Source organism: Streptomyces longispororuber (assembly GCF_014656095.1).
Taxonomy (GTDB): Bacteria; Actinomycetota; Actinomycetes; order Streptomycetales; family Streptomycetaceae; genus Streptomyces; species Streptomyces longispororuber.
This window is the reverse complement of the sequence record NZ_BNBT01000068.1, coordinates 1-40,479: the sequence shown is the minus strand read 5'-3', so window position 1 is coordinate 40,479 and position 40,479 is coordinate 1. Positions and strand designations below refer to the sequence as shown.

At 75.6% G+C, this 40,479-nt stretch carries 32 protein-coding genes and 1 pseudogene; 9 read left to right on the top strand and 24 right to left on the bottom strand.

Translation table 11 applies throughout. From position 1 onward, the window contains the following. Positions 1-11: 11 nt before the first annotated feature. From IE330_RS21225 to IE330_RS21190, 8 genes and pseudogenes are all read right to left on the bottom strand, one after another. Positions 12-1,073: pseudogene (locus IE330_RS21225) on the bottom strand (NsdA family TPR-like regulatory protein); the annotation flags it as partial. Continuing rightward, positions 1,024-2,073: a pyridoxal-phosphate dependent enzyme gene (locus IE330_RS21220; protein WP_190137664.1), complete on the bottom strand. Its 1,050-nt coding sequence runs from the start codon at positions 2,071-2,073 to the stop codon at positions 1,024-1,026. The gene IE330_RS21220 and the pseudogene IE330_RS21225, both read right to left, overlap by 50 nt. After that, positions 1,994-3,148, bottom strand: coding sequence for a GHMP family kinase ATP-binding protein (locus IE330_RS21215; protein WP_190137663.1), 1,155 nt, complete (start codon positions 3,146-3,148; stop codon positions 1,994-1,996). The genes IE330_RS21220 and IE330_RS21215 overlap by 80 nt, the downstream gene beginning before the upstream one ends. Then, the gene (locus tag IE330_RS21210) at positions 3,145-3,999 is read right to left on the bottom strand and encodes a Rossmann-like domain-containing protein (protein ID WP_190137662.1); all 855 of its coding nucleotides are present in this window, start codon (positions 3,997-3,999) and stop codon (positions 3,145-3,147) included. Before IE330_RS21210 ends, IE330_RS21215 begins: the two co-directional genes overlap by 4 nt. Beyond that, complete coding sequence (locus IE330_RS21205) at positions 3,996-4,733, bottom strand: class I SAM-dependent methyltransferase (RefSeq protein ID WP_190137661.1); 738 nt, start codon at positions 4,731-4,733, stop codon at positions 3,996-3,998. Before IE330_RS21205 ends, IE330_RS21210 begins: the two co-directional genes overlap by 4 nt. Beyond that, positions 4,733-5,566: an ABC transporter ATP-binding protein gene (locus tag IE330_RS21200; RefSeq protein WP_190137660.1), complete on the bottom strand. Its 834-nt coding sequence runs from the start codon at positions 5,564-5,566 to the stop codon at positions 4,733-4,735. Before IE330_RS21200 ends, IE330_RS21205 begins: the two co-directional genes overlap by 1 nt. Beyond that, complete coding sequence (locus IE330_RS21195; protein ID WP_229925804.1) at positions 5,563-6,783, bottom strand: FecCD family ABC transporter permease; 1,221 nt, start codon at positions 6,781-6,783, stop codon at positions 5,563-5,565. Before IE330_RS21195 ends, IE330_RS21200 begins: the two co-directional genes overlap by 4 nt. Beyond that, positions 6,773-7,795, bottom strand: coding sequence for an ABC transporter substrate-binding protein (locus IE330_RS21190; protein ID WP_190137659.1), 1,023 nt, complete (start codon positions 7,793-7,795; stop codon positions 6,773-6,775). Before IE330_RS21190 ends, IE330_RS21195 begins: the two co-directional genes overlap by 11 nt. Positions 7,796-8,044: 249 nt before the next feature. On the opposite strand from IE330_RS21190, the gene IE330_RS21185 reads away from it, so the two are divergent. After that, the gene (locus IE330_RS21185) at positions 8,045-9,322 is read left to right on the top strand and encodes an MFS transporter (RefSeq protein ID WP_373314698.1); all 1,278 of its coding nucleotides are present in this window, start codon (positions 8,045-8,047) and stop codon (positions 9,320-9,322) included. Between the two features lie 330 nt (positions 9,323-9,652). Here IE330_RS21185 and IE330_RS21180 read toward each other — a convergent pair whose 3' ends face one another. Beyond that, entirely contained in the window at positions 9,653-11,158 is a 1,506-nt protein-coding gene (locus tag IE330_RS21180; RefSeq protein WP_190137658.1) for a GAF domain-containing protein, read from the bottom strand. An 84-nt stretch (positions 11,159-11,242) separates the two neighbouring features. Continuing rightward, positions 11,243-12,283, bottom strand: coding sequence for a rod shape-determining protein (locus IE330_RS21175; protein ID WP_190137657.1), 1,041 nt, complete (start codon positions 12,281-12,283; stop codon positions 11,243-11,245). 861 nt (positions 12,284-13,144) lie between these two features. On the opposite strand from IE330_RS21175, the gene IE330_RS21170 reads away from it, so the two are divergent. Then, complete coding sequence (locus tag IE330_RS21170; RefSeq protein ID WP_190137656.1) at positions 13,145-14,464, top strand: MFS transporter; 1,320 nt, start codon at positions 13,145-13,147, stop codon at positions 14,462-14,464. 31 nt (positions 14,465-14,495) lie between these two features. On the opposite strand, the gene IE330_RS21165 is transcribed toward IE330_RS21170, so the two are convergent. Both IE330_RS21165 and IE330_RS21160 read right to left on the bottom strand, forming a co-directional pair. Then, entirely contained in the window at positions 14,496-14,870 is a 375-nt protein-coding gene (locus tag IE330_RS21165; RefSeq protein ID WP_190137655.1) for a CU044_2847 family protein, read from the bottom strand. Between the two features lie 739 nt (positions 14,871-15,609). Then, entirely contained in the window at positions 15,610-17,085 is a 1,476-nt protein-coding gene (locus IE330_RS21160; protein ID WP_190137654.1) for an acyl-CoA synthetase, read from the bottom strand. Positions 17,086-17,513: 428 nt separating this feature from the next. Here IE330_RS21160 and IE330_RS21155 point away from each other — a divergent pair, with 428 nt between their 5' ends. Continuing rightward, complete coding sequence (locus tag IE330_RS21155) at positions 17,514-18,389, top strand: ATP-grasp domain-containing protein (RefSeq protein WP_190137653.1); 876 nt, start codon at positions 17,514-17,516, stop codon at positions 18,387-18,389. On the opposite strand, the gene IE330_RS21150 is transcribed toward IE330_RS21155, so the two are convergent. The 9 genes from IE330_RS21150 to pgfA all read right to left on the bottom strand — a co-directional run bounded on the left by IE330_RS21150 (position 18,386) and on the right by pgfA (position 30,064). Next, entirely contained in the window at positions 18,386-18,979 is a 594-nt protein-coding gene (locus IE330_RS21150; RefSeq protein ID WP_190137652.1) for a hypothetical protein, read from the bottom strand. The two genes, IE330_RS21155 and IE330_RS21150, sit on opposite strands and share 4 nt — an antisense overlap. Positions 18,980-19,036: 57 nt before the next feature. Further along, on the bottom strand, positions 19,037-19,303 hold the full coding sequence (locus IE330_RS21145) for a Trm112 family protein (RefSeq protein ID WP_190137651.1): 267 nt from the start codon (positions 19,301-19,303) through the stop codon (positions 19,037-19,039). Continuing rightward, positions 19,300-20,226: a hypothetical protein gene (locus IE330_RS21140; protein ID WP_190137650.1), complete on the bottom strand. Its 927-nt coding sequence runs from the start codon at positions 20,224-20,226 to the stop codon at positions 19,300-19,302. The genes IE330_RS21145 and IE330_RS21140 overlap by 4 nt, the downstream gene beginning before the upstream one ends. 5 nt (positions 20,227-20,231) lie before the next feature. Next, positions 20,232-20,987 (bottom strand): class I SAM-dependent methyltransferase, encoded by a 756-nt coding sequence (locus IE330_RS21135; protein ID WP_190137649.1) that lies wholly within the window; start codon positions 20,985-20,987, stop codon positions 20,232-20,234. Then, positions 20,984-22,369 (bottom strand): condensation protein, encoded by a 1,386-nt coding sequence (locus IE330_RS21130; protein WP_190137648.1) that lies wholly within the window; start codon positions 22,367-22,369, stop codon positions 20,984-20,986. The genes IE330_RS21135 and IE330_RS21130 overlap by 4 nt, the downstream gene beginning before the upstream one ends. Then, complete coding sequence (locus IE330_RS21125) at positions 22,366-26,814, bottom strand: alpha-(1->3)-arabinofuranosyltransferase (RefSeq protein WP_190137647.1); 4,449 nt, start codon at positions 26,812-26,814, stop codon at positions 22,366-22,368. Before IE330_RS21125 ends, IE330_RS21130 begins: the two co-directional genes overlap by 4 nt. Next, the gene (locus IE330_RS21120; protein ID WP_190137646.1) at positions 26,811-27,539 is read right to left on the bottom strand and encodes a class I SAM-dependent methyltransferase; all 729 of its coding nucleotides are present in this window, start codon (positions 27,537-27,539) and stop codon (positions 26,811-26,813) included. The genes IE330_RS21125 and IE330_RS21120 overlap by 4 nt, the downstream gene beginning before the upstream one ends. Then, positions 27,536-28,726, bottom strand: coding sequence for a glycosyltransferase family 4 protein (locus tag IE330_RS21115; RefSeq protein WP_190137645.1), 1,191 nt, complete (start codon positions 28,724-28,726; stop codon positions 27,536-27,538). The genes IE330_RS21120 and IE330_RS21115 overlap by 4 nt, the downstream gene beginning before the upstream one ends. Before the next feature lie 282 nt (positions 28,727-29,008). Beyond that, a complete protein-coding gene (gene pgfA, locus IE330_RS21110; RefSeq protein WP_190137644.1) occupies positions 29,009-30,064 on the bottom strand; it encodes a cell envelope lipid trafficking protein PgfA in 1,056 nt (351 codons plus the stop codon). A gap of 362 nt (positions 30,065-30,426) precedes the next feature. Here pgfA and IE330_RS21105 point away from each other — a divergent pair, with 362 nt between their 5' ends. The 3 genes from IE330_RS21105 (at position 30,427) to IE330_RS21095 (ending at position 32,950) form a co-directional block, all read left to right on the top strand. Next, positions 30,427-30,588 (top strand): hypothetical protein, encoded by a 162-nt coding sequence (locus IE330_RS21105; RefSeq protein WP_190137643.1) that lies wholly within the window; start codon positions 30,427-30,429, stop codon positions 30,586-30,588. A 7-nt stretch (positions 30,589-30,595) separates the two neighbouring features. After that, complete coding sequence (locus IE330_RS21100) at positions 30,596-31,861, top strand: PucR family transcriptional regulator (protein ID WP_190137642.1); 1,266 nt, start codon at positions 30,596-30,598, stop codon at positions 31,859-31,861. Positions 31,862-31,999: 138 nt separating this feature from the next. Then, positions 32,000-32,950, top strand: a complete 951-nt coding sequence (locus IE330_RS21095; protein ID WP_229925803.1) for an SCO2400 family protein — start codon at positions 32,000-32,002, stop codon at positions 32,948-32,950. A gap of 16 nt (positions 32,951-32,966) precedes the next feature. Here the strand turns inward: IE330_RS21095 and IE330_RS21090 are convergent, their stop codons facing one another. Beyond that, positions 32,967-33,413, bottom strand: coding sequence for a MarR family winged helix-turn-helix transcriptional regulator (locus IE330_RS21090; protein WP_190137641.1), 447 nt, complete (start codon positions 33,411-33,413; stop codon positions 32,967-32,969). A 173-nt stretch (positions 33,414-33,586) separates the two neighbouring features. Between IE330_RS21090 and IE330_RS21085 the strand changes: the two genes are divergently transcribed. Both IE330_RS21085 and IE330_RS21080 read left to right on the top strand, forming a co-directional pair. Then, complete coding sequence (locus IE330_RS21085) at positions 33,587-34,621, top strand: NADP-dependent oxidoreductase (protein WP_190137640.1); 1,035 nt, start codon at positions 33,587-33,589, stop codon at positions 34,619-34,621. Between the two features lie 85 nt (positions 34,622-34,706). Then, positions 34,707-35,135, top strand: a complete 429-nt coding sequence (locus IE330_RS21080; RefSeq protein ID WP_190137639.1) for an organic hydroperoxide resistance protein — start codon at positions 34,707-34,709, stop codon at positions 35,133-35,135. 493 nt (positions 35,136-35,628) lie between these two features. On the opposite strand, the gene IE330_RS21075 is transcribed toward IE330_RS21080, so the two are convergent. Beyond that, entirely contained in the window at positions 35,629-38,208 is a 2,580-nt protein-coding gene (locus IE330_RS21075; protein ID WP_190137638.1) for a M14 family zinc carboxypeptidase, read from the bottom strand. A 145-nt stretch (positions 38,209-38,353) separates the two neighbouring features. Here IE330_RS21075 and IE330_RS21070 point away from each other — a divergent pair, with 145 nt between their 5' ends. Beyond that, positions 38,354-39,193, top strand: coding sequence for an EI24 domain-containing protein (locus IE330_RS21070; protein ID WP_190137637.1), 840 nt, complete (start codon positions 38,354-38,356; stop codon positions 39,191-39,193). On the opposite strand, the gene IE330_RS21065 is transcribed toward IE330_RS21070, so the two are convergent. After that, a complete protein-coding gene (locus IE330_RS21065) occupies positions 39,190-40,473 on the bottom strand; it encodes a pyroglutamyl-peptidase I (protein ID WP_190137666.1) in 1,284 nt (427 codons plus the stop codon). The genes IE330_RS21070 and IE330_RS21065 overlap by 4 nt on opposite strands. Positions 40,474-40,479: the final 6 nt, after the last annotated feature.

Genomic DNA, 40,479 nt, shown 5'->3' with positions numbered 1-40,479 from the left:
GCCCGGCTGGGCTAGCGGCGGCCGTCCGGCGGGGGCGCCGCCCCGGCCCGCGGCGCGGGCAGTGACTCCAGCAGGTGCACGGCGGCGTCCCGCAGGTACCCGGGCGCGGTGCCCGGCTCGCGCAGGCGGTGCGCGAGGTGTCCGAGGACCTCGGTGGTCCGGGCCGAGCCGATGGTCCGGGCGCGCGGCGCGAGGTCCGCGACGAGGCGCTCGGCGTCCCGCCAGGCCCCGGCCCGGACGAGGGCAGCGAGCAACTGCGCGCCGAACAGGTGCCGGTAGGACGGCCCCGGGGCGGTGGCCGCGCGGTGCAGCGCGGGCACCGCGCGACGGGTGTCGCCCACCCGGGCCAGGACCCAGCCGCGGTGGCCGAGCAGCTCCGCCTCGTCGAGCCACCACGCCCACGGCGGGTCGTGGCGCGAGACCCCGTCGAGGAAGTGGCTCCCGGCCCGCCCGATCAGCTCGCGCGGCGCGCGCCGGGCACCGAGCAGCGCGGTCGCGTGCGCCTCGCGGATCAGGACGAGGGCCGCCACACGGGGCGGCAGCGGGCGCGGTCCCAGGGCCTGGACGGCGGCGGCGAGCGCGGCGCGGGGGCGGCCGGCGTGGGCCAGGAGCATGCTGTCGTTCAGGAGCGTGAGGCGGGCCGTCCAGCGATCCCCGCACCGCTCGGCGAGGGCCAGGGCGCGGGCGTTGAGCCGGTGGGCGGTGCGGTGGTGGCCCGCGTCGAAGAGGATCCACCCGGCGACCTCGCACAACTCGGCGAGCGCGGCGAGACGATCGCTGCCCCCACCGGCGCCGCCGGACCCGCCCCCCTCGCCTCGCGGCGCCTCCCGGCCACCGCCCTCCGCGCCCGCACCCCGTACGCCGTGCCCGACCCGCCGGAGTGCCTCCCGTACGAGGGGCACCGCGGCGCGGGCGCCTTGGGTCGCGTCCACGGTGACGAGCCGCTGGATCGCGGCCTGCGCGGCCGCGGTGACGTCGTCCTCGTCGTGCTCCACCACACCCCCGGCCGCCCCGAACGGATCTCTACGTCCGCTGCAACGGCCCCCGTCCCCCCTCTGTTCCCGCCACAGCCGCCGCCGGGGCCGCCGCGCCCGCCCACTCCATCCGGGCCCAGGGCAGGGCCAGTTCGTCCAGGGACGTGACCATGCGCGGGGCGAGGGTATCCAGCGGGGCCGCCTCGGCGTGCCGGGCGAAGACCGTGTCCACGTAGCGGTGGCCGGTGTCGGCGGCGATGAACACGGTGGTGCGGCCGGGGGCCTGCGCGCGCTCCCAGCGGGCCGTCGCGTAGCCGGCGCCGGTGGACAGGCCCGCGAAAACGGCGTGCCGCCGCAGCAGGTCGACGCCGCCGGCCAGCGCGGTGTCGAAGGACAGCCAGTGCACGGCGTCGTACGCCGCGTGGGAGACGTTGGCGAACGGGATGGAGCTGCCGATCCCGGCGATGATGATCTCCGGGTCGGCGACGTGCTCGCTGCCGAAGGTGACGCTGCCGAAGGGCTGGACGCCCACGAGCCGCACGTCCGGGGTGCGGCGGCGCAGATAGCGGGCGAGCGCCCCGGTCGAGGCGCCCGAGCCGACGCCGCCGACGAGGGTGAGGCCGCCGTCGGCGCCCGCCTCCGCGTACAGGCGGTCGGCGACCGCGCGATAGCCGAGGTAGTGGATGTCGTCGTGGTACTGCCGCATCCAGAAGTGGTCGGGGTGCTCGCGCAGGATCTCGTGGACGCGGGCGACGCGCCGCTTCTGGTCCAGCTTCAGGTCGTCGCTCGGCGGCATCTGCTCCAACGTCGCCCCGAGTATGGCCAGTTGGGTGCGCAGGGTGTGGTCGACGGTGGTGGAGCCGACGATGTGGCAGCCCATGCCGTAGCGGTGGCAGGCGAGCGCGAGCGCGTAGGCGTAGATGCCGCTGGAGCTGTCCAGCAGGGTGGCGCCGGGGCGGACGGCGCCGGTGTCCAGGAGGTGGCGCACGGCCGCGAGGGCCGAGACGACCTTCATGGTCTCAAAGCGCAGGCAGATGAGTCCGTCGTCGACACGTATCAGGTCGGGGCGGCCGATCGCTTCCGCGATGTGCTCGTCCATGCGGGGGCTCCTCGCTGGTGGGTGAAGGGGTGCCGGGGGCGGTGGCCGCGCCGGGGGACCGCGGCGCGGCCAGGGCGCCGGGGGAGGGGCGGGTGGGGAAGGTGTACGTGGTGGGGATGCCGGCCGCCCGCAGGGCCCGGGCGCAGTCGCGCACCCGGCCGCGCGGGTCCGGTGCCGCCGGGTCGAAGAGCAGCCCGGCCACGTTGCCGCTGTGCGCGACCTGGACGCCGACCGCGCCGACGCGGCCCGCGATCTCGGTGAGCACCGCGAACTCGGCGTGCGGCAGGACGCGTTGGCGCAGCCGGGCGCTCTCCGTGGCGACGTGGCCGAGCAGCACCGGGTCGGCCGCCGCGACGGCGCGGCGCAGCAGGGCGCGCAGCCGCTCGTACGCGGGGACGTCCGCCTCGTCGAAGGCGTCGTCCGCGGGCGCGGGCAGCGCCAGGGTGTCGACCGGGCGGCCGCCGCCGCGCGCGTCGCCGACGACGAGCGCGGGCGGCAGCGCGGCCCCCAGCTCCTCCAGGACGCGGCCCTCGCGCTGGGCGAAGAGCAGCGGGCGGCCGTCGAGCATCAGCGGGTCCGAGGCGCGTTCGGCGCGCACCGCGAGCCGCGCGATCACCTCCGGCGCCAGGTGCACGCCGTACGCGTCGGCGACGGCCCGCACCGCCGCGATGACGTCGCTGCTGGACGAGCCCATGCCGAGGCCGACGGGGATGTCGCCGTCCAGGGTGAGCTCGCCGCCGTCCAGCGGCTCCTGGCGGCGGGTCGCGCACTCGGCGAGCGCGTACGTGGCCGCGCGCAGGGCCTTGGTGCGGTCGGCGGGCACGACCGTGACCTCGTCGGTGCCCGGGCGGCGGGCGAACCGGGCGCGGGTGCCGAGCCCGGCCAGCGGCAGCGTCACCAGGCCCGCGCGCCGCCGCCACCGCTCGTCCAGGAACACGCCCTGGAGGATCTCGCCGTGGTGGCAGGTGGCGTGGCCGGTGCCGACGGGCGCGGCGGCCTCCGGCGCGGCGGCCGCCGCGGAGGCGGCGCCCGGGGGCGGGCCGGGCGGCCCGTGGCGGGTGCGGGCGGCGGTCATGCCCCGCCCTTCCCGCCGGCCGCGGCCCGGTACCGGTACAGGGTCGTCGGCTCCGCGCTGAACTGCGAGAACGGGAACGGCTCCGCGGACAGGGCGGTCACGCCCGCGCCCAGGAAGGCCCGCGCGACGGCGCTGCCGGACTGCGCGTACACGACCAGGGGGACGCGCTCGCGGCAGCGGGCGAGGATCGTGTCGAAGGAGCCGTTGGAGAGCGTCATGCCGGTGGCGACGACGGCGTCGGCGGCGTCGAGCACCTCGTGCATGTCGCGGCTCACCGGGTCGCCCCACTGCGTCGTCCGCAGGTTGAAATCGCAGGGCAGCGGGTCGCCGCCGCGCTCACGGATCGCCGCGACCAGCGGGTTGACGACGCCGATCAGCGCGACCTTGGCGCCCGGCTCGATGTCGAGCAGGCCCGCGACGGCCGCGTCCCGGGCGACCGCGCGCACCTCGGGCGGCCCCGCGGGCAGCGTCACCGGCTCCGCGCCGGGTGTCTCGCGGTGCGGGCGGACGGCGGCCAGGTAGGCGTCGAGGGCGGCCGTGCGCAGCGGGGTCGGCGCCTCCTTGAGGAGCGCGGCGAGCGGGCTGCCCGACGCCTCCCGGCAGACGGCCGGGTCCAGTTCGCCCGCCTCGAAGGCGCAGCCGCCGAAGGCGCCGCCGACGCGGACGAGGACGTACTGGTTGAGGTAGGTGACGTCACCGCCCGCCAGCCGGGTGCCGTGGTGCGCCCAGAACACGCTGGTGGCGGTCAACTCCGCGGGGTCGGGGCCGAGGTCACCGGCCAGTACCGCGCCGAGGAGCGCGTCGACACCGGTGAGGCGCGCCGTGTCCGTCGTGTACGAAGTGCTCGTCATGCCCGGCTCCCGTGGGTGAAGGCGAAAAGGAAGGTGAGGACGCCGTCGCGCCAGTCGCGGACGTGGTCGACGCGCGGGGTGAAGCCCCGGTCCTGGGCGTCCTGGACGATCGTGCGCAGGTCGGCCGTGTTGGACGCGATGACGTACACCTCGCCGTCGGGGGCCAGCAGCTCCCGCTCGGCGAGCTGCGCGAAGAAGCGGGCGAGCAGCGACGCGCCGACGCAGGTGTTGCGGACGACGTCGGGGTCGTCGCTCACGGCCTGGCTGACGGCGGGCGGGTTGAAGGTGACGACGTCGAGGCGGGTGCCGGGCGGCACCCCGTCGAAGAGGTCGCCCGCGGCGGGCAGGAAGGCGGTGCCGTCCCGGGGGCCGACCAGGCGGGCGTAGTGCCGGGCGGCGGTGGCGACGCTCGTGGCGTGCACGTCCATCGCGTAGATCTCGCGGGCCCCGCGCACCCCGGCGGCGACGGCCTCGACGCCGAGCCCGGCCCCCATCGCGCCGTAGCGGCGGCCGCGGGTCTCGATGCGGCCGTCGAGGATCCGCTCGTGGACCATCCGGCTGGTCCAGCCGGGCAGGAAGACGCCCGGCGGCACGTCGAAGGTCCAGCCGTTCCACTCGTAGGCGCGGGTGGTGTGCAGGTCCTGCCTGGGCTGGTTGAGCGCGACGATCCGCTCGGCGGGCAGCGGCGGCGGCAACTGCCGCACCAGATCGGGGCCGGTGGCCGTGGTGTCCATCAACAGTCCTTGTTCGTAGAGGGGGTTGTGGAGGGAGGCGGGGAGGGGTCGGTGGCGGGGGAGCGGGGGGTGAGCGGCCCGCGGTAGCTGACCGCGAGGTGGCCGAGGGCGTCCGGGCCGGTCTCCGCGTCCACCTCGAAGACCTGCGCGAGCAGCTCCGGCGTCAGGACGTCCTTCGGCGGCCCGGCGGCGACGAGGCGCCCGCCGTGCAGCAGGAGCAGCCGGTCGCAGTGGCGGGCGGCCAGCGACAGGTCGTGCAGCGCGACCAGGACCGTCTGGTCGGTGCCCGCGAGCAGGGCGAGCAGCTCCAACTGGTGCTTCACGTCGAGGTGGTTGGTGGGTTCGTCGAGCAGGATCGCGTACGGCTGCTGGGCGAGCGCGCGGGCGATGTGGGCGCGCTGGCGCTCCCCGCCCGACAGGGCCTTCCAGGCGCGGTCGCGCAGCGCGGTCAGCCCGAGCCGGGCCAGGGCGGCGTCGACGACGGCCCGGTCGTGGGCGCCGGGCCCGCGCCACCGGTCGCCGAACGGGGTGCGGCCGAGGCCCACCACGTCCACGACCCGCAGGTCCCCGTCGGTGTCGGCGACCTGCTCCACGAAGGCCACGCGCCGGGCGACCCGCCGCGCGCTCCAGCCGCGGATCGGCTCCCCGTCGTACCGTACGGTGCCCGCGGCGGGGGTGCGCAGTCCGGCGAGGCACCGCAGCAGGGAGGACTTCCCGGAGCCGTTGGGCCCGATCAGGCCGACGGTCTCGCCGGGCGCCACGTCCAGGGACACGTCGTCGACGACCGCCCTGCCCGCGACCTCCCAGCTCAGGTGCTCGGCGATGATCCTCACAGCTCCCCCCGCCTGCGCAGCACCAGCAGGAACAGCGGCACGCCGAGCAGCGCCGTGAACACGCCGACGGGCACCTCCTGCGGGCTGAACGCGACCCGCGCGAGCGCGTCCGTCCACACCAGGAACACCGCGCCCACCAGCGCCGACAGCGGCAGCAGCACCCGGTGCCCGGGCCCGACGAGGAACCGTACGCCGTGCGGCACGATCAGCCCGACGAACCCGATCGCGCCCACGGACGCCACGGCCACCGACGTCATCAGGGACGTCACCACGAGCAGTACCCAGCGCGTCACGCGCACGTCGACGCCGAGCGACGAGGCGGTGTCGGAGCCGAACGAGAAGGCGTCCAGGGCCGCCGAGTTGAGCCACAGGACGAGCAGGCCCGCCGCGGTCACGGCCGCCGTCACCGCCACCGCGTCCCAGCGCGCCGGGGCCATCGAGCCGAGCAGCCACTGCGTGATCGCCCGGACCATCTCCGCGTCGCCGGACGCCATCAGGACGAGCGAGGTGAGCGCCGTGAAGAGCTGCGCCACCACGACGCCGGTCAGCACGATCCGCACCGAGTCGAGCCCGCCGCGCCGCAGCAGCAGCATCAGCAGCGCGAACGACACCAGCGCGCCCACGAACGCGCCCCCGGTCACCCCGAGCGACGCCGCCCCGACGCCGAGCACCACCACGGTGACGGCGCCGGTCGAGGCGCCCGAGGAGATGCCGAGGAGGTAGGGGTCGGCGAGGGCGTTGCGCGTGACGGCCTGGAGCGCCGCGCCGCACACCGCGAGCCCGGCGCCGACCAGCGCCGCCATCAGCACGCGCGGCACCCGCAGCTCCCAGATCAGCGAGTCCACGAGCGGCGGCAGCGCCTCGGTGCCCAGGCCCAGGTGGAAGCCCACGCTGCGCCCGACGTCGCCGTACGGGACGTCGGTGGTGCCGATGCGCACGGAGGCGGCGGCGGACGCGACGAGGACGAGGGCGGCGAGCAGGAAGATCCCGGCCCGGGCCCCGGCCCCGCGCACGGCGGCCCGTACGGGACCGGGTCCGGGGGCGGTCGCGGCGGTCGCGGCGGCTGCGGTGTTCGCGATCCGCGGGTCGCGCGCCGACGGGTGGAGCAGGTCCGGTACGAGGTGTCCGCCCGGCCGCCCGGAGGCGGGCGCGGAGCCGGGCGCCGGGGCTCCGGCGGGGACGCCGACGGCGCCCGGCACGTCCGGGCTAGCGGACATACCCGAGGTCCTTCATCCCCGCCACCAGCCGCGGCAGCGCCTTGGAGGCCCGGACCGACGGGTCCATCTCCGTACCGGGGATCTCGACGAACCGCTTCTCCTCCACCGCGGGGAGCCTCGCCATGACCGGGTTGGCGCGGATCGCCTTCAGCTTGTCCTCGGCGCTGTCGCCCGGCTTGCCGCGCTCCGACAGGTCGCCGACCACGATGAAGTCCGGCTTGCGCTTGGCCACCTCCTCCCAGGTGACCTGCGGCCAGTCCTCGTCGACGTCGTCGAAGGCGTTGCGCGCGCCGACGAGGCGGCTCATCTCGCTGGGGATCGCCGACCTGCCCGCGACATAAGGGGTGTCGCCGTACACGGAGTACACCCACACGACGCTCGGCTCGCCCTTGACGTCGGGCTTCGTCCGCGCCGCCTCGGCGAGCACGGCGCGCTGCCGCTTCACGAGCTGCCGCGCGCGCTCCTCGACGCCGAAGATCCGCCCGAGGTCGGTGTAGTCCTGGAAGAGCAGCTCGAAGGGAGACTTCGCCCCGCCCCCGGCCGCATTCTGCTTGGGGCAGTCCACGGCGCTCACGAACGACGGCAGTCCCAGCTCCGCCAGCTCCTCGCGGGTGCCGACGCGGTCCTTGGTGAAGTAGTCGGTGAAGCCGCCGAGGGTGAAGTCGGGGGTGGCGGCGCGCAGTTGCTCCCCGGTGAGGATCTTCGGGCTGAGCACGTCGACCTTGTCGTACGCGGCCCGGTACTCCGGCGCGATCTTCGTCTTCAGGTTGGACGTACCGGCCATGCGCTTCTCCAGGCCGAGCGCCAGCAGCACCTCCGTGGACGACTGGTCGAGAGCCACGGCCCGCTGCGGCGGCTTCTCGAAGCTCAGCTTCTTGCCGCAGCTCGTGACGGTCGTCGTGCGGGCGGCGGCCGCCGCGCCGTCCGACGTGCCGCCGTCGCCGGACGAACAGCCGACGGCCGTGAGGGAGAGGGCCAGGGCGGCTATGCCGAGGCGGGCGGGGTGGCGCATGGGACCTCCGGTCGTGGGTGGGACGCGACAAGGGTACTGTAATGGCAATCATTTTCATTAACGCTCGCGGGGGTGGCCGCGGCCGGACGGCGACCGTCGCCCGGCACCGGTCAAGTCCCCGATGTGCGGCGGCACTTGGAGGCCACCGCACCCCCGCATAACGATTTCGAGATCCGCGCGACCCCGCGCGGACGGCACCGTCCGGGACCCGCGCGACCCCGCGCGGGCGACAGCAGAGGAGTACGTCACGTGGCGACCACGCCCACACACACGGCCGAGCACGCCGAGGGAGCCGGAGGGGAACCGCGGGCGGGCACCGCCCGGCGCGGCGTCCTGCGGGACCCCGCCTTCCTGCGGCTCTGGACGGGCACCACCGCGTCCGGGCTCGCGACCTGGGCACTGCCCTTCGTGCTCGGGCTCGCCGTCCTCGACCGCACCATAGGCGCGGGCACCCTCGGCCTGCTGCTCGCCGCCCGCACCGCGGGCTTCCTCGTCGCGGTCGCCGTCGGCGGCGTCCTCGCCGACCGGTACTCGCGCCGCGGCGTCGTGCTCTGGGCGGGCCTCGCCGCCGCGGCCGCCACACCCCTCCTCGCGGCCGGGCTCGGCCGCTCCCTGCCGCTCGCGCTCGCCGCGGCCGCGGTCGCGGGCGCCGGGCAGGGCGCGTGCCGCCCCGCCTTCCAGGCCCTGACCGCCGAAGTCGTCGACGAGGAGCGGCGCCAGGCCGCCAACGCCGCGATGACCCTCTCCGTCCGGGCCACCACCCTCGCCGGACCCTCCCTCACCGCGCTGCTCGCCGTCGTCCTCGACACCTGGGCGCTGCTGCTCGGCATCGGCCTGCTGTGGCTGGCGGCGGCGCTGGTGCCCGGGCCCGGCGCGGGCACCCGCCCCGGGGCGGCGGAGCCCGGGGCGCGCCCCTCCTTCGCCGCGGAGTTCGCCGAGGGCCTGCGCGAGGCGCGGCGGCACCCGTGGTTCCTCGCCGGGCTCGGCGCCCTCACCACCGTCATCGCCACCGGCTACTCGGCCACCGGCGTCGCCCTGCCGCTCGTCAGCCGCGACAAGTACGACACCGAGGTGGTGCTGGCCGCCGCGATGACCGCGTACACGCTCGGTGCCCTCGGCGGCGCCCTGGTCGTCGCCCGCTGGCGGCCGCGCGCCCAGGGCCGGGCCGCCCTCGCGGGCCTCGCCCTCTACGGCTTCGCGCCGCTCAGCCTGGTGCTGCCGGTGCACTGGGTGGTCGTCGTGGCCGCGTACGCCGTGGCCGGGGTGGGCATCGAACTGTTCAACGTGCCCTGGTTCACCGCCACGCAGCGCGAGGTCGCGCCGGACAAGCTGGCACGGGTGTCCTCCCTCGACTTCATGCTGTCGTACGGCCTCGCGCCCGCCGGGCTGGCGCTGATCGCCCCGGCCATCGACCACTTCGGCCCGGGCCCCGTCCTGGCCGTCTGCGCGGCCCTGTGCTTCACGGCCCCCGCGGCGGCGGCCCTGGTCCCCAGCGCCCGCTCCTTCTCCGTGCCCGGGGCCCGCTGACCCGCCCGCCCACCCGTATCGCCCCGGTGGCGGGGCTGGGCCCCGACCTGGCGGCTGCGGGTTGTCGTCGTGGTGTCCCGCCGCTGGCGCGGCGGGTGGTTTCCCGCCCGCCCGCCCGCCCGTATCGCCCCGGTGGCGCAGGGTATTTCAGCCCGTCCGGCGTTTGAGGACGAGGCGCGGAGCGCCGACAAGGGGGGAAAGGGGCGAAGCCCCAGACGAAAGGGCGGGGTCCAGGGGCGGCAGCCCCTGGTTTCGGGAAAGGGGTGGGACTGGGGCGCCCCGCGAGGGCCCGGCCGGGGGTGGGGCGCCCCGCGAGGGCCCGGCCGGGGGCTACAGCGGGGCCTGCCACGTCACCGTGGTGCCCCCGTCCGCCCCACCCCCCGCCTCCCCGTCGTCGAAGACGACAAGCCGCACCCCGTCCCGCCCGTCCGGCAAAGCCACCCCCGCCTCCACCACCACCTCCACCCGCGTCACCCCGCCCCGCCGGGCCACCGCCGCGAGCGCCCGCCGCAACGCGGCGACGAGCTGCTTCGCCACGGCCTCCGTCACCCGCGTGTCGACGGCCCCCGCAAAGTGCACGGACGGCTGCACCCCGAGCACCGCCCCCGCCCCCGCCGTCTCCTTGAGCACCTTGCCCCGGAACGTCGTGGGCGCCTCGGCGGGCGGCTGCTGCAGGGCGAAGATCGCCGTCCGCACTTCCTGGATCGTCGACTCCAGCTCGTCCACGGCCTGGTCGAGCGCAGCCCGCACCGGCGCGTCCGTGGCCCGCCGCCGCGTCGACTCCAGCATCATGCCCGTCGCGAACAGCCGCTGGACCACGAGGTCGTGCAGGTCCCGGGCGATCCGGTCGCGGTCCTCGAACACGGCCAGGCGCTGCCGCGACTGCTGGGCGTCGGCCAGGACGAGGGCGAGCGCCGCCTGGGAGGCGAACTGCGTGGCGAGCAGCCGCTCCACCGCCGTGTACGGGCGCGCGCCCCGGCGGCGCGGCAGCGCCAGCGTGCCGATGAGCCGGCCCCCGGCCTGCAGCGGCAGCATCATGCTCGGCCCGAACCTCGACCGCACGCGGGTCGTCATCCGGGGGTCGGTCGCGGAGTCCTCGACGAACACGGGCTGACCGCCCAGAAGTTGCTCCAGTACGGCGCTGCCGGGCTCGATGGTGGTGCCGATGAGGTCGTTCTGCGCCGCGGCGGCGGGGTGCCGCCGCGGCCCCTGCCGGGGGTCCTGCTCCTGCTCAGCCCCGGGTTCCGGCCCGGGCCCCCCGTCCGTCGCCGCCGCGACGATCCGCATGCCGCCCTCCTCGGTGGGCTGGAGCACGACGCCCGCCGCCGCGTCCGCGAGGAGCCGGGCCTGCTGGGCCACCGTCATCAGGGCGTCCGCCGCGGCCTCGCCGGTGAGCAGGGCGGTGGTGACCGCCGCCGCGCCCTCGATCCAGCGCTCGCGCTGGCGGGCGGTCTCGTACAGGCGGGCGTTGCCGACCGCGATGCCGGCCTGGCTCGCGAGGACCCGCAGCAGGTCGCGGTCCTCGTCCGTGAAGACGCCGCCGGGCGCGTGCGTGAGGTGCAGCCGGCCGAACTCCTCGTCCGCGACGCGGATGGGGACGCTCACCACGTCCCCCCGCGCGTCCCCCCGCGCCTCCCCGCCCCCGCCCGCCCGGAACAGCTCCGCCCGCCCGCTCTCCGCCGCCGAGACGCGCAGCACGCCGCGGCGGGCCCCGGTCAGGGCGGTGGCGCTGTCCACGACGTGCTGGAGGGTGGGGCGGAGGGCGAGCTCCGTGCCGACGCTCAGGACCGCGTCCAGGAGCAGCGGCAGCGAGGGCCCGCCGGCGTCGTCGGTCATGGCGGCGGCGTACTCCCGTAGGCCAGGAGGGAGGAAGGAGCGGGCGGCCGCCCCCGTCGGGGGAGGCCGCGGGCGTGTGGTCCGTCAGCTCCCGGTCAGGGGGGACAGGACCAGCGGCTGGATCTTGCCCTCGAGCATCGCGCCCAGGCCGAGGACCGCGCACACCTCGGGCCGTTCCGCGATGCGTACGGGCATCCCCGTGGCGTCGCGCAGCATCTGGTCGAGGCCCGGGAGCAGCGCGCTGCCGCCGACCATCGTGATGCCCCGGTCGGCGAGGTCGGCCACCAGGTCCGGCGGGCAGTCGCGCAGCACCTTGCCGATGCCGTCGAGCACGGCGGTGAGCGGGGTGTGGATGGCGTCGCGGACGGCCGCCGTGTCGACGCGCACGGAGCGGGCGAGGCCCGTGGCCACGTCCCGGCCGTGGATCTCGGTGGACTCCGGGCCCTGCGGGGTCAGGCCGTTGCCGTGCAGGGCGAGTTGCAGCGGCCGTACCGACTGGGAGGGCAGCATCAGCTCGTGCTGGTGGCGCAGGTGCTGGACGATCGCGTGGTCGATGGCCTCGCCGCCCACCGGGATGCGCTCGGCGGTGACGATGGAGCCGAGGGAGAGCACCGCGATCTGCGTGGTGGCGGCCCCGCACACCATGATCATGGTCGCTTCCGGCTGCTCCACGGGCAGGCCGCAGCCGACCGCCGCCGCGATGAGCGTGTCCACCAGCTCCACCCGCCGCGCGCCGAGGCCCACCAGCGTCTCGACGGTGGCGCGCTGCGCGAGCGGGTCCGCGTCGTGCGGGGTGCACGCGGCGGCCCGGAGGAGCGGTTTGCGGCGCAGGGCGCGGCGCAGCTTCTCGCCGAGCAGGCTGCGCACCATGCGCTGCGCCATCTGGATGTCGACGACCGTGCCGCCGGACACGGGGCGCACCACCCGGATGTAGCCGGGGGTACGGCCCGTCATCTGCTCCGCGAGCTGTCCGACCGCGATGAGCGCGCCCGTGCGCGTGTTCACGGCGGCGACGCTCGGCTCGTCGACGACGAGCCCGGCCCCCTTGACGAACACGCGCGTGCGGGCCGCACCGAGGTCGACGCCGATGTGGCAGCGGCGAAGCTGTTCCAGACTGACGGTCACGGCGGATCCTCCCGAGAGCACGCGGGGGCCCACCGGGCGGTGGGCCTTGCTTCCGCATCCTGCGAGGCTCCGGGCCGCCGCGCATGCCGGGGTGGGCCGTGCGGGGAGCGGCCGTGCGGGTGGTCCGTACCCGGCCGGGGCGCCCGTTCCGCCGCGTGAAATCCGCGGCCGGGCCCCGCCGCCCGCCGGTTACCATCCCGTGTGACACGAGCGAAGACGGATGACGCGACTGACGGTGAGGGTCCCGGCATACCCGGACAGGCGCCCGGCGCGGCCGCCGTGGAACGACTTGGCGCGGCCGCCGTGGAACAACCCGGCGCACCGGTGGGCGGAGGGCGTGGCGCACCGGACGGGGAGGGGCGGGGCGCTCCCGGGGAGGGGGCGGGTGCACCTGCCGCAGCGGGGCCCGGCGCTCCTGCCGGGGAGGGGCCGGGCGTATCTGCCGCGGCCGGGCGTGGTGCTTCTGCTGGGGAGGCGGGCGTACTCACCGCAGTGGGGCCTGGCGCACTTGCCGGGGACGGGTCCGGCGCATCCACGGCAGCGGGGCGCGGTGCTTCTGCCGGGGAAGGGTCGGGTGCGCCTGCCGCGGTGGGGCGTGGTGCTTCTGCCGGGGAGGGGCCCGGCGAACCCGCCGCAGCGGGGCGCGGTGCTTCTGCCGGGGAGGGGCCGGGCGTATCTGCCGCGGCCGGGCGTGGTGCTTCTGCTGGGGACGCGGGCGTGCTCACCGGAGTGGGGCCTGGCGCACTTGCCGGGGACGGGTCCGGCGCACCCAGGGCAGCGGGGCGCGGCGCATCTGCCGGGGACGGGTCCGGCGCACCCGCCGCAGCGGGGCGCGGCGCTCCTCCCGGGGACGGGCCGGGTGTGCCCGCCGGAGGGGGGTCCGGTGCCGCCCCGCCGCCCAAGCGCCGCATCCTCGCCGACCTGACCCCGCTGCGGACCTCCGCCGACTACCGGCGCCTGTGGGTCGGCAACACCGTCTCCTGGGTCGGTCAGGCGATGACCGCGCTCGCGGTGTCCCTCCAGGTGTACGACATCACCGGCTCCAGCTTCTCCGTCGGTCTGGTCGGCCTGTTCTCCCTCGTCCCGCTCGTCGTCTTCGGCCTGTACGGGGGCGCGATCGCGGACACCGTGGACCGCCGCAAGCTCGGCCTGTACTCGGCTGCCGGGCTGTGCGCACTGTCCTTCGTCCTCGCGGCGGCGGCGTTCGTGGACTTCCACCACGTGTGGTTCCTGTACGGGGTGGTCGCGCTCCAGGCGACGTGCGGCGCCCTCAACTCGCCCGCGCGCACCGCGATGGTCCCGCGCCTGCTCCCGCCCGAGCAGCTCCCCGCAGCCAACGCCCTGAACTCCCTGACCACGACGTCCGGCACCACCGTCGGCCCCATGCTGGGCGGCGTCATCGTCGGCCTGTGGGGCTACCAGGCGGCGTACGCCATCGACGCCGTCACCTTCACCGCCGCGCTGTACGCGATGTGGCGGCTGCCGTCGATGCTCCCCGGCGACGACGGCACCGGCACCGGCACCGGCTCCGGTGGTGGTGGCGTGGCGGCGGGTGGTGGCAAGCGGCGCCGGGCCTCCGTCGTCGACGGGCTGCGCTTCCTCGCCACCCGCCCCAACCTGCGCATGACGTTCTTCACCGACATGTGCGCGATGGTGCTCGCGCACCCGCGCGCGCTGTTCCCCGCCGTCGCCGTCGTCTGGTACGGCGGCGACGCGAAGACGGCGGGCCTGCTCGCGGCGGCGCCCGCCGTGGGGGCGCTGCTCGGCGGCGTGTTCTCCGGCTGGCTGGGCCGCGTCCACCACCACGGGCTCGCCATCGCCCTGTCGGTGGCGGGCTGGGGCACGGCCGTCGCCGTCTTCGGCCTCACCCGCGACCTGTGGCTCGGCGTCGTCTTCCTCGCCCTCGCGGGCGCCGCCGACACGGTCTCCATGGTGTTCCGCAGCACGATGCTCCAGGCGGCCACGCCGGACGCGATGCGCGGGCGGCTGCAGGGCGTGTTCATCGTCGTCGTCGCGGGCGGCCCCCGCCTCGGCGACTTCCTCGCCGGCACGGTCGGCGACCTGGCCTCGCCCCGGGTGGCGATCGTCGGCGGCGGCGCCGCGTGCGTGGTAGCCGTGGGCCTGCTGGTCCTGCGCTGGCGCGCCTTCCTGCGGTACGACGCCCGCGACCCGCGGGCCTGACCCCTCGGCGGGCGCGCCCGGGGCGGCGGGGTCAGGTCGCGCCGGCCTCCGGGGTGGTGCCGGGGCCGGCGGGGGCCGGGGTGTCCTTCTCCGGGGACCAGGCGAGCCGCACCAGGAGGTGCCCCTCGGCGGACCCCTTCACCAGGACCGCCCCGGCCTCCGCGGTCATCCGTACGCCGAACTCGATCTCCACGGAGTCCGGCCTGAGCGTGCCGTCCCGGAACACCCGCAGCGCCGCCTCGGCGGCCGCCCGCGCGCTGTCCAGGGTGGCCTCGAAGGTGCGGGCGGCCTGGGCGGGGCCGTCGCCGCGCGAGACCAGGCGGACGCCGTCCATGTCCTCGGGGGCGAGGGCGACGGCCACCCGTGCGCCGCTGTCCGTGGTGAACTCGACCAGACCGCCGTCCATACCGCCCCCGTCGTCATGGTGCCCGCGGGTCGGTCACCGGGAGCACATTCTGGCCGGGGGCCCGGCTGCGGAAAACCCCCGCGGGGCGCCCCAGTCCCGCCCCTCCCCGAACCAGTGGCTGCCGCCCCCGGGCCCCCGCCCTTTCGTCTGGGGCTCCGCCCCTTTCCCCCGTCATCGGCGCTCCGCGCCTCGTCCTCAAACGCCGGACGGGCTGAAATGTCCCCGTCTCGCCGTCGTCGGCTGGACGGGCCGGAAGTTCCCGTCTCGCCGTCGTCGGCCGGGCAGGTGGAAGTGCCTCGTTTCGCCGTCGTTGGCTGGACGGGCAGGGGTGTCCGTCAGCCGACGACGGCGCCCGGCGGACAATTTCAGCCCGTCCGGCGTTTGAGGACGAGGCCGCCAGGCCGATTGCCCGCAGGCGACGGCGGCGGGACGCGGGTCGTTTCAGCCTGTCCGGCGTGTGAGGACGAGGCCGCCAGGCCGATTGCCCGCAGGCGACGGCGGCGGGACGCGGGTCGTTTCAGCCCGTCCGGCGTTTGAGGACGAGGCCGCCAGGCCGATGAAAGGGCGGGTGGGTGGGGGTACATCCGCCGCGGAGCGGTGGATCACCCGCAGGCGACGGCGGCGGGACGCGGGTCGTTTCAGCCCGTCCGGCGTGTGAGGACGAGGCCGGAGGCCGAGGGTGGGCGGGTGGGTGGGACCGGGGCCGGGGGTGGGACCCGGGTCAGGGCCGGGCCCCGGGTCAGGGCCGGGCGGTGGGGGTCGTCAGGCCTCGCTTGAGGACCTTGCCCATGTCGTTGCGCGGCAGCGCGTCCAGGAGGTGGAGCACGCGGGGGCGCTTGTGCGGGGCCAGGCGGGAGGCCACGTGGTCGGCCAGGACGGCGAGGGAGGGCGGGGCGCCGGGGTCGGCGGGCACGATCCAGGCGACCACGCGCTCGCCCAGGTCGGGGTCGGGCTCCCCGGTGACGGCGGCTTCGCGCACACCCTCGTGTTCGAGGAGCGCGTTCTCGATCTCCCCGGCCCCGATCTTGTAGCCCCCGCTCTTGATGAGGTCGGTGGCCTTGCGCCCGACGATGCGCACGTAGCCGTCGGGGTCGCGCACCGCCATGTCCCCGGTGCGGAACCAGCCGCCCTCCGCGAAGGCCTCCGCCGTCGCGTCGGGGCGGTTGAGGTACTCGGTGAACAGGTTCGGGCCGCGCACCTGGATCTCGCCGACCGCCTCCGGACCGGTGCCGGAGATCTCCTGGCCCGCCTCGTCGACGAGGCGCAGCTCGACCCCCGGCAGCGGCACGCCCACGGTGCCCGCACGCGCCTCGCCGTCCGCGCGGACACTCGTGTTCATGAGCGTCTCGCTCATCCCGTACCGCTCGATGACGCGCCGCCCCGTGGCGGAGGCGATGCGCTCGTGGTCGTGCACCGGCAGCGCCGCCGAGCCGGACACCAGGAGCCGCGCGCCCGCGAGGGCCTTGACGAGGCCGGGCTCGTCGGGCAGCGCCTCCGCGATGCGGTGGTACATCGTCGGCACGCCGAACAGCATCGTCGCCCCGCCGGCCAGCTCCCGGGCCACTCCCTCCGTACTGAACCGGCCCAGGTGCCGCACCGAGCCGCCGCGTCGCAGCGGGCCGAGGACGCCGAGGATCAGGCCGTGGACGTGGAACAGCGGCAGCCCGTGCACCAGGACGTCGTCGCCCGTCCACCGCCAGGCGTCGGCGAGCGCGTCGAGCGTCGCGGACAGCGCGCGCCGGGGCAGGACCACGCCCTTCGGCGGGCCCGTGGTGCCGGAGGTGTAGACGATCAGGGCGGGGGCGGCGGGCGACATCTCGCGCGGCGCCGGGACGGCGGTGCCGGGCGGGACGGTCGTGGCCACGTCCAGGCGGGCCACGGCGCCCAGGGCCGGGGGGAGGTCGTCCCCGGGCGCGGTGAGCACCAGTGACGGCTCGCTGTCGCCGAGGATGTGCGCCAGCTCCCGCTCGCCCGACCTGGGGTTGAGGGGCACCGCGGGCACCCCCGCGAGCAGCGCGGCCACCACGCCGACCGCGGTCTCCAGGGCCGGGGTCGCCCACACGGCCACGCGGGTCGCGCCCGCCCCGGCGAGGTGCCCGGCCAACGCGCCCGCGCTCGCCGCGAGTTGCGCGTACGACAGCTCCCGGTCGCCGAACCGCAGGGCCGGGGCGTCCCCCGGCGCCGTCAGGGCGGGGAAGAGGGGTTCGGGTTCCACGAGTCGTCCTCCGTAGGTCCTCGGGGCCGCGCGACCACCGGCGCCCGCACGGCCGCCGGCGATCAGTTCCACCGCCAACCTATCCGGCGCCCCGCCCCCGCAAGCCCCCAGCCGTCCCCCGCAAGACCCCTGTCATCGCCCCGGATCCGGCAAGGAACCACAGGCGTTCCTGCCGGATCGGCGGGTACCCGGAGTCACGGCGCCGCCTCCCCTGGGACGAGGGGAGCCGGCGCCGCCTTCCGATCGGGGCCGCCTCCCGGTCCGGACCCCGTGGTGCGGGCGGTCCCCGTGGTGCGGGCGACCCCGTGGTGCGCGCGGGGCCTCCGGTGTGGCCCCGGTCTCAATTCGCTTTCCGGGCCCGGCCGGTGCGCGTTAGCCTGCGCGCGGCGATCACCCGGATCGTCCGCGCGTATCCGAGGAGAGCGCCCGTGGCCGTCGCCGTCGCCCTTGCCACCTACCGGCCCCGCCCCGACATCGTCACCGACCGCGACCTGCCGCGTCTGGTACGGGCGCTCGGCGAGGCCGGTGCCACGGCCCGCGCCGAGTACTGGGACGACCCGGACGCCGACTGGGGCGCCTACGACCTCGTCCTCATACGCTCGACGTGGGACTACATCGAGCGCGTCGCCGAGTTCACGGCGTGGGCCGACCGCGTCGCGGGCCTGACGGTGCTCGCCAACCCGGCGGACGTGGTCCGCTGGAACACCGACAAGCGGTACCTGGGCGACCTCGCGGCGGCCGGGGTGCCCACCGTGCCGACGGCGTACGTGGCCCCCGGCGAGGACCCCGAAGGCGCGCTGCCCGACCGGGAGTTCGTCATCAAGCCCACCGTCGGCGCCGGGTCCCGGCTCGCCGCCCGCCACCGGCCCGGCGAGCACGGCACCGCCCGCGCCCACCTGGCCCGGCTCGGCACCGCCGGGCTCACCGCCGTGGTGCAGCCCTACATGCCCCGCATCGACACCACCGGGGAGCGCGCCCTGATCTTCTTCGGCGGCAGCCATCTGCACGCCATCCGCAAGGGACCGGTCCTCACGCCCGGCATCGCGTACGACGCGGCCAGGACCGCGCACCCGGACGTCCGCGTCTGGCAGGCCACCGACGCCGAACTCGCCGTGGCCGAGCGCGCCCTGGCCGCCGTGCCCGGCGCGGCCGAGCCGCTGTACGCCCGCGTCGACCTGGTCGACGGCGACGACGGCGCGCCGTGCGTGATGGAGCTGGAGCTCATCGAGCCGAACCTCTTCCTGGCCGAGCACCCCGGCTCGCTCACCACGGTCGCCGAGCTGATCGTCAAGGCGGCCGGCTAGCGCCCCTCGGGGAACGACACCCGCTGCAGCAGCCCCCAGGTGAACTCCGCCACGCACGGCCGCAGCGGCCCGCCCTCGGTGTCCGGGCCGCTGAACGCGAGCCGCCACCGCGTCGGCGCCGTGCCCTCCATCGGCCGGGCGGGCGCGAAGGCGCGGGCCGCCTCGTCGACCGTGCAGGACCACGGCGTGAGGTCGGCGAGGGTGCGCAGGGCCGGGGGCGGGGCGCCGGGGGCGCGCACCAGCCAGGCGTTCCACACCGCGCCGTCCGGGGCGAGCAGCACCTCGAAGCGCAGGTCGGGCCAGAGCGGCACCGGCCACAGCAGGGCCCGGCAGCGCAGGTCGCCGATCGTACGGTCCGCGGTGGCCTCCGGCTCGCCGAGCACCGAGCGGTAGCGGGCGGCGGCCGCGCGGGAGCGGGGGGAGCGGACCATGGCCTGCCAGCGCCGGTTGGCCTCGCGCATCTCCCCGATGGAGACGCCGAGGGCGTGCCGGGCGTCCTCGACGAGGTCGGCGTTGTGGTCGGCCATGCGGCGCAGCAGCACGAGCTGGAAGTCGAGCGGGGTGAAGGGCGCGGAGGGGCGTGTGGGCATGGGCCCATCGTGGCCCACGGCCCGGCCGGGGGGCGGGTCGCCCCTCCGCGCCCCGGCTCAGGAGGCGGCGCGTTCGAGGAGCCGCTCGTGCTCGTCCTCGGTGACCTGCTCGCCCGAGGACGGCAGGAGCTGCGGGATGCCGTCGAGGATCGGGTAGCGGCGGCGCAGCCGCGGGTTGTACAGGGCCTGGTCGGCGGCGCCGCCCGTACCGGCGGGGGCGTCCGTGCCGGCGTCCGGGCCCGGCTCCTCGGGCAGCAGCAGCACCAGCGGGCCCTTGTCGAGCGGGCAGGCCAGTATCTTCAGCAGCGGGTCGTCGGGGTTCATCCGTTGGTCAGCTCCTTGGGGGGTGAGGAGGGGTGCGCGGCGGGCGGCGGCGCGTCGTGCTTGGGCATGACGAGCAGGACCGTCACCGCGAGGGCCGTGCCCGCCACGCGCAGCGCGAGCCGCACCGGGTCGTCGGGCAGCGCCTCGCCGAACGCGAGCGTCCCGAGCACGGCCGTGAACAGCGCCGTCACCGTCGTGCACACCGGCACGATCAGCGAGGCCCGGCAGCGCTGCAGCGCCGCCTGCGACATCACCAGGCCGAAGGCGCCGGTGAAGAGGAGCAGGTACGGGTACGGCGACGCCAGCAGGCCGAGCAGCTCGCCGCCGAGCCCGTCCGTGGTCAGGCAACCGGACACGCCCTTGATGGCCAGCGAGCTGACGCCGTACAGCAGGCCCACGCCGACGCCGTACTCCACGCCCGTCGACCGCTGCCGGTGCCGCTGCCGGGCACGCCGCTCCCCGGTCGCGTACAGCCATACGCCGAGCGCGAGCGAGGGCAGGCACACCGCGAGCACCAGCGGCACCGGGGCGTCCTCGCCGACGGTGTCGGTGCCCTCGTCCAGCGAGAGCACCACCATCAGCAGGGCCGCGAGGATCGCGCCGACGGCGAACCGCTCGCGCCCCGAGGTCCGCTCGCCGAGCAGCACCGACGACAGCAGGAGCAGCAGCACCAGGCCGGCGACGAAGATGCCCTGCGCGGCGGCGATCGGCAGCGTGCGGTAGACGGCGAGCTGCGCGCCGAAGCCCGCCGCGAGCGCGAGGGAGCCGCCGATCCACAGGGGGCTCGAGACGACCTGGCGCAGCAGCCGCAGCGGCTCGCGCACGCTCACCGACGGCATCGCGGACAGGGCCCGCTTCTCCAGCACGAAGCCGGTGCTGTACAGGACGTTGGCGAGCAGCGCCGCGACCACACCCACCCACACGGGACTCAGGCCTTCCGGGCGTGCAGCAGCAGGATCGAGGCCGCGCCCGGCACGGCGCAGGCAAGGCGGTCGAGACCGCGCAGCGGCCGCGGCACCCCGTGGAAGGGCGCGCCCGCGAGCCGCACCACGTCGAAGCCGGAGGCCGCCACGAACTCCTTGAGCGCGCGGGCCGTGTACAGCCGCAGGTGGCCGACGACCTCGCGCCCCGGGCGGCCGTGGATGGCGCGCAGGCTCACCTCGGAGAACACCGGCTGCACCCCGGCGAGCAGCAGCCCGCGGTTGTACCAGGCGGCCAGGTTCGGCGTGGACAGCATGAGGTGGCCGCCGGGGCGCAGCACCCGGCGCAGCTCGTCGAGCGCGGAGTCCGGGTCGACGAGGTGCTCGACGACCTCGCTGAACAGCACGGCGTCGGCGGCGCCGTCCGCGAACGGCAGCCCGCCCTCCGAGAGTTCGCCGCGGACGACGTACGGCAGGTGGGCGTGCGCGCGGCGCAGCGCGTCCTGCGACCAGTCGACGCCGATGACGCGGTGCCCGGCGAGCAGCGGCGCGGCGGCCCGGGCGGCGGAGCCGTCGCCGCAGCCGACGTCGAGCACCACGCGGGCGCCGCGGGTGGCGGGGCCGAGCGCGGCGGCGAGCATCCGCGCCTGGCGCAGGCTGCGGGCGTCCCCCGAGGCGACGGGGACCGCCGGGTTCTCGTAGAAGTCCCGCAGGCCGCGCGGGCGGTGGCGGGCGGGCCGCTCGGTGGTGCCGGTCGTGGTCATCGGCCGGAGTCCTCCTCGGTGGTGTGGAGGTAGCGCTCGAAGAGGTCCCGCAGGCGCGCGCCGTCGCCGGGGCCGAGCAGCGTCCGCGACCAGCGCAGGGCCAGGTGCAGCCGGCCCGCCGTGGACGCGGTGGTCACGGTCAGGCCGCGCGGCATGCGCGCGGGCGCCGAGAACCACACCGCGGTCGCGGCCCCGGCGTCGCCGAAGTCCAGCGCGTACGGGATGCGGCCGATGTTGCTCAGCAGCGTCGTCGAGGTCCACGGCGCCGCGGCCCGGCGCAGCCCCCGGGTGACGGCCGCGCGCAGCGTGACCGGCAGGACGGGCGCGGTGAGCAGCGTCGCGCCGTGGCCGAGCTGCGGCCGGGACAGGGCCTTGAGCGCGCGGGTGCGGTCGGAGGTGCGGCGCAGCAGCGCGTGGATGCGCTCTGGGGTGGCCCCCGCGTCCAGCAGCGGCGTCAGCTCGGCGGCGCCGAAGGGCACCTCCACCAGGCGCGTGCCGTTGCCGATCGGCATCGACATGTCGCGGGGCCGGTCGTCGACGGGCATGGTGATCCGCAACGGCTTGGGCGCGGCGCCGTGTTCGCGGTTCCAGTGGGCGATCATCAGCGCGGTCGCGACCATGAGCTGGTCGTTGACGGTGAAGGGCGCCCCCTTGGGGCGGCGCGGCACGGGCAGCTCCGCCACCAGCAGGCCGTTGCCCGGGACGGGGCCCGCCGCGCCCGGCCGGGGCCGGGCGTCCGTGGCGGGCTCCGGGGAGCCCTGGGCGACGCGGGCCGGGGTGGCCCACGGCGAGGGCAGGTCCGTGGCCGCCGCGGGCGCGGGCGCGGCGGGCGCCCGCGTCGGGGGCGCGGCGGGCGCGTTGTCCCGCCCGCCGTACAGCTCGGCGGCGGTGGCGAGGACCCGCAGACAGGCGGGGCCGTCCAGGGCGGTGTGGTTGATGGTGAGCACGAGCACGCTGCCCGCGCCGCCCGCCTCGGGGCCGGTGACGACCTCCAGGCGCACCGGCGGGGACGCGGTCAGCGGCGGCGCGTCGCGCAGCGCCCGCTCCCGGGCCCGCTCCAGGGCGCCGGGCGCAGGGCGCGGGAAGGTGACGACCTCCACGTCCGGGCCCTCGGTGAGCTCCCACTCGTAGCGGCGCCGGTACCAGGGGCCGCGCGCCTCCCGCACCAGGATGCGCGGGTGGCGGCGCAGCGCCTCGCCGAACGCCGCCCGCAGCCGGTCCTCGTCCAAGGCGCCCGGCAGGTGCACCTCGATGTGGACGGTCTCCGGCTCCGCCTCCTGGAGGCAGTGCCGGGAGACCTCGTCGACGACGGGGAACGGCACCCGGCGCGGCGGGCGGCCGGGGCCGTCCGCACGCCGGGCCGGGTTCTCCAGGGCGGTCATGGCCTCCGGTCCTCTTCCTCTCGCTGTTCCGTGCCGTCACCGGGTTCCCGCCGGTGCGGCGGTGTCCCGGGCGGTGTCCCCAGGTCGCGGTCGGGGCCCAGCGGCAGCGTCCTCGCGGACGGGTCGCCGCCCGGCGCGGGCTTGGCCAGCGGGTCGGCACCGGGTGTCCCCGCGGGGGGCGCGCCCTCCGGCCGCCCGGACGGCGGCCGCGGAGCCCCGGCGGGCGCCGCCTGCGCGGGCACCCCACCGGAAGCAGGCACCCCACCGGAAGCGGGCGCCGCCTGCACGGGCACCCCGCCGGGAGCGGAGGCCTCCCGTACCGACACGAGCGCGGCGAACAGCCCGATGAACGCGAGGAGTTGGGCCGCGTGCCCGAAGGCTCCCTCGTCCGCGGCGACCGTCTCCCCGGCCCCCGTGGCGGCGGCGATGCCCGCCCCCGCGAGGGCCAGGAACGCGATCGGCACGAGCAGCGTGTGCCGCCGCCAGGCGAGCAGCGCCAGGGCGGGCACGAGGAGCGCGAACCAGCCCGCGACCACCACGGCCACCAGCGTCAGGGCCACCGTGCCGAGCACGGCGCCGGGCGCGGGCGGCGCCAGGTCAGGACCGTCCGGGTTGGGCGCCTTGCGGCGCACGAACACCAGCGCCACCAGGGCGAGGACGCCCGCGCCGCCGCCGATGAGCCCGGCCTCGTACACCGTCGACGGCTCGTAGCTGAGCTTGACGGTGCCGCCCTCGCCGGCCGGGATCAGCCAGCCCTGCTGCCAGCCGTCGAGCCGCACCTCGCGCAGCTCCTTGCCGTTCAGGGTGGCCTTCCAGCCGTCGTTGACGTTCTCGTACGTGGTGAAGTACGCGGCGGCGCCGTCGCCGACGGTGACCTCGCGGCGGTCGCCGAGCCAGTCCTTGACGCGCAGCTCGCGCTCCGTGGTGTCCAGGGCGCCGGGCGTGCCGCGGGTCAGGGTGACGTCGGTGACGGCGAGCGGGCCCGCGTCACCGGCCTCCACGCGGTGCTCGCCCGCGCCGAGGTCCACCTCGGGCCGCGGCTCGGGCCGCCGTTCGCCGCGCTCGCACAGCGTCACCTCGACGGGCCGCCGCTCGACGAGGTCGCGCACGGTGCCCTTGGCGGACGTCGGGTACAGCTTGCCGTCGATCGCCACCTCCGGGCCCTTGCCGCAGGCCAGTTCGAAGGAGCGGGTGGGCCGGGGCTGCTCGGTGCGGAACTGGTCGAGCGCGGGGACGTAGGCCTCGGTCAGGCCCACCGGGAGCTGGAGCTCGTCGTCCGCGACCGGGTTGTGCAGGGTCAGCGGCGCCGTCCTGGTGATGGTGATGTCGAGGCGGTCGGTGGTGATCGGCGTGAAGCGGGCCACGCCGTTCTCGTCGACGCCCGCGGTCGCCGCGCCGTCCGGCGAGCTGATCTCGATCTTCTCGGGGCGGCTCGACAGGCCGCCCGCGCCGGGCAGCACGATCTCGCCCACGGGCACCTTGCCGGGCCAGCGCAGATGGATCACGGGCCGGTCCCCGGCGATCCACGCCGTGGTCAGGTCGCCGTCGGTGAGGTTGCGCGCCGACAGGCCGGTGCCCAGGTCCGCGGTGGAGTCCGCGCTGACGCGGAGCTGCTGCCGCTTGCGCGGCGCGACGTCGTAGAGCAGCTCGTCGAGCGCGCCGCCCGGGACGGCGACGGCGCTCATCTTCACGTCGTACGTGCCCTGGCCGCCGGTGGTGAAGCGGCGGTGCAGGCCCGCCTCGGCGGTCACCGGCGACAGACCGCTGGGGTCGGCCGAGCGGTGCATGGAGTACGTCGTGGCGTCGGACTCGGCGCCGGTGGTGCCCTGGACGTCGTCGGGCATCTTCAGGAGCTTGGTGACCTGGACGCCGGGGATGTCGATCTCGGCGAACCCGGCACCGGTCAGGCCGCGGTGGGCGACCTGCGCGTCCAGGATGGTGATCTTGATCCAGGAGGAGTCGCCGGGCACGGCCGACACGCGCTGGGTCGTGCCGTCGGCCTGGAGGAAGGAGTCCTTGCGGCCCCGCTCGGTCTCCACCCGCACCTTGGTCGGCGCGGCCCGCACCCCGCTCTGGGGCAGCGGCGTGACCTTGAAGGACGCCGGGATCGCGGTCTTCTTCCGGAACTCCGCCCTGATCCACTCGTCCTCGGGGCTGTCCGGGTTGCCCTCGGTCCAGGCCGTGGCCGGGTTGCCGTCGAAGGCGTTGACCGGGTCGTACTGCGGCAGGTGGAACAGCCAGTTGCCGTAGGACGAGGCCGTCACGGACTTGGCGCCGCGCAGCTCGGCCGTCGTCTGGTGCTCGACGCCCTTGGTCGGCAGGATCTGGTGCGGCTTCTCGCCCGGGTCCTGGAGGGCCTTCGGCGCGTTCTTCTCGTTCCGCGTGTACGTGTACGAGGTGTTGGTGTTGACCAGGCCGAACCGCGTGTCCGCGCGGCGCAGGCCGTCACCGACCGCCTGGAGGCCGGGCGCGGAGCCCAGGCCCGGGTGGTTGTCGCCGGTCAGGACCACCGGCCGGTCGCGCATCTCGGGGTCGGCGGACAGCGGAAGCAGCGCCTCGGGCCCGCCGCTGACCACGGCCGTGTTGGACACCGGCTTCAGGCCCGCCTGGCCCGGCCGCTCGGTGCCCTTGCCGGGCGTGTAGATCTCCACCGCGCGGTGGCGCGGGAACAGCCCCTCGACCTGGACCGGGGTGTCGTCCTCGATCTTCCCGCCGGTCTGGGTCGGGCCGAAGCCGGTCACGCGGGTGTAGCCGGACTGCTCCAGGGTGCGCTTGACGGTGGCCGTCGGCACGTACCCGATCTGGTCCTTGTCGAGGTCGTTGCGCACGACCACGTAGTACAGGCCCGCCCGCGTCAGGTAGTCCTTCAGGCCGGGGACCGCGCCGCCCGTCATCAGGGCCTGCTCCACGGCGTCCATGGCGCGCCGGTTGCCCGGGGTGCCGAACGGCACGTAGTCGCGCTGCGCCCAGCGGGACTCGGCCTGCACGTCCAGGGGCTGGTCGATCGGCGAGCCCCAGGTGTAGACGCCGTGCGCGGTCGCGGGCACCACCAGGGCGCGCGAGTCCGGCGAGTACTTGTCCAGCCAGTCGGCCGTGGCCTGCCAGTAGTTCGGCAGCTTCTTGAACGAGCCGGGCTGGAGGATCGAGCCGTTCAGATACGGCCACATCAGGCCCGGCAGCACCAGCACGGCCGCGACCAGCGGCACGTACCGGCGTCCGCGCGCCGCCCGGGTGCCGCGCGCGACCCCGGCCACGCCCGCGAAGTGCGCGAGGCCGAAGGCCAGGGCGAGGGCGAGGCCCGTCTGGAACTTGTAGATGTTGCGGAACGGCACCAGCCAGCCGTCGAGCCAGTCCTGCACCGTGCCGTGGAAGGGCGCCCCGAAGGCACCGCCGTACCCGGCGAGCGTGACCAGGACGACCGAGAGGACCGTGAGCACCAGCCAGCGCCGCTCGGGCAGGTCGCGCCGGGCGAGCCCGGCGAGCCCGAGCCCGGCCGCGAGCGCGGAGCCCACGATGGTGACCACGGCCGTCGCGACCGTCCAGCCCGCGGGCAGCCAGGCCTCCCCGAAGTGGAGGTACGCCACCCAGTTGCCGGCGCCGCGCAGCGCCTCGGTGGCCGACATGGTGCCGGTCGTGGTGGCGGCGTTCTCCACGTACGGCAGGAAGTTCTCGCCGTAGATGCCGAGCAGCAGCAGCGGCACCACCCACCACGCGGTGGCCAGGACGACGCCCGGCACCCACCAGGTGATGAGCTTGCGCTTGCGCGGCCCGTTCGGCCGCGACAGCAGGTACAGGGCGACCGGGAGCAGCGAGGCCAGGGTGGAGGCCGCGTTCACGCCGCCCATGAGGGGGATGACGAGCGCCGAGCGGAACGCGGCGATGCGCGCGGTGACGCGGTCGTCGGTCAGGGGCAGCAGCACCCAGGGCAGGAACGCGCCGGGCAGCGCCGCCGCCGAGGTCGAGCCGATCACCACGGTGAACGTGGGCCACAGCGCGTACACCACCGCGCCGAGCAGGCGGGAGCCCGGGGTGCCGATGCGCAGCCGCTCGGCGAGGCGCAGCGCGCCCCAGAAGGCGGCGGTGACGATGAGCGAGAACCACAGCCGCTCCGCGAGCCACACCGGGATCTGGAGCAGATCGGTGAGGCCGTAGTACGGCAGCATCGGGAAGGCGTACCCGATGTACTGGTCCTGGAGCCCCCCGAAGCCGCCCCGGTCGTGCCAGAGCTGGCCGAGGTCGGACAGGAACTGCCACGGGTCGACGGCGACACCCAGTTTGGTGTCGAACGTCATCCGCCCCGGCCGCACCGCGAGGAAGCACACGAACGCGGCCGCCCAGAAGCCGGCCAGCCAGCGCCGGGAGCGCGGACCGCGCGCGGGTTCGTCGGGCCGGCGCGCCGTCGGCCGCGTGGCGGCCGGCGGAGGGGCCTGGACCGTTGTGGTCATGGACACCGCCTGAGGATGAGGAGAAGGTTCCAGGTCGTGAACTCGCGCACGCCCGGTACCTTCGCCACGGTCTCGGCGAGGAACGGCCAGTAGCGCGAGCGCGCGGAGACGACGGTGACGTCGTCGCGCGCCCGCACCTGTCTGAGCGTGGGTCCTATGTGGTGCGCGAAGAGATTGACGCCGAGCTGGTGCTTGGCGGGCGTGCCGGTGCGCCGCTCGTGGCGGGCGCGGGCGCGCTCGGCGCCCAGGTAGTGCCAGGGCGCCCACTCGTGGCCGCCCCAGGGGGACAGCCAGTTGGTGAACGCCACGTAGATCAGTCCGCCGGGGCGGGTGATCCGCACCAGCTCGCTGAGGAAGGTCTGCGGGTCGGCCACGTGCTCCAGGACGTTGGAGGAGAACGTGACGTCGGCGGCGCCGGTCGCCACGGGCAGCAGGTAGCCGTCCGCGACGACCGCGCCCTCGGGCGGCTTCTCGCCGCGCGCGCCCAGCTCGCGCAAATCCGGTTCGAAGAGGAACGCCTGCGCGCCGCGCCGGCGGAACTCCTCGGTGAAGTACCCGGCGCCGCCGCCCACGTCGACGACGACCTTGCCGTCGACGGATCCGTACCGCTCGACCTGGTCGGCGGCGTCGCGGGCGAGCAGCGCGTAGCACCGCTCCGGTTCCTGGCGCTCCCGCAGGAAGGCCCGGAACAGGGTGACGGAACGGCGCAGGGACGGGTCCTTCACACGGCACCTCTGTGCGGTGGCGCCGAGGGCGCCTCGGGCTGGTGCGCGGCGACCGCCTCGGCGGCCACGGCGCGGAACTGGCGGACGGTGTTGGCCCACCGGAAGCGCGCGGCCCGCTCGGCGGCGGCCTTGCCGAAGGCCTCGCGCCGCTCGGTGCTCAGCGCGAGCGTGCACCAGGCGGCGGCGAAGGAGCTCTCGCCGTGCGCGAGCAGCCCGGTCACGCCGTCCTCGACGGAGTCGCGGATGCCGGGGACGTCGAAGCCGATCGCGGGCGTGCCGCGGGTGGCGGCCTCGGTGACGACCAGGCCCCAGCCCTCCACGGCCGAGGGGTGCAGGAGCAGCCAGGCGGCGCAGAGCAGGCGGTGCTTCTCGGCCTCGGAGACGTGACCGGTGAAGGTCACGTCCGGCCCCGCCATCCGCTCCAGGCGGGCCCGCTCGGGGCCCTCGCCGACGATGACGAGCCGCCCGCCGGTGACCGGGCGGACCCGCTCCCACAGGCGCAGCAGCAGGTCGACGCGCTTGTACTCGACGAGCCTGCCCATGGCCAGGAAGAGCGGCTCGGGGGAGCGCTCGGCGAGCGGGCCCGGCTCCTCCACGCCGTTGTGCACGACGCGGATGCGGTCGCGCTCGACGCCCAGGTCCTGCAGGGCGGCGGCCGTCGACTCCGACACCGCCACCAGGAGGTTGCCGCGCTGGGCGCCCGAGAGGGCCCAGTGCTCCAGCTTGCGCCCGAGCCGGGCGGCCGGGGCGAGCGGGCCCTGGAAGCGCATGGACCACAGCTCGGTGTGGACGTGGTTGACGAGGCAGACGGTGGGGCCGCGGTGCCACAGGGGCGCCAGGTACGGCATGCCGTTGCAGACCTCGACCAGCAGGTCGCTGCCGCCGACCTGGCGGCGGTGGGTGGAGCGGGCGCGCAGGTAGTGCCCGAGGTCGCCGCCCGCCGAGACCACGCGGTAGTCCCGGTAGGCCGCCGGTCCGCCGCACAGCAGCGTGACCTGGTGGCCCTCCCGGGTCAGGCCGTCGGCGAGGCGGTCGACGAGGAGCTCGGAGCCGCCGGCCGCGGGGTTGTCGAGGTCGCGGCGGGCGAGGAAGGTGATGCGGCGCGGCTGTGGGGGGAGCGCCGGGAGGGGCCGCGCGGCGGGCCGCTGTACGGCCGTGCGCGGAGGCGACGGCACGTGCTGGGGCATGGGGTGCTCCAACTCGTCTCAGGGTGCGGTGTGGGGGGCTCGGACGGCGGTACGTGGTGCGGGTGGCGCACGGTTCGGTGGTGGCGGGCGGGGTGGGCGCGACGGGTTCCGCGTGGTGCGTGGGGGGCGGAATCCCGCCGTTCGGTTGTGAAAGGGGTGGAACCGGTGTGCGGGGGTGGTACGGGGCCGGTGCCGGGGTGGGGTGGTTAGTTTTCGCCGCACCGAACGGTGCGGCTACTCACCGGGGTGACAATTTCCGGCCTTCTTGGAGCTGACGTCTCATCACATCGTGGTGGGTTGCAGCGCGCTTCGTGACGTAGGGGAATGTGGACCCTCCGGATCCGGATGCGCGCCGGGACCGCCCGGCCCGTCGGAACCGGAGTTCTGTCCGTTCGTGTCCGTTTTGCGGCCACGGGCCACCAGGGCGCCGCCGAACAGGGTGAGCGCCCCGCCGAGCACCAGGGCGAGCAGCGGCAGCGTCTCGCCGACCAGCTTCAGCCGCGAGCTGTCGTCCTTGGCGAGGTCGACCTGGGCCCGCTGCGTCTTCTCGGTGAACGCGATGCGCTCACTGTCCAGCAGCACCGTGCGGTCCTTCTTGCCGCCGGGCGCCCGCAACGTCTTGCGCGGGCCGATGGCGGCGTAGATGATCCGGCCGGTGCGCTTGTCGGCCACCAGCTCGATGCCGTGGTTGGCGTACCACTCCTCGGCGAGCACCTGGCTGCGCTGCGGCAGCCCGACCATCCGCCCCGGCACCTGCCGGGTGCCGGTCCTGGTGGCCTGGACCTCACCGGTGAAGCGGTAGCCCTCGTAGCCCTGGATCTTCTTCGTGCCGCGGAACGTCAGCGGGACCGTGCCGCCCAGGGTGTTGTCCCACCACAGGTAGTCGCGCTTCTCCACGTCGAACGGGAACTTCAGGTACGCCTCGCCCTCGAAGCGCGGCTTCTCGCCGCAGCAGTGCACGGGCTTGTTGGTCCTGCGGTCGGTCACCCAGCGCTCCAGGGTCCACTGGAGCGAGTCGTGCGGGTCGGCGGCCGGCAGCGACTTGTCCGGGTCGACGGACGTGGACACGTCCCACACCGCCCGCCCGGAGTCCTCGCTGTCGTCCACGTCGCCGCGGACCTGCCGGGTGACGGTCAGGTTCTCGTTGTGCAGGGTCTTGATCTTCTCGGTGTCGAAATAGCTGCCCGTGCCCTTGAAGACGGTGATCTGGTCCACGTCGATGGGCGTGCGTTTCGCGCGTGGCTCGACGTACCAGGCCAGCATCGGGGCAAGGACCAGCAGAAAGACGCCGAGACCGAGCAGGACCAGGGACAAGGGCGAGGCTGTGCGGCGCGTCATCCGGCGCTCCTGCCGTGAGGTGAACAGGGGACGGTCGAACACACAACGGTCGAACGCGTAGCTGTCGGGCGCGAGCGGTCGTACATGAGGCGGCCGCTCAACTGTGGGGCATTACCGATGAGTTATGGGAGTGCTTCAGTGGTGTTGCCGAGGAGTTGCCCGAATCGCTGCGGCGCTGTCACCGCGGTGTTACTGACCCGTATGGGCCGGGAACGCTAGGCGGACCCTTGACTCAGTGTCAATGCATTGTTGACACTGGGCACCGCCGGACGGGGCCGGTAATCGACTGCGTACGATCGCGCGACCGCGCGGCGCGCCGCCAGGGGGTGGGTACGACCTCCAGCAGAGAGGCTGACCCTGTCATGCACCGACTACTCGCCGCGACACTGACCGCCGTCGCCGCCGCGGCCCTCGCCGTGGGCGCCGCCTTCGGCGTCGTCGCACTCCTCAACGTCACGCCCGACCAGCCCGACCGGCCGCTCGTGCACTACGAGTCGCCCGAGCGCGACCAGCGGGACCAGTGAGCGGGCCGTGTCCGCAGCTCCCGACGTCTCCGCGGGCCGGCGCCCCGCCGCCACCCGCTCGGCCTGGCGCGACGTGCCGCCGCTCCAGGTCCGGCGCTTCGCCGCGCTGGCCCTCGAAGAGGTGCCCGTGCTCGCCCAGGACATCCTGCGCGAGATCCGCGCCGAGTACCCCGGCCTGCCCGTGGTCCTCGACGAGTCCGGCGAGCCCATGGCCCTCGTCGGCATCCGCCGCGCCCTGGAGGGCTTCGTCCAGCAGCTCGCCACCGCCGACCGCCCGCGCTACCACCCCGAGGTCTTCCAGGAGTTCGGCCGCGGCGAAGGCCTCGAAGGGCGCAGCCTCGACTCGCTCCAGGCGATCTACCGCCTCGGCGTGCGCCTCGCCTGGCGCCGCCTGGCCGAAATAGGCCAGCAGACGGAGATCCCGCCCCCGGCCATGTACGAGCTGGCCGAGTCCGGCTTCGAGTACCTGGACGGCCTGGTCGACCAGTCGGTACGCGGCTACGCCGAGGCCGCGGCCCGGCAGGCCGGCGAGCGTCTGCGACTGCAACGCAAGCTGATGGAGTCCCTGCTCGCCGAGCGGCGCCCCGAGCAGCAGGGGAACCCCGCGCTCGGCGCCGACGCCGGCCTGGACGAGCGGGCCGCCCGGGCCGGCTGGCCGCTGCCCGAGCGCGTCGCCGTCGGCGTGCTGCTGCGCCCCGCGCGCGAGGCCGTCGCCCCGGCCGTCGGCGAGGGCGTCCTGCTCGACATGGAGGCCGAGCAGCCCCGCCTGGTCGTGCCCGACCCGGACGCGGCGGGCCGCCCCGAGCTGCTGCGCCGCGCCATGACCGGCTGGTCGGGTGCCATCGGGCCGCCCGTGCCGCTCGCCGACGCCGCGAAGTCGCTGCGCTGGGCGCAGGCCGCCGTCGGCATGATGCAGCGCGGACTGCTCCCCGCGGGCGAGGTGCTGCACTGCACCGAGCACACCGAGGCCCTGGTCCTGCTCCAGCCCGAGGAGCTCATCGAGGACCTCGCCCGGCGCTGCCTCGCCCCCCTCGACCACTGCGGCCCCGCCCACGGCCGCCGCCTCGCCCAGACCCTGCTCGCCTGGCTGGAGACCCGCGGCGGCGCCCCCGAAGTGGCGGCCCGCCTCGGTGTGCATCCGCAAACGGTGCGCTATCGGCTGCGGCAGATCCGGGAGCTGTGGGGCGACGAGATCGACGACCCGGACCGCCGCTTCGAGCTGGAGCTGGTGCTGCGCGCGCGGCGGCTGCGGGGCGAGCTGGGACGGCCCTGAGGCGGGCGGTGCGCCACGGTCGCGGCCGTGCTTACGGTGCGCCGGGCGCGAGGAGTCCACGGAAAGATTGGTTCCACACACAACCTTCACGGCTGCGGCTTCCTCACGGCGTCGCCCGGGACCTAGCCTCCATGCCTCATGGGCACCATGGATTACTGCCACGCCTGCCACCGGCACCTCAACGGCGCTTTCGCCTGCCCGGGCTGCGGCACCCCGGCCGAGGACTGCCGCGCGTACGGGGAGGCGCTGGACGCCCGGACCGGTTCCGTGGCGCCGGGTGCCCCGGCTGCCCCGGCCGCCCGTGGCGAGGCGGCGTACACGCCGGACGACGCCCACGAGGACGCCGGCGGCGACGGTGGCCGCGAGGACATCGGGACCGACGGTGACAGCGGTGCCCACGCCGACAGCGACAGCGGCAGCGACGGCGAGCGGCCGCGCGCTCGGGGCCGTCGCCGGGAGCGCACCCGCCGGGCGGCCCAGCACCGCCGCAGACGCCGCAAGGTCCTGCTCGTGACCGCGGGCCTCGTGCTCGCGGCGGGCGGCCTGAGCCTCGCCGAGCTCGGCACGGAGTCCTCGTCCGGGCACCCCGAGGCGGCCTCCTCCTCGCGCGACGAGGAGGGGCCCGGCGCGTCCGGCAACGGCCCCGACGGCGGGGCGGACGCGGTGGGCACGGGCACCACCGCCGAGCCGGTGTCGTCCTCGGCCACCCCGAAGGGCTCACCCACCGCCACGGGCGAGGAGGCGGACGACGCGCGGAAGAAGCGCGGCGACGAGGAGGGCGACGGCGGGAAGGACCGCGGGGCCCGGCGGAAGGGCGGCGACTCCGCGGACGGAGCCGGCCCCGGGCGGAGTACGGACGGGGCAGGCGGGACGGACGGGTCAGGAGGGACCGACGGGGCGGGAGGCGCGGCGGGCACCGGCGGCCCGGCGGGTTCCGGCCCCGAGCCGACCTCCGGCGCCTCCACCACCGGCGGCCCTGGCCCGCGCCCGGACCCCGAGCCCACGACGTCCAGGCCCGCGGAGGACGAGCCGGCCCCGAAGCCGAGCCCGTCCAGGACGTGCGACCGTTTCCTGTGGTGGTGCACCTGAGCCCGGCCGGGCCGGACTACGCCTCGCCGAGCATCCGCCGCAGCAGCCCGCGCAGCGACAGGCGCTCCTCGCGGGAGAGCTGAGCCAGCGGCTCGCGGGCGAAGTCCAGGGACTCGCGCAGGCTGCGGGCGGTCCGCAGCCCCTCCTCGGTGGGCGCGGCCAGCTTCACCCGCCGGTCGGCCGGGTCCGGCCGCCGCTCGACGAGGCCGCGCGCCTCCAGGCGGTCGACGATCCCGGTCACGTTCGAGGGCTCGCACTTCAGCTTCTGCGCGATGCGCCGCATCGGCATAGGCTCCAGGGACAGGAGACCGAGCACGCGCGCCTGCGCCCCGGTCAGCGCGTGCTTGCCCGCGGCGACCTCGTACTCCTCGTGGTAGCGCGCCACGACGGTGCCGATGAGTTCGACGACCTCGAGCGTCAGCGGGTCGACCCGGGACGCGGCGGAGGAGTTCTGGGGGGCCATGCCACCAGCGTACCCATTTACTTGACAACCTCAAATATAAAAGCGCATGCTTATTTCAGAACATGAAGCATTAGGCCTCGAACCCCGCGGCGCAGTCGGCGGCGCGCAGCCCGCGGCGTGCGCGGCGGCCCGAGGCCGGTTTCCGCAGCCCCCAGCCTGAGGAGGACGCCCCCATGTCCGTCACCCCCGAGCAGCTCCCGGCCACCGGCCGCGCCTGGCACCTCGTGCGCCGCCCCCACGGCTGGCCCGTCCCGGAGGACTTCGCGCTGCGGGAGGCCCCCGTCGAGGCCCCGGAGGAGGGCCGCGTCCTGGTCCGGAACCTGCACTTCTCCGTCGACCCGTACATGCGCGGCCGCATGAACGACGTGAAGTCCTACGTCCCGCCGTTCCAGCTCGACCAGCCCATGGAGGGCGGCGCGGTCGGCGTCGTCGTCGCCGCGAACGCCGACGGCTTCGCGGTCGGCGACCACGTCCTGCACTTCGCGGGCTGGCGCGAGTACGCGTCGGTGCCTGCGCGGTACGCGACGAAGGTGGACGCCGAGGCGGCGCCCCTGTCGGCGTACCTGGGCGTGCTCGGCATGACGGGCCTGACGGCGTACGCGGGCCTGCTGGAGGTGGCGTCCTTCAAGGAGGGCGACGCCGTGTTCGTCTCCGGCGCCGCGGGCGCGGTCGGCAGCCAGGTCGGGCAGATCGCGAAGCTCAAGGGCGCCTCGCGCGTGATCGGCTCGGCGGGCTCCGACGACAAGGTCCGGCGCCTGGTCGAGGAGTACGGCTTCGACGCCGCGTTCAACTACAAGGACGACAAGCCCGTCGTCGAGCAGCTCAAGGAAGCGGCCCCCGACGGCATCGACGTCTACTTCGACAACGTCGGCGGGGAGCACCTGGAGGCCGCCATCAGCCGCCTGAACGTGGGCGGCCGCGTCACGGTCTGCGGCATGATCGCGGGCTACAACGAGACCGAGCCGACGCCGGGCCCGCGGAACATGGCCCTGATCATCGGCAAGCGCCTGCGCATCCAGGGCATGCTCGTGCAGGACCACCAGGACCTCCAGCCGCAGTTCGTCCGCGAGGTCGGCGCGTGGGTGCGCTCCGGCGAGCTGACGTACGACGAGACGTTCGCGCACGGTATCGAGAACGGCGTCGAGGCGTTCCTCGGCATGCTGCGCGGCGAGAACACCGGCAAGATGATCGTCTCCCTCGACGACTGAGAACTTCCGCTACTCGGTAAGGTAATTCCGCAGAGCCGGTCCGACGGGCGCGCGGAACGGTACACACCAGGAGGATTCGACACTCATGGCCATCCAGAAGATCGACGTCAAGTACACCGCCGTGGCCACCGCGGAGAACGGCCGCGACGGGCGCGTCGCCTCCGACGACGGCAAGCTCGACGTCGTCGTCAACCCGCCCAAGGAGATGGGCGGCAGCGGCGCGGGCACCAACCCCGAGCAGCTCTTCGCCGCCGGGTACAGCGCCTGCTTCCAGGGCGCGCTCGGCGTCGTGGCCCGCCGCGAGAAGGCCGACATCTCCGGCTCCACGGTGACTGCGAAGGTCGGCATCGGGCAGAACGAGTCCGGTGGCTTCGGCCTGGAGGTCGAGCTCGTCGCCTCCATCCCGAACGTGGACGCCGCCACCGCCAAGGCCCTCATCGAGCAGGCCCACGAGGTGTGCCCGTACTCGAACGCGACGCGGGGGAACATCAAGGTGGAGCTCACCCTGGCGTGAGCTGGCGGGGGCGCCTTGGGCGGGGTCCTGCACCGCCGCTGCGCGGCGGATGCCCTCTTTCCCGCCCACCCACCCGCACAGCCCCGGCATCCCGCCCGGCCCCGACCTGGCGGCTCGCACCGCCGTCGTCGGCCGACCGCGATCCACCGCTCCGCGGCGGATGTTCCCCCACCCGCCCGCCCTTTTCAGGGCGGACGGCTGAGGAATTCCAGCCCGTCCGGCGTTTGAGGACAAGGCGCGGAGCGCCGGGTCTCGCATGGGCCGCCGAGCTGAGGACATTCAGCCCGTCCGGCGTTTGAGGACGCGGCGCGGAGCGCCGGCACTCTTCGCGGGTGCCTCAGCCGGGGGATTCCAGCCCGTCCGGCGTTTGAGGACAAGGCCGGAGGCCGGTTCGTGGGGTCTGGGGCGGAGCCCCAGTTTCGGGTAAGGGGTGGGTCAGGGGCGCCCCGCGAGGGTTACCGCCCCGCGCGTGGGTCTGGGGCGCCCCCGAGGGCTAGCGCACCGTCAGGAGTGCCCGCCCCACCTGGGCGAACGCCCCCTTCGGGTGCGCCCGGAACAGGGGCTCCGTGCCGAAGAGGACGACCCCCGCCCCGCCGGCGAGGCGCCCGCTCACCACCGCCGCCTCCCCCGCGGCGTCCCGGGGCCCGCCCCGCCCGTCGACGGGCCGCCAGTGCCCGGACACCAGCGGATTCCCGGAGCCGTAGGCCTGCTCGACCCGCACCCCGGCGCCGAGGCGGGTGAACCACATCGGCGCGTAGACGAAGCTCGCCCCGGGCGCGCCCCCGGTCACGGCCCCGCCAGAGTTCCGTACCCGCACCACGCCGTTGGCGTCCCCGTTCCCCCGCACGGGAGTGACCGGCAGCAGCCCGGCGGCGGAGTTCACCGCGGCCCCGACCGCGCCCCGCCCCACGAGACCGCCCCCGCGCGCGAAGAACGCGTCGAGCCCCGCCCGCGCCGCGCCCGTGAGCTTCGCGTACTCCAGGCCCGCCGACACGAACAGCACATCGGCCCCGCGCCAGTCGAACCCGGCGTTCAGGGCGGCCGTCGACACCGGCACCACGTCGAAGCCCATCTCGCGCAGCGCGAACAGCTCCCCGGGTGTCACCGCGGCCGCGACCCGGGTGCGCCGCAGCACCTCGCCGCCCCGCGCCTTCGTGGCGGAGAAGGCCACGTCGTACTCCTTGGCGGCGGCCCGTGCCAGGCCCCGCGCCGAGCCGGGCACCACCACCGAGCCGTCCCCGCCGCTCCGTACCCGCACCCCGTCACCGAGCAGCGAGTTGAGCGCGGCCACCTCGCGCGGGTCGTCGAGCCGCAGCCGCAGGTCCCCGCGCGGCGCGACGTACGCCACCCGCGCGGAGCGGGACACCGCGCGCGCCGGCACCCGCGCCGGGTCGCCCGCGTGCGCGGACACCACCGAGGCGCCCCACAGCCGCCCGAGGCTCCAGCCGGAGATGTCGTACATCGCCGACACGTCGCCGCTGATGTCCCGGCCGTCCGCGAGCAGCACGTTCGCCAGACCCCGCTTGGGCTGGCGCATGTCGACGACGTACGAGCCCTTCGCGTACGCCCGGCCGCCGAGCCGGAAGTCGCGGGTGGCGCGGCGCACGCGGACGTCGTTGGCCAGCAGGTGGTCCACCAGCCGGGACGCGGCCGCCGCCGACCGCTGGTCGCGCCGCCCGCCCGCGGGTATCACGTACGCCCGCGGGAACGTCGTCGTGTAGACGTCCTCCGGGCCGATGCCCGGCACGCCCGGTACCGTCTCCGGCGACACCGGCACCTGCTTCGCGCCCGCCGCGCCGCGCCGGAACACCTCGATCTGGTCCGCGATCAGCGAGCGCCGCTTCCGCTCGGCGAAGTCGAGGGTCGCGGTCATGGCCGCGCCCGCGATGTCCACGTTGATCGCGGAGCGGCGGCGCAGCTCGGCCACCGGAGTGGAGTCGTACTCCTCGTAGTTGACCTGCATCGGGAACTCGATGGTGTGGGCCGCGACCGCGCCGTGGAACGGCATGTACTGCGGGGTGAAGATCGGCGGCCAGTCGTCCCAGCCCTCCTCCTGGTCGCGGAAGGGGATGACCGCCGGCTTCACGCCGTCCTTCGCCTCGGTGTAGCCGAGGCCGTTGACGGCCTTCTCCATGCCGAGGGCGTTGGCGTAGGTGTTCTTCAGGAACAGGTCGTACTCGTAGTTCTCGCCGTGCGGCGGCGTGGTCGGCTCGATGAGCGTGCCGTTGACGTAGCCGTGCAGGTCGATCATCACGGCGGGCTGCTTGGTGACGGCGATGTCGCGCACCGCGCGGGTCTCGGGCTGCGAGGCCGTGACGAAGTCCCGGTTCAGGTCGAAGCCGCCCGCGTTCTCGCGGGTGCCCGCGATCCGCCCGTCGGGGTTCATGGTGACGTTGAAGTAGAGGCGGTTGTGGGCGAGGAGCCGGCGCGTCCGCCCGTCCTCGGCCTTCGCCAGCTTCTCGATGAGCTTCAGGGCCGCGTCCGTGCCCTCCCACTCGTTGCCGTGGATGTTGTTGTTGATGAACACCGGCGTCTTGTACGCGGTCTTGACCGCCTTGTCCTTCGCCGCGGCGGCGGGCGCGTCCGCGATGAGGCGGCGCATGCGCTCCTGCCGGGCGGCCTCGCGCGCCGACTCCGGGGCGGTCACCGTCACCAGGTACAGCTCGTGACCGCCCGCCGACCGCCCGGCGACCTCCACGCTGACACGGTCGCCGAGCCGCTGGATCCGGTTCAGCCGGGGCGCGATGGCGTGGTACGGCGTGAGGCCCAGCTTGAGGGACTTGTCGGCCGGGTTCGGCGGCTCGGCGTCGAGCTTGCGCTCCCGCGGGTAGCCACGGACCTTGCCGGTGACGAGGGGCGCGGCGGTGGCGTCGAGCGCGCGGGCGGCCGCGGACTCCGGGGCCTTCGCCGCCCTGCCGGGCGGGTCGAGCGGCGTCGTGTCGCGCGCGGCCGGGCGCGGCGCGGGCAGCGGGTCGGCGCCGGCGCCGCCCGGTGTGAGCGCGGTGAACACGAGCGCGCCCACGGCGGCCGACGCGGTGAGCAGAACCGGTCTGGACGGCCGGGATGTCCCCATGCGTACCTCCCTAGAGACCCATGAGTGATCGGTAGGGGAGGTCTACAGGGTGAACTCCGTCGCAACAAGGGGTCGTTCACCAGTCGGTCCCGGCCGCCCGCCCGCCGGGCCGGGCCCCGCCCCACCAGCGGATAGGGTGTGGCGCATGCGTGAACTGGGTCAGGGCTTCGGCTACCTCCTGAAGGGTCAGCGCTGGGTCGCCCAGCACCGCAAGCAGTACGGCCTGGGCCTGCTGCCCGGCCTCATCACCCTCGTGCTGTACGCCGCCGCGCTGGTCGCGCTCGCCCTGTGGGGCACGGACCTGGTCTCCTGGGCGACGCCCTTCGCCGACGACTGGAACGACCCGTGGCAGGGCGCCTTCCGCACCTTCCTCACCGTGCTCCTCTTCGCCCTCGCCCTGCTGGTGTCCGTGGTGAGCTTCACCGCCGTGACCCTCCTCATCGGCGAGCCGTTCTACGAGTCCCTGTCGGAGCAGGTCGACGTCTCCGTGGCCGGCTCCGCCCCCGAGTCCGGCCTGCCGCTCTGGCGCGACCTGTGGATCTCCGCCCGCGACAGCCTGCGGATCGTGGTGCGGGCCGCGCTGTGGGGCGTGCTGCTGTTCGCGCTCGGCTTCGTGCCCGTGGCGGGCCAGACCGTGGTGCCCGTCATCGGCTTCCTCGTCACCGGCTTCTTCCTCGCCGAGGAGCTGACGGCGGTGGCGCTCCAGCGCCGGGGCGTGGCGCTGCGCGAGCGCCTGGAGCTGCTGCGCGCCCGCAAGTCCCTCGCGTGGGGCTTCGGTACGCCGCTCGCGGTCGCCTTCCTGGTGCCGTTCGTCGCGGTGTTCCTGATGCCGGGGGCCGTCGCCGGGGCCACGCTGATGGCCCGGGACCTGCTGGGCGAGGACGCCGCGGGTGCCCCGGGCGCCGACGGCGACGGCACCGGCACCGGCGGCGCGGACGGGGAGCCGCGGCCGCACCCCACGGGCTCCCCGGCCCCCACCGCTTAGCCTCGCTTCGCCGCGGCCTCCACCGCCGTCGTCACGATCCGCCGCACCTGGTCGACGATGTCGCTCCGGTTGCGCTCGAACTCCGGGTCCGTGACGGTGCCCGTCACCGGATCGGTGTTCCCCGCGCCGAACTGGAGCACCGGCGTGTGCACATGGCCGCCCGGCAGCCGGTCGTGCAGGCCGAGCCGGTCGCGCAGCAGCGTCGCCCGGTAGGCGATCTCGTTCGACAGGTAGTCACCGCCGCCGCCCTTGCGGGCCGTGGAGCCCGGCGTCGGGCCGTCGGGCCGGTCCACGGGCGCGGTGCCGCCCGCCGGGATCTCCGTCACGGCCGTGTTGTCGTACACCGGGAAGCGGCCGGTGGGCGTCGCGACGAGGTCCTTGTACGGCAGCGTGGTCGTGGTCCACTGCGGCTGCGAGGCGGGGTCGGCCACCGGGACGGTGCCGGTGCTCGACAGGTTCTCGTTGTCGCCGAAGCCGCCGCGCCAGGCGCCGTTGGTGCGCTCGATGTCGAACTTGCCCACCCGCCCCTGGCTGACGGTCGTGAACAGGTCCACGCGCGGCAACTGCCGCCGCAGCGCCCGCTCCACGGCCCCCTCGGCGAAGTCCGTCCAGCGCACCGGGAACGTGGCCGTCTCGATCCGCACCGGCCCGGCCGCCGTCCTGACGACCGTGCCGTCCAGGGCGAGCGCGGTCGCGCCCGAGGGGTTGCCGATACGGATGTCCCGGTCCAGCGTGAACGGGTCGAAGCCGGTGACGAGCACCCGCTTCATCCGCTTGCCGTGGTGGCCCTTCGGATACGTGACCGTGTCCTGGCCGCGCGAGGCCCGCTCCAGCTTCCCCAGCAGCCGCTTCCGCTGCCGCTCGCCGAGCTCGAACGCCGCGGGCTGCCACGCCCGCAGCTCCCGCGTCATCCCGAGCCGCGCCCAGTACAGCGGCCGGTCGTCACCCCGGCTGAGCGCGCCGCCCGGGCCGCGCCCCTGCGCCCGGTCCACCGCGCGCCGCCACAGCGCCTGCCCCTCGCGTACGACGAGCCGCTCCGCCCGGTCGTAGGAGCGGACCCGGTCCAGGGCCCTGGCGAAGGCGGGCGCCACACCGTCGAAGCCGCTGCGGCGCAGGATCTCCCGCGGCACGGCACGGTCGAGGCGCAGCTCCTCGACGGTCGGCGCACCAGACGCACCAGACGCACCAGGCGCGGCGGACGGGCCCGATGGGCCGGGGGCGGCGAGGGCGGCGGCCGGGTCCGGCGAGCCGGGGGCAGCGGCCGCCGCGGCCGCCGCCAGGGCCCC

Excerpts from the sequence above, each read along its gene's own strand:
- IE330_RS21220 (WP_190137664.1), bottom strand. The coding sequence starts at position 2,073 with ATGGACGAGCACATCGCGGAAGCGATCGGCCGCCCCGACCTGATACGT.
- IE330_RS21215 (WP_190137663.1), bottom strand. The coding sequence starts at position 3,148 with ATGACCGCCGCCCGCACCCGCCACGGGCCGCCCGGCCCGCCCCCGGGC.
- IE330_RS21210 (WP_190137662.1), bottom strand. The coding sequence starts at position 3,999 with ATGACGAGCACTTCGTACACGACGGACACGGCGCGCCTCACCGGTGTC.
- IE330_RS21205 (WP_190137661.1), bottom strand. The coding sequence starts at position 4,733 with ATGGACACCACGGCCACCGGCCCCGATCTGGTGCGGCAGTTGCCGCCG.
- IE330_RS21195 (WP_229925804.1), bottom strand. The coding sequence starts at position 6,783 with ATGTCCGCTAGCCCGGACGTGCCGGGCGCCGTCGGCGTCCCCGCCGGA.
- IE330_RS21190 (WP_190137659.1), bottom strand. The coding sequence starts at position 7,795 with ATGCGCCACCCCGCCCGCCTCGGCATAGCCGCCCTGGCCCTCTCCCTC.
- IE330_RS21180 (WP_190137658.1), bottom strand. The coding sequence starts at position 11,158 with ATGACCGACGACGCCGGCGGGCCCTCGCTGCCGCTGCTCCTGGACGCG.
- IE330_RS21165 (WP_190137655.1), bottom strand. The coding sequence starts at position 14,870 with ATGGACGGCGGTCTGGTCGAGTTCACCACGGACAGCGGCGCACGGGTG.
- IE330_RS21150 (WP_190137652.1), bottom strand. The coding sequence starts at position 18,979 with ATGCCCACACGCCCCTCCGCGCCCTTCACCCCGCTCGACTTCCAGCTC.
- IE330_RS21145 (WP_190137651.1), bottom strand. The coding sequence starts at position 19,303 with ATGAACCCCGACGACCCGCTGCTGAAGATACTGGCCTGCCCGCTCGAC.
- IE330_RS21135 (WP_190137649.1), bottom strand. The coding sequence starts at position 20,987 with ATGACCACGACCGGCACCACCGAGCGGCCCGCCCGCCACCGCCCGCGC.
- IE330_RS21130 (WP_190137648.1), bottom strand. The coding sequence starts at position 22,369 with ATGACCGCCCTGGAGAACCCGGCCCGGCGTGCGGACGGCCCCGGCCGC.
- IE330_RS21125 (WP_190137647.1), bottom strand. The coding sequence starts at position 26,814 with ATGACCACAACGGTCCAGGCCCCTCCGCCGGCCGCCACGCGGCCGACG.
- IE330_RS21115 (WP_190137645.1), bottom strand. The coding sequence starts at position 28,726 with ATGCCCCAGCACGTGCCGTCGCCTCCGCGCACGGCCGTACAGCGGCCC.
- pgfA (WP_190137644.1), bottom strand. The coding sequence starts at position 30,064 with ATGACGCGCCGCACAGCCTCGCCCTTGTCCCTGGTCCTGCTCGGTCTC.
- IE330_RS21105 (WP_190137643.1), top strand. The coding sequence starts at position 30,427 with ATGCACCGACTACTCGCCGCGACACTGACCGCCGTCGCCGCCGCGGCC.
- IE330_RS21095 (WP_229925803.1), top strand. The coding sequence starts at position 32,000 with ATGGGCACCATGGATTACTGCCACGCCTGCCACCGGCACCTCAACGGC.
- IE330_RS21090 (WP_190137641.1), bottom strand. The coding sequence starts at position 33,413 with ATGGCCCCCCAGAACTCCTCCGCCGCGTCCCGGGTCGACCCGCTGACG.
- IE330_RS21085 (WP_190137640.1), top strand. The coding sequence starts at position 33,587 with ATGTCCGTCACCCCCGAGCAGCTCCCGGCCACCGGCCGCGCCTGGCAC.
- IE330_RS21080 (WP_190137639.1), top strand. The coding sequence starts at position 34,707 with ATGGCCATCCAGAAGATCGACGTCAAGTACACCGCCGTGGCCACCGCG.
- IE330_RS21075 (WP_190137638.1), bottom strand. The coding sequence starts at position 38,208 with ATGGGGACATCCCGGCCGTCCAGACCGGTTCTGCTCACCGCGTCGGCC.
- IE330_RS21070 (WP_190137637.1), top strand. The coding sequence starts at position 38,354 with ATGCGTGAACTGGGTCAGGGCTTCGGCTACCTCCTGAAGGGTCAGCGC.